This is a genomic window from Streptomyces sp. NPDC021115 (assembly GCF_044333065.1).
GTDB lineage: Bacteria > Actinomycetota > Actinomycetes > Streptomycetales > Streptomycetaceae > Streptomyces.
This window is the reverse complement of sequence record NZ_JBIRQF010000038.1, coordinates 1-44,488: the sequence shown is the minus strand read 5'-3', so window position 1 is coordinate 44,488 and position 44,488 is coordinate 1. Positions and strand designations below refer to the sequence as shown.

General features: G+C 69.2%; 39 protein-coding genes and 6 pseudogenes. 19 read left to right on the top strand and 26 right to left on the bottom strand.

The window, feature by feature from the left end:
• Positions 1-287 precede the first annotated feature (287 nt).
• A complete protein-coding gene (locus ACH4TL_RS45475) occupies positions 288-869 on the top strand; it encodes a GNAT family N-acetyltransferase (protein ID WP_398331630.1) in 582 nt (193 codons plus the stop codon).
• Between the two features lie 72 nt (positions 870-941).
• Here the strand turns inward: ACH4TL_RS45475 and ACH4TL_RS45470 are convergent.
• Positions 942-1,406 (bottom strand): annotated as a pseudogene (locus ACH4TL_RS45470) (ATP-binding protein); the annotation flags it as partial.
• An 80-nt stretch (positions 1,407-1,486) separates the two neighbouring features.
• Positions 1,487-2,368 (bottom strand): NmrA/HSCARG family protein, encoded by an 882-nt coding sequence (locus tag ACH4TL_RS45465; protein WP_398331633.1) that lies wholly within the window; start codon positions 2,366-2,368, stop codon positions 1,487-1,489.
• Positions 2,369-2,692: 324 nt separating this feature from the next.
• Between ACH4TL_RS45465 and ACH4TL_RS45460 the strand changes: the two genes are divergently transcribed.
• On the top strand, positions 2,693-3,139 hold the full coding sequence (locus ACH4TL_RS45460) for a MarR family winged helix-turn-helix transcriptional regulator (protein ID WP_398331636.1): 447 nt from the start codon (positions 2,693-2,695) through the stop codon (positions 3,137-3,139).
• A gap of 151 nt (positions 3,140-3,290) precedes the next feature.
• Here the strand turns inward: ACH4TL_RS45460 and ACH4TL_RS45455 are convergent, their stop codons facing one another.
• Both ACH4TL_RS45455 and ACH4TL_RS45450 read right to left on the bottom strand, forming a co-directional pair.
• On the bottom strand, positions 3,291-4,175 hold the full coding sequence (locus tag ACH4TL_RS45455; protein ID WP_398331639.1) for an NmrA/HSCARG family protein: 885 nt from the start codon (positions 4,173-4,175) through the stop codon (positions 3,291-3,293).
• A gap of 429 nt (positions 4,176-4,604) precedes the next feature.
• A pseudogene (locus ACH4TL_RS45450) lies at positions 4,605-4,757 on the bottom strand (IS630 family transposase); the annotation flags it as partial.
• A gap of 260 nt (positions 4,758-5,017) precedes the next feature.
• Here ACH4TL_RS45450 and ACH4TL_RS45445 point away from each other — a divergent pair.
• From ACH4TL_RS45445 to ACH4TL_RS45430, 4 genes are all read left to right on the top strand, one after another.
• Positions 5,018-5,359 carry a PadR family transcriptional regulator gene (locus ACH4TL_RS45445; RefSeq protein ID WP_046913536.1) on the top strand — a complete coding sequence of 114 codons (342 nt, stop codon included), beginning with the start codon at positions 5,018-5,020 and terminating at the stop codon, positions 5,357-5,359.
• Positions 5,356-6,312, top strand: coding sequence for a hypothetical protein (locus ACH4TL_RS45440; protein WP_208522650.1), 957 nt, complete (start codon positions 5,356-5,358; stop codon positions 6,310-6,312). The genes ACH4TL_RS45445 and ACH4TL_RS45440 overlap by 4 nt, the downstream gene beginning before the upstream one ends.
• 94 nt (positions 6,313-6,406) lie before the next feature.
• Complete coding sequence (locus ACH4TL_RS45435; protein ID WP_398331644.1) at positions 6,407-7,330, top strand: phosphatase PAP2 family protein; 924 nt, start codon at positions 6,407-6,409, stop codon at positions 7,328-7,330.
• Positions 7,331-7,514: 184 nt separating this feature from the next.
• A complete protein-coding gene (locus ACH4TL_RS45430; RefSeq protein ID WP_398331647.1) occupies positions 7,515-8,573 on the top strand; it encodes an IS630 family transposase in 1,059 nt (352 codons plus the stop codon).
• A gap of 278 nt (positions 8,574-8,851) precedes the next feature.
• Here the strand turns inward: ACH4TL_RS45430 and ACH4TL_RS45425 are convergent.
• The 5 genes and pseudogenes from ACH4TL_RS45425 to ACH4TL_RS45405 all read right to left on the bottom strand — a co-directional run.
• A pseudogene (locus ACH4TL_RS45425) lies at positions 8,852-9,106 on the bottom strand (zinc-binding dehydrogenase); the annotation flags it as partial.
• 129 nt (positions 9,107-9,235) lie between these two features.
• Complete coding sequence (locus ACH4TL_RS45420) at positions 9,236-10,450, bottom strand: cytochrome P450 (protein ID WP_398331650.1); 1,215 nt, start codon at positions 10,448-10,450, stop codon at positions 9,236-9,238.
• A 27-nt stretch (positions 10,451-10,477) separates the two neighbouring features.
• A complete protein-coding gene (locus ACH4TL_RS45415) occupies positions 10,478-11,485 on the bottom strand; it encodes a PDR/VanB family oxidoreductase (RefSeq protein ID WP_398331653.1) in 1,008 nt (335 codons plus the stop codon).
• A 131-nt stretch (positions 11,486-11,616) separates the two neighbouring features.
• Complete coding sequence (locus tag ACH4TL_RS45410; protein WP_398331656.1) at positions 11,617-12,393, bottom strand: IclR family transcriptional regulator; 777 nt, start codon at positions 12,391-12,393, stop codon at positions 11,617-11,619.
• A gap of 224 nt (positions 12,394-12,617) precedes the next feature.
• Complete coding sequence (locus ACH4TL_RS45405; protein ID WP_398331659.1) at positions 12,618-13,670, bottom strand: fatty acid desaturase family protein; 1,053 nt, start codon at positions 13,668-13,670, stop codon at positions 12,618-12,620.
• A gap of 299 nt (positions 13,671-13,969) precedes the next feature.
• On the opposite strand from ACH4TL_RS45405, the gene ACH4TL_RS45400 reads away from it, so the two are divergent.
• Positions 13,970-14,116 (top strand): hypothetical protein, encoded by a 147-nt coding sequence (locus tag ACH4TL_RS45400; protein ID WP_398331661.1) that lies wholly within the window; start codon positions 13,970-13,972, stop codon positions 14,114-14,116.
• 131 nt (positions 14,117-14,247) lie between these two features.
• Here the strand turns inward: ACH4TL_RS45400 and ACH4TL_RS45395 are convergent, their stop codons facing one another.
• From ACH4TL_RS45395 to ACH4TL_RS45385, 3 genes are all read right to left on the bottom strand, one after another.
• A complete protein-coding gene (locus tag ACH4TL_RS45395) occupies positions 14,248-14,391 on the bottom strand; it encodes a transposase (RefSeq protein WP_398331664.1) in 144 nt (47 codons plus the stop codon).
• A gap of 433 nt (positions 14,392-14,824) precedes the next feature.
• Positions 14,825-15,748: a family 43 glycosylhydrolase gene (locus ACH4TL_RS45390; protein WP_398425514.1), complete on the bottom strand. Its 924-nt coding sequence runs from the start codon at positions 15,746-15,748 to the stop codon at positions 14,825-14,827.
• Between the two features lie 714 nt (positions 15,749-16,462).
• Entirely contained in the window at positions 16,463-17,947 is a 1,485-nt protein-coding gene (locus tag ACH4TL_RS45385; protein WP_398331669.1) for an alpha/beta hydrolase, read from the bottom strand.
• A 543-nt stretch (positions 17,948-18,490) separates the two neighbouring features.
• On the opposite strand from ACH4TL_RS45385, the gene ACH4TL_RS45380 reads away from it, so the two are divergent.
• A complete protein-coding gene (locus ACH4TL_RS45380) occupies positions 18,491-18,805 on the top strand; it encodes a hypothetical protein (protein ID WP_398331672.1) in 315 nt (104 codons plus the stop codon).
• A gap of 24 nt (positions 18,806-18,829) precedes the next feature.
• Here the strand turns inward: ACH4TL_RS45380 and ACH4TL_RS45375 are convergent, their stop codons facing one another.
• On the bottom strand, positions 18,830-18,973 hold the full coding sequence (locus ACH4TL_RS45375) for a hypothetical protein (protein ID WP_398331675.1): 144 nt from the start codon (positions 18,971-18,973) through the stop codon (positions 18,830-18,832).
• A gap of 316 nt (positions 18,974-19,289) precedes the next feature.
• Positions 19,290-19,862 (bottom strand): LLM class flavin-dependent oxidoreductase, encoded by a 573-nt coding sequence (locus ACH4TL_RS45370; RefSeq protein ID WP_398425517.1) that lies wholly within the window; start codon positions 19,860-19,862, stop codon positions 19,290-19,292.
• Between ACH4TL_RS45370 and ACH4TL_RS45365 the strand changes: the two genes are divergently transcribed.
• The 4 genes from ACH4TL_RS45365 to ACH4TL_RS45350 all read left to right on the top strand — a co-directional run bounded on the left by ACH4TL_RS45365 (position 19,836) and on the right by ACH4TL_RS45350 (position 25,347).
• On the top strand, positions 19,836-20,402 hold the full coding sequence (locus ACH4TL_RS45365) for a TetR/AcrR family transcriptional regulator (protein WP_398331677.1): 567 nt from the start codon (positions 19,836-19,838) through the stop codon (positions 20,400-20,402). The two genes, ACH4TL_RS45370 and ACH4TL_RS45365, sit on opposite strands and share 27 nt — an antisense overlap.
• A 754-nt stretch (positions 20,403-21,156) precedes the next feature.
• Positions 21,157-22,539, top strand: a complete 1,383-nt coding sequence (locus tag ACH4TL_RS45360) for an MFS transporter (protein ID WP_398331680.1) — start codon at positions 21,157-21,159, stop codon at positions 22,537-22,539.
• Between the two features lie 193 nt (positions 22,540-22,732).
• Positions 22,733-24,127 (top strand): MFS transporter, encoded by a 1,395-nt coding sequence (locus ACH4TL_RS45355; RefSeq protein WP_398331683.1) that lies wholly within the window; start codon positions 22,733-22,735, stop codon positions 24,125-24,127.
• Positions 24,124-25,347: an FAD-dependent monooxygenase gene (locus ACH4TL_RS45350; RefSeq protein ID WP_398331686.1), complete on the top strand. Its 1,224-nt coding sequence runs from the start codon at positions 24,124-24,126 to the stop codon at positions 25,345-25,347. Before ACH4TL_RS45355 ends, ACH4TL_RS45350 begins: the two co-directional genes overlap by 4 nt.
• Before the next feature lie 72 nt (positions 25,348-25,419).
• On the opposite strand, the pseudogene ACH4TL_RS45345 reads toward ACH4TL_RS45350, so the two are convergent.
• Both ACH4TL_RS45345 and ACH4TL_RS45340 read right to left on the bottom strand, forming a co-directional pair.
• Positions 25,420-25,851: pseudogene (locus ACH4TL_RS45345) on the bottom strand (RpiB/LacA/LacB family sugar-phosphate isomerase); the annotation flags it as partial.
• Between the two features lie 26 nt (positions 25,852-25,877).
• The gene (locus ACH4TL_RS45340; RefSeq protein ID WP_398331689.1) at positions 25,878-26,258 is read right to left on the bottom strand and encodes a DAK2 domain-containing protein; all 381 of its coding nucleotides are present in this window, start codon (positions 26,256-26,258) and stop codon (positions 25,878-25,880) included.
• Here ACH4TL_RS45340 and ACH4TL_RS45335 point away from each other — a divergent pair.
• The 3 genes and pseudogenes from ACH4TL_RS45335 to ACH4TL_RS45325 form a co-directional block, all read left to right on the top strand.
• Positions 26,178-27,233: pseudogene (locus ACH4TL_RS45335) on the top strand (MFS transporter); the annotation flags it as partial. The gene ACH4TL_RS45340 and the pseudogene ACH4TL_RS45335 sit on opposite strands and share 81 nt — an antisense overlap.
• Positions 27,234-27,306: 73 nt before the next feature.
• Positions 27,307-27,600 (top strand): SDR family oxidoreductase, encoded by a 294-nt coding sequence (locus tag ACH4TL_RS45330; protein ID WP_398331692.1) that lies wholly within the window; start codon positions 27,307-27,309, stop codon positions 27,598-27,600.
• Positions 27,601-27,825: 225 nt separating this feature from the next.
• Positions 27,826-28,659: a hypothetical protein gene (locus ACH4TL_RS45325; protein ID WP_398331695.1), complete on the top strand. Its 834-nt coding sequence runs from the start codon at positions 27,826-27,828 to the stop codon at positions 28,657-28,659.
• Between the two features lie 196 nt (positions 28,660-28,855).
• Here ACH4TL_RS45325 and ACH4TL_RS45320 read toward each other — a convergent pair whose 3' ends face one another.
• The gene (locus ACH4TL_RS45320; protein ID WP_398331698.1) at positions 28,856-30,322 is read right to left on the bottom strand and encodes a hypothetical protein; all 1,467 of its coding nucleotides are present in this window, start codon (positions 30,320-30,322) and stop codon (positions 28,856-28,858) included.
• A gap of 117 nt (positions 30,323-30,439) precedes the next feature.
• On the opposite strand from ACH4TL_RS45320, the gene ACH4TL_RS45315 reads away from it, so the two are divergent.
• The gene (locus ACH4TL_RS45315; protein WP_398331701.1) at positions 30,440-30,658 is read left to right on the top strand and encodes an EF-hand domain-containing protein; all 219 of its coding nucleotides are present in this window, start codon (positions 30,440-30,442) and stop codon (positions 30,656-30,658) included.
• Between the two features lie 195 nt (positions 30,659-30,853).
• On the opposite strand, the gene ACH4TL_RS45310 is transcribed toward ACH4TL_RS45315, so the two are convergent.
• The 3 genes from ACH4TL_RS45310 to ACH4TL_RS45300 form a co-directional block, all read right to left on the bottom strand.
• Complete coding sequence (locus tag ACH4TL_RS45310) at positions 30,854-31,960, bottom strand: hypothetical protein (protein WP_398331704.1); 1,107 nt, start codon at positions 31,958-31,960, stop codon at positions 30,854-30,856.
• A 2-nt stretch (positions 31,961-31,962) separates the two neighbouring features.
• Positions 31,963-33,012, bottom strand: coding sequence for a hypothetical protein (locus ACH4TL_RS45305; RefSeq protein WP_398331708.1), 1,050 nt, complete (start codon positions 33,010-33,012; stop codon positions 31,963-31,965).
• 66 nt (positions 33,013-33,078) lie between these two features.
• Complete coding sequence (locus ACH4TL_RS45300) at positions 33,079-35,988, bottom strand: tetratricopeptide repeat protein (RefSeq protein ID WP_398331711.1); 2,910 nt, start codon at positions 35,986-35,988, stop codon at positions 33,079-33,081.
• A gap of 308 nt (positions 35,989-36,296) precedes the next feature.
• Between ACH4TL_RS45300 and asnB the strand changes: the two genes are divergently transcribed.
• Entirely contained in the window at positions 36,297-38,129 is a 1,833-nt protein-coding gene (gene asnB, locus ACH4TL_RS45295) for an asparagine synthase (glutamine-hydrolyzing) (protein ID WP_398331737.1), read from the top strand.
• Here asnB and ACH4TL_RS45290 read toward each other — a convergent pair.
• From ACH4TL_RS45290 to ACH4TL_RS45275, 4 genes are all read right to left on the bottom strand, one after another.
• Positions 38,116-39,018 (bottom strand): hypothetical protein, encoded by a 903-nt coding sequence (locus tag ACH4TL_RS45290; protein ID WP_398331714.1) that lies wholly within the window; start codon positions 39,016-39,018, stop codon positions 38,116-38,118. The genes asnB and ACH4TL_RS45290 overlap by 14 nt on opposite strands.
• Positions 39,011-40,366, bottom strand: coding sequence for a radical SAM protein (locus ACH4TL_RS45285; protein ID WP_398331717.1), 1,356 nt, complete (start codon positions 40,364-40,366; stop codon positions 39,011-39,013). The genes ACH4TL_RS45290 and ACH4TL_RS45285 overlap by 8 nt, the downstream gene beginning before the upstream one ends.
• Positions 40,367-40,553: 187 nt before the next feature.
• Entirely contained in the window at positions 40,554-40,925 is a 372-nt protein-coding gene (locus ACH4TL_RS45280; protein WP_398331720.1) for a hypothetical protein, read from the bottom strand.
• A gap of 187 nt (positions 40,926-41,112) precedes the next feature.
• A complete protein-coding gene (locus tag ACH4TL_RS45275) occupies positions 41,113-41,949 on the bottom strand; it encodes a hypothetical protein (RefSeq protein WP_398331723.1) in 837 nt (278 codons plus the stop codon).
• A gap of 271 nt (positions 41,950-42,220) precedes the next feature.
• On the opposite strand from ACH4TL_RS45275, the pseudogene ACH4TL_RS45270 reads away from it, so the two are divergent.
• Both ACH4TL_RS45270 and ACH4TL_RS45265 read left to right on the top strand, forming a co-directional pair.
• Positions 42,221-42,348, top strand: a pseudogene (locus tag ACH4TL_RS45270) (LamB/YcsF family protein); the annotation flags it as partial.
• Between the two features lie 255 nt (positions 42,349-42,603).
• The gene (locus tag ACH4TL_RS45265) at positions 42,604-42,813 is read left to right on the top strand and encodes a hypothetical protein (RefSeq protein WP_398331726.1); all 210 of its coding nucleotides are present in this window, start codon (positions 42,604-42,606) and stop codon (positions 42,811-42,813) included.
• A 55-nt stretch (positions 42,814-42,868) separates the two neighbouring features.
• Here ACH4TL_RS45265 and ACH4TL_RS45260 read toward each other — a convergent pair whose 3' ends face one another.
• Together ACH4TL_RS45260 and ACH4TL_RS45255 are read right to left on the bottom strand one after the other, a co-directional pair.
• Entirely contained in the window at positions 42,869-44,194 is a 1,326-nt protein-coding gene (locus ACH4TL_RS45260) for a dicarboxylate/amino acid:cation symporter (RefSeq protein WP_398331729.1), read from the bottom strand.
• Positions 44,195-44,222: 28 nt separating this feature from the next.
• On the bottom strand, positions 44,223-44,488 hold a 266-nt coding region (locus ACH4TL_RS45255; protein ID WP_398331732.1), incomplete at its 5' end, for a malic enzyme-like NAD(P)-binding protein.

The window sequence follows — 44,488 nt, the reverse complement described above, 5'->3', positions numbered from 1 at the left end:
CGCCGCCGTCGGGCAGCAGCCAGCAGCCGCCCTTCACAACGACATAGAAGCCCGCGCCGCCGTACGGGTCAAGGCGCGCACACCAGCTCCCGCCTGCCTGGCTTCGTTCGCGTTCAGTAGCAGCGTTTGTCCACCGGTTTGGGAGGCGACGGAGGGTCGGAGCCTCCGCAGATGTTCACGAGAAATGACGTCGCTCTTGGCCGAGGAGTCTCAACCGTGCCTGGTTGAGTGACGGGCAACCGATAATGCGTTGTCGGTCTCAGCTGGGCTGCGAGAGCATCCGATGCATGGAAGAGCCTGCCGAAAGCCTCATCTCTGACCAAGTTGAGCTGCGCCGGTGGCGCATGAGCGATCTCGACGCCTTGGAACGGGCGATCTACGAGTCCCTGGACCATCTGGTGCCCTGGATGCCGTGGGCTGCCGACTCTGGCAGACAGCAAACCTCTGACTTCCTCGCCCGAAACCAGGAAGAGTGGGAAACCAGACAGGCCTTCGGCTATTCGATCACATCAGATGCTGAGGTGATCGGCAGCTGCGGCCTCATGCGCCGCATCGGAGCTGGCGGCCTCGACATCGGCTACTGGCTCCACCCTCATTGGACCGGACGGGGGCTGGCCACGATGGCGGCAGCGGCTCTTGTCCGCCAGGGCTTCCAGCTCGCGGGCATCGACCGCATCGAGATCCATCACGATGCCGCCAACCCGGCCAGCGGAGCCGTCGCCCGCCGCTTGGGATTCACTGAGGTTGAGCGCATACGAGCAACTGAAGGGCCCGTCGCTCCTGGCGAAGTGGGGATCGATGTCATCTGGCGTATGACGGCAGACCAATGGAAGGCATGGACAGCCGAGCACGCTCAACAAGCGAGTTGAGCAGAGGTAATACTTTCTGGCGGCGGACACCGCCCGTGAGAGCGGGGTCCGCCAAGACGGGACCGTCAGGTGTCAACTGGCATTGGCGTGCTCTTCGGCTCGTGCTCGGGTGCTGGCGAGGCGGTAAGAGTCGGTGCCAGTCTCGATGATGGTGCCGTTGAAGGTGAGACGGTCGACGATGGCCGCGCAGAGGCGAGGGTCGGTGAAGGTCTTGGTCCAGCCGCCGAAAGACTCGTTGGAAGCGATGGCCACGCTGTTCTTCTCCTCCCGCTCGGTCAGCACCTGGAACAGCAGCTCGGCGCCGTGGCGGTCGAGTTCCATGTAGCCGAGTTCGTCGATGCAGAGTAGGTCGACGCGGCCGTAACGAGCGATCGTCTTGTTGAGCTGCTTCTCATCGGCGGCCTCGACCAGCTCGTTGACCAGCTTCGTGGCCAGCGTGTAGCGGACTCGGTAACCCTTCATGGCCGCCTCCGTGCCTAGGGCGATGAGCATGTGGGACTTGCCCGTGCCGGAATCTCCGATCAGGCAGAGCGGCTGGCCTACGTCAACATCAACATCCATCAATGCGTTTCCCTTCTGGACGGTCGACACCTCTGACTCGGCTGCGACAGCGGTTGTCACCGGCCCGGGAGTGTCCAGCCGCTGGAGCGCAGCCACGTGGGCAGGTCCCACGCACCCGGTTCGATCGCCTTCACCGCATCGATGTCGGCCTGGTAGGCGGGCGTCTCCGCGAACCAGCGGAACATGGCCTGGGTATCCGGGTTGTCCTCGAGGACCTTCAGGGGCAGGGCTTCGTATCGTGCCGGGAGCCCGGCGTGTTCGCCGAAGGCGGCGGCGATCTGGCTGCCGGTGCGTTCGTCGCCGGCGATCTCGATGGTGCCGCCGGGCGCCTCCGCGGTGCCCAGCAGGAGAGCGGCGCTCATCCGGCCGATGTCGTGGACGGCGACCATCTGCAGCGGGATGCCGTCGGGCAGCGGTATGCGCAGCACGATCTCGCCCTGCTCAATGCTCGGTGCCAGGAACGAGAAGTTCTCCATGAAGGCGACCGGGCGGACTATCGTCGCCCTCAGGCCGGACCGCTGGAGGTATTCCTCCACACGGCGCTTCGACTCGAAGTGCGGTATGCCCGAGTTGCGTTCCGCGCCGCCGACCGAGCTGAACACGACGTGCGGCACGGCGGCCGTGACCGCCGCGTCGACGAGGGCGGTGCCCAGTTGCGTCTCGCCTTCGATGTCCGCGAGGGTGTGCCCTGCGGGGGTGGTCATGAAGAAGAAGGCGTCCACCCCCTTGAGCGCCGTCGACAGCGACGCGGCGTCGCCGATCTGAATGCGCGCGAGTTCGACTCCGCGGTCGGCGAGCGCCTGCGCCCGGTCGGACTCGGGGTTACGTACGAGGGCGCGCACGTGCGCACCGTGGGTCAGGAGCGCGTCGATGACCGATCCGCCCTGCTGGCCCGTGCCACCGAAGACGGCGATTGTGCCGAATGGCTGTGTGCTCATGATTGCTTCTCTCTCTGGGCCCGCCCTGAAGCCGGTGCAGCAGCGGTCGCTGCCATGCCCGGCGCGAGCGGGTTGTCTGTGTCTCGGTTTCGTAGAAAACGCGTCCGGGCGCTCTGAGGCGATGGCGTGCACTGGGCGAGCCCGCCACGGCACATGCGAGTCTGCTCCGGACTAACCGGTGGCGGAGCGCTGCTGGTGCCGCACCAACAGCACGCAGAGCCGCATCACCATCGGCGGCCCAACAGTTCCTGCCGTGAACTAAAGTAGTTCCTGCCGTGAATTTCCGCAAGGTAAGCTGACGTACAGCGAAGGAAGGGTGCGCCGGTGACAGAGAACGACGACTTCGGAAACAACCTGGTCTGGCTGTCCGTGCTAGTGCAGCGCCGGTACGCACAGATCTGCGCTGACCACGACCTCACCTCGGTCCAGGCGACACTCCTGTGCGTGATCAAGGATCAGCCACAGGGCATGGGTGAACTCGCACAGCTGCTCGGCGTGGCCAAGAACGCGCTCAGCGGTCTCGTTGACCGCATCGAACGACGCGGACTGGTGCAAAGGGAAGCACTCCAGCGCGATCGGCGGGCGGTCACACTCAGCACCACCGCACTCGGCAAGGAGATCGTCGACGCGCTCTACGCCGACGTCGCCCGACGCATGCCCGATATCGCCGGTGCACTGCCCGCCGACGAGCAGCACCAGCTCGCCAACTCCGTCGCCCGCATCACCGCCCATCTGACGGCATCGTCCATGCAGTCGCCGGGATCGATGTGACCGACGTTTTCGACGGCACGTAAACAGGAACTCGTAGTCGCCACTGCCTGCGGGCAATCCCGTTTGGGTCGGGGCTGCCTTGACCGAGCGGAGCAGGGCCCGGAAGTTCACTCAGTGGATGGTGTTGCTGCGATGGGTATCCAGCAGTGCGTCACCGGCCAGGGCTCGGGACCGCCCATCCGCTGGAGCGGATCCACGCAGGCAGGTCCCACACGGTCGGCTCGATCACCTTCACTGCTTCGATGTCGGCCTGGAAGGCCGGCGTCTCTTGCAGCCAGCGGAACATTGCCTGCAGATGAGGGTTGTCGTCAAAGGCATTCAGCTGCAGAGCCTCATAGCGTGCCGGCAGCCCGGCGCGCTCGCCGAACGCGGCGGCGATCTGACTGCCGGTGCGCTGGTCGCCGGCGATTTCGATGGTGCCGCCTGGTGCTTCTGCGGCCCCAAGCAGGAAGGAGGCGCTGATCTGCCCGATGTCGCGGACCGCGATCAGCTGCAGCGGGATGTGATCGGGCAGCGGCATACGCAACACGACCTCGCCGTCCTCCACGCTCGGTCCCAGGAACGGCAGATGGTCCATGTAGACGACCGGTCGGACCAGCGTCGCCCGCAGGCCGGACTTTTCAAGGCGCTCCTCCAGGTAGCGCTTGGACTCGAAGAGCGGCACGCCCGAGTCGCGGTCAGCACCTCCAACCGAGCTGAAAACCACGTTCGGCACGGCCGCCGCGGCCGCCGCATCGATGAGGGCGATGCCCTGGCGCGTCTCGCCGTCAATGTCGTGGGTGTCACCCTCGATGGTGGTCATGAAGAAGAATGCGTCGACCCCTTGCAGCGCGGCCAGCAACGATGCGGCGTCACTGACCTCGACGCGGATGAGCTCGACTCCTCGGCCGGCGAGTGACCGTGCCCGGTCGGAGCCAAGGTCACGGACGAGGCCGCGTACGTGCGCTCCGCGGGACAGGAGTGAGTCGATGACCGCTCCGCCCTGTGCATCCAATGCATCGAAGACGGCGATTGTGCCGGATGACCGTGTGTTCATGATTCCCCTTCTCGTGTGTACGTCGACACCGGTGCGACAGTGATTGGCAGCCAGCGGACCCCATGTCGATGGGCTTCGGAAATGCCGTCCGGGGTGCCGCGGATGAAAGGAGCAGCAGAGGGCGAACTCTGGATGCCCCTGCCGCTAGTTCCTGCCGTGAACTAAAGTAGTTCACGGCAGGAACTTTGACAAGACGAGAGGGGATGGGGAGCACCGGAAGGTGTGCGGACTGCCGCCCCTCCGACGAGTGAATCGGGGAAATGGCCACCCGTTTGGCCGTCAGGTGCCATCACGACGACCGCGGCACCCGGCGTCCGCCGAGCAGGAAGCGGGCCCTGGGAGGGCCACCCTCACGGGGGTGTGGCACGCCTGCGGGCTTCCTGGTGAGCATGGAGACATGCCCAACGAGAACAACCCGAATGAAACCATCCGAAGCAACACATCGCCGGTAAGGCCCTCGTGGCTGATGTCGTCGAACGCCCCCTCGGCTACCAGGAAACCGGCCAGCTTGGCTGGGCTCCAGGTCGAGCACGGCAGGCCGTGCTCGGCTGGCTTGGACTTGGCGATCTTCTTGATCTCCCGGCCGGTCCGGGCGAACAGGGTCTGGTCCGTGGAAGATTCAACGGAGGCGAGACGGGTCCGGCGGACACGGTGGGAAAGACATTCCGCTCGGCCCGGACCAGGTCGCGGTGAGCATCCGCCAACGCCGCGCGGGTGCGTCGAGGAGATCGCCGTCGCGCCCGCCGGCCGGGGGAGGTGACGCTCGCCGCGGGCGTGGAGGTGCTGTCGCTGATCACCCAGGACTGGCAGATATATTTCGTAGCTCGATATATGCTCGATGCATGACCAGACAGAATCCGCCCTTGACGGAACCGCAGTACTTCATCCTTGCTGCACTCATGGATGGTCCGTTGCACGGTTACGGCATCATCAAGGCTGCCGAGCAGGCCACCGACGGGCGGCTCCGGATCGCTGTCGGCACTCTCTACGGCGCGCTGGAGCGGATGGAGCGGGCCGGGCTGGTGGCCGCCGGCCATGAGGAGATCGTGGACGGGCGGGCGCGGCGCTACTACCGGCTCACCGAGGACGGCGCCGAGGCGCTCGGCCGGGAGGCGCTGCGGATGCAGCAGGCGGCGGCCGTCGTCATCGGACACTCGCGGGATGCAGGAGCGGCCCCGGCATGAATCGTCTGCTGCTTGCGGCCTATCCCGAGCCCTACCGTTCCCGGCAGGGAGAGGAGGTGCTGGCCTGCCTGTCCGAGGCGTATCCCGGCCGCTCCTGGCCCCCGCCGCGGGAAGTTGCCGCCCTGGTGCGCGCCGGGGTGCAGGCCCGCGCCCGTGCCGTCGTCGACGACACGGCCCGGCCGTGGTGGCTGGACGGCATCCATCTGGCTGCTCTGGCCCTCGCCGCGCTGGCGCTGGTTCCGTACTTGCAGGATGTGTGGCACTGGGCGCTGCACATCGACCCCGGACAGCACGCCATCGCCTTCCACTTCTCCGGCTGGTACCCGTGGGCCGAAGGGCCCACGCGGATACGGCTGCTGCCCTACGGGCTGCTCCCGCTGGGCTGCCTGATCGCCCTGCTGCGCGGCAGACCGTGGATCGCGCTGCCGGCCGCGGCAGCCATGATCTGGGCCGGCGCCACGTCCCACGGCCGCACCCTCTTCGGCGACGAGGGCAAGGCGGGCCTGGGCTACTACGGTCTTGGCGCCCCGATAACGGCCCGTGACCTGGTGCTGTCGGGGGCACTGTGCGCCGCGTGCGCCGTGCTGGCGCTCTGCCGTCCCAGCCGTCTGCGACGCCGCTCGTACCGCTGGCTGGCCCCCGTCGTGCTCGCCATGTTCGTGGCCGGGGGCCTGCACATCATCTCCGTCAGTCCGGCTTTCCAGCGCGGTTTGTTCGTCCTCGAAGTCGCCGCGCTGATCGCCGCGTGGGTGGCGACGGCCGCCACCGGCGACCACCGGTGGCTGATCCCCGTCGCGGCGTTCGCGATCGTCCGCACGCAGGCGATCGTCGTCCGGCCGGACGCGTTCATGCAGTCCTTTCCGGACCTGGTCGTCCTCATCCTGCTGATCGCACCTCTCCCCGCCGTGGCGATCGCCGCCCAGCGCCGACAGGGGCAGGCACTCGCCGAATAGGAGCGGAGCCCCGGTGGGCCGGCCGAGCCCGGCGGCCCACGTCGTGCCGGAAGACGCGCGTGACCGAACTCCCCCCAACGGAAGAAACAGAGCGATGACTCAGCACGATTCTCAGTCCCTGCCCGCGCACCGTCCGGGGGCCTCAAGGCAGGTCCCCGAGGCCCCCGACAACCCCAGCCCGTCGCGTACGACACGGCCGTGGATGCCGGCTCTGCTGTACACCCTGGGGTTCCTGACGGTCTACCTGCTCGCCATCTGCACCCCGTGGGGGCAACGAGCCGAGAACTCCTGGTTTCATCTCGGTAAACAGGGCGGCGAAGAAGCATGGATCTACCCCCTGTCAGGAGCGGCCTACGGCTCGACGCCCCTGCCGCCGATGGAATTGAGTGCCAAGCCCACGCTGATGGTGGGCCTGGCCGTCATCGTGGTCCTCACCCTGGTGCGGCGGTGCTGGCGGCAGGGGTGCGCGGCGCTCGGGGTCGTCATTCTCACGGCCGGAGGCAACGATGTGCTCAAATCGACCATCCTGCCCCGCCCCGATCTGGTAGGCGCGCCGGAGAATCTCCTTGATCAGGGTTTCCCCAGCGGGCACTCGGCCATCCCCGCCGCGCTGACCCTCGCCGCCGTCCTCGTGGTGTCCCCCCGCATCCGCCCCTACGTCGCCTCGGCCGGTGTGCTGTGGCTCGCCTGCATCGCCGCCGCCAGCGCGACCATGGGCGGCCACCGGCCCAGCGAAGTGCTGGGAGCCACACTGTTGGCCTGTGCCTGTTACGGCCTCGCAACCTGGCTGCTGCCACCAGCCGCCGCGCCAGGCGCCACGCGGAGCCCCCGTGCGCTGCCCGTCATCACCCTGACGCTGGCACTGGCCGTCGCACTCGTTTCCGGCGCACGGAACGACACCCTCACAAGGTCACTGGTCTCCGCGGCGACGGCCTTCATATGCGCGGCCCTGGTCTGGTACGCCGCAGTCGGGTGGCCCGCACACACCGCACGCCGCACACGCCCCGCACTGGACTGACCACCCGGCCGGCTCCGGGCGGGAACCGGCGCATCCTGGCAAAGCGGCGGTCCGACGCCACCGCCCAGTCGTAGAAGCCGTCGACGCCCGAGCGGGGATGCGCTACCGCCCGGCGTGTCCTCCCGTAGTCCGGTCAACAGGCCGGTGTCGCCCGGCGCGGCAACCGGACGGCCAGAATGATCACGTGACTGAACGAGTGCAGGTCCGGGAGATCGACGATTACGAGGGCCGGCGGCTGCTGCGGATTATCCGCAGGGGCACCGGGTCGGTGGTGACCTTCACCAGCGACGTCCGCGATGTGATCCACAACTTCAACACCGACGACTTCGACTCGCTCTACCCGAAATACAAGGGCGGGCGGCCCAGGACGTTCACGCTGCCGGAGCGCCGCGAGATCAAGAAGATCGCGAAGTCCAAGCCGACTGAGCACGACCTGCCCTTTTCCACCTGGAGTCTGTCCAAGCCGGCGGACTTCCTGGTCGCAGAGGGGGTGATCGACGACATCAGCCACGAGGGCCTGCGCATCCTGTTCCGCAAGGAAGGCGTCTCCTTTCAACGCCTGAAGACCTGGAAGACCTCCCGCGACCCGGACTACGCGGCCAAGAAGGTCCGCGTCGAGCACCTCTACGCGATCGCCGACGGGGAGGTCCTGCCTGAGGAAGGCGAGCCCGAAATCATCTTCTGCATGGACGAGTTCGGCCCGCTCAACCTCATGCCCCACCCCGGGAAGCAGTGGGCCGAGCGCGGCGGCAAGCACAAGGGCCCCGACCGTGAGCCGCGCCGCAGGCGGCGGGCGACCTACAACCGCTACGGCGGAGTACGGCACCTGTTCGCCGCCCTGGACCTGGCCAAGGGCAAGCTCTACGGCCACATCAAGCCGGTCAAGCGGCGGGCGCAGTTCCTGGAGTTCTGCCGCTACCTGCGCACCCTCTACCCGGACAAGGTCCGTATCGCGATCGTCTGCGACAACTTCTCCCCGCACCTGACCACGAAGAAGTGCCAGCGGGTCGGCACCTGGGCCGCGGCGAACAACGTCGAGATCACCTACACCCCGAAGAACTCCTCCTGGCTCAACCGCATCGAGGCCCAGTTCACCGCCCTGCGCTACTTCACCCTCGACGGCACCGACCACGCCACCCACAAAGAGCAGGGCAGCATGATCCGCCGCTACATCGTCTGGCGAAACCACCATGCGGAGAACCGGCACCTACGCGCCGTCGTCGACAGGGCGAACGTTGCCTGATGCGGCACTAGCCCGCACGGGCAGTCTTTCGTTGGTCATGCGGCGAGGGCGAGGTGATGCATGCGAGCAACGGCGTGGAGGCCGTTGCAGCGTCGCCGGCAGTCGCGGAGGATCTTGTAGTTCTTCGTGCGGGCGAAGGTGTGCTCGACGCGGGCGCGGACTTTGCGGTGCCTCGCGTTGTCCGCTTCCTCGCCGTAGCCCCGGTCGATCCACTCACGAACGCGTCGAGGTCCAGGCGCCCCTGGAGATACAGGTCGATCAGCAGGGGGAAGTAGCGCGACCACGTCTGCTCCGAACCCACCGGCCAGCTCGCGTACCGCCGTCACGGGGTCCGTGTCCCGAGCGTTGACGGTGTTCGTGGCGCCCAGCGACGCCGCGGTGGCGAGCTTGCGGCCGTCGATGTCCACGGCGATGGTCTTGCCCGCCATCACGCCATAGCCCCGCAGCTTGGCCGGGGACGCGGCCGGGTCGGCCTTGGTGCACTGCCCTGCCGCTACCAGGGGCTTCTCGGCGAAGGCACCGATGCCCAAGGCCGACCCGACAGGCCCGGTACCGGCCGCACAGTGGGGATCGGTACGGCACACCCCGTACGCCTGGATCCGGGTCGGGGATCACGATCGTCTCGTCCTTCGCCCGCGCGACGACGCCTCATCGACGGCGGATCAGGCAGCCGTCCGGACGCGCACGGGCAGGGATGCCCACGAGTGCAGGGTGTTGTTGGGGTGGCGGTGCGGGGTGCCGGTGAGTTCGATCCGCTCGACGCGACGCGCCAGGGCGGTCAGCAGGGCCTCGGCCTCCAGGCGGGCGACGTGCTGGCCGATGCACTGGTGCAGTCCCATGCCGAAGCCGACGTGGCCGGAGGGGTCACGGGTGAGGTCGAAGCGGTCGGGGTCGTGCCAGCGGCATGGGTCGCGGTTGGCCGCGCCGAGGAACATGAGGATCTTCGCGCCCTCGGGGACGAGCGTTCCGGCGATGGTGACGTCGGTGGTCGCGGTGCGGAAGAACGTCTGCACCGGTGACTGCCAGCGCACTGCTTCGTCGAAGGCGGTCCGCGCCAGATCGGTCCGCTCCCGGAGCCGTTGCCATTCGCCGGGGTGGGTGGCGAAGGCGTACAGGCAGGCCGCCAGGCCGTGCACAGTGGTGTCGATGCCGGCGGTGAGCAGGGACCGCACCACCAGCGGTGCCTGTTCGCGGGTGAGATCACCGCGGTCGGCAGCGGCCCAGATCTGTGCGCCGAAGCCGTCCCCGCTCAGTGCCTCCCGGGTGCACTGGGCGTTCACCCATGCCGAAAGCTCGGCCATCCGGTGGGCGTCCGCCGCGACGAGGTCGTTGCGCGGGCCGAACGCGTTGAAGGCCATGTTTCCGTACGGCAGGAGGTTCTCCCGGCCGTCGGGGCCGAGGCCCACCGCGTCGGGGAAGGCCCGCAGGGGGAACGCCTCCGCCAGCGCCACGAAGGCGTCGAACTCCGTGGATTCGCCGAGGACTTGGTCGACGAGTTCCTCGGCCACGGCGGCCCACATCGTGCGCAGACGCCGCAGGGCGGGCGGGGCGAGGATCTCGCTCAGCACCCGGCGGGGGGCGTCGTGGCGGGGCGGGTCCGCCTCCAGCAGCAGGCTCGGCGGGCGCCATGGCTTCTCGTGACGGAAGTTGGCCAGGCCCACGCCGGAGCCCGACTCGAAGTGCTGCCAGTCCACCAGCGCGGCGTGCACCTGCTCGTAGCGGGCCAGCGCGTGGACGTCGTAGCGCGGCAGGTACACGACCGGACCGGCCTCGCGCAGGGCCTGGTGCAGCGGTTCGGGGTCCAGCAGGACCTCGTGGGCGAACGGATCGACGTCATTCACGGGCAGCGGAACGGCACGCTGCAGTGCCTCGGACATCGCGCTCCTTGGGGATGTAGGGAGGTCTCAGAGATCGAGGACGAGACGGTCGCCGCAGGATCGGGATACGCACACGAACATGCAGTCGTTCGCCCCCCGTTGGCGGCCGGTGAGGACGGAGTCCCGGTGGTCGGGCTGCCCTTCCAGCACCGGCGTCAGGCAGGTGCCGCAGGTTCCCTGCTCGCAGGAGGACAGCACGTCCGCCCCGGCACGACGTACCGCCTCCAGCACCGAGACCTCCGGAGTCACGGTGACGGTACGTCCCGAGCGGCGCAGCTCGACCTCGAAGGGCGTCTCCCGCACCGGCGCGGTCTGCGCGGCGGCGGTGAAGCGCTCGACGCGCAGGGCGTACGGCGGCCAGGCGGCGCAGGCCGTTTCGACGGCGGCGAGCAGCGGGGCGGGGCCGCAGCAGTACACCTTGGTGTCCGGTCGCGGGCCGCCCAGCGGGGTCGCGAGGTCCAGCAGTCCGAGCTCGTCCTGCGGGACGATGTGTACTCGCTCGCCGTAGGTCTCCGTCAGCTCCTCGCGAAAGGCCATCGATGCCCGGGTCCGGCCGCCGTACAGCAACTGCCATTCGGCACCGAGCAGTTCGGCCTGGCGCACCATGGGCAGCAGCGGGGTGATGCCGATGCCGCCCGCGATGAAGAGGTACTTCTCCGAGGGCACGAGGGGGAAGTGGTTGCGCGGGCCGCCGACCCCGACGCGGTCCCCCGGCCGCAGCTGGTCGTGTACATACGCGGATCCGCCGCGTCCCGCTGGTTCCCTCAGTACTGCGATCCGGTAGGTGTGCGCGTCCCATCGGTCGCCGCACAGGGAGTACTGCCGGGTCGTCCCTTCCGGCAACACCAGGTCGATGTGGGAACCCGGTGTCCAGTCCGGCAACCGGGCACCGTCCGGGCGCATGAGGGTGAGTGACACGACGCCTTCGGCGACGCGCTCCTTCGCGGAGACCTCCAGAGTTGCCGCGCCCCCGCGCGTCGGCTGTCCCGTGCCGACGCCGGACTCGGTATCCGCAACCACGCTGATTCCGACCACGTCGCCGCCTCCCGTCGTTGGGTTGCAGGCAGGATGCGCGGCCAACACGGACCGTCGCGATGGCGTTCTCAATCAGTGAGAGACGAATTTCCGGTGATCGTCATACGGCCGTCGCACTGCCGCCACGTGAGTCATCCGCCTCGTTGCGGCCGCCCCTGGGCGGCCGGTGCCCCCAGCGCCCGGGAAACGCCACGTGCCGCGGTCCGCACCACCGGCACGACGGACGCGGCCCCTGCCTCGTTCGGGACGATCACCGCCAGCGCGGCCACCACCTCACCGCGCGCGTCACGCACCGGCGCCGCGATGCCCAGGACGTCGGGGTGCACGTACCCGGGGCAGTTCGCGTACCCCTGTCGGCGGACCTCGGCCAGCTCGGCCCGCAGCCGCGCGGCGGTGGCCGGCGTGTTCGGGGTGTAGCGGTACAGGGGTTCGTCGAGCACCCGTCGGGCCAGGTCGGAGGGGCCATGGGCGAGGAGGATCAGGCCGCTGGAGGAGGCGTGCAGCGGGAGGCGGCCCGCGATGCGGGTGTAGTTGACGACCGCCCCCGGGGCCGTCAGCCGCTCCAGGAACAGCACCTCGTCGCCGTCCAGCACGCCGAGCTGCACATGATGCCCGACGACATCGTGGACGCCCTCCATGAACGGCATCGCCGCGTTGCGCAGCGACAGGGTGGGCGAGGCCCGGGTGGCCAGCTCCCACATGCGCATACCGATCCGGACCCGGCGGTCGGCGTCCCGGGTCAGGAACCCGTACGAGACCAGCTCGGCCACCAGCCGCGACGCGGTCGCCACGTGCAGCTCCGTACGGCGGGAGATCTGCGAGACGGTCAGGGCCGACTCCTCCGGCGTGAACGCCTCGAAGATCCGTACGGCCCTCGCCAGAACCGACTCACCGTTCTGTGTCCTCACCTCGCCATCATCGGATTCCTTTCAGCCGCGTCAAGCCCACGGCCGCACGGCCAGCGCGCCGTACGTCGGGTGCTGGGTGACCCCACCGCCGGTCCGGCGTTCCGGCGGGATCAAGAAGGGCTGCGGCGCAAGGTGCTGTGAGAACATCCGGCGCGGCACGACCGGGTTGCGTGAGGAGAACCGGGACACGCGCAGCGGGCTCTGGAGGCCAGCGCTCGGCGCTCTCATTCTGGCCGGGCCGCAGCGCCCACCGTGTGCATGTGCCGGAGACCTTGCCGGTAGGAGTCGAGCAGCCCGGTCTCGGCGTACGGGAGCCCGAGGTTGTGGCAGTGTTCTTGGACCAGAGGCTGTACGAGCCTGAGGTGGGGCCTGGGCATGTTCGGGAAGAGGTGGTGCTCGATCTGGTAGTTCAGCCCGCCGAGGAGCCAGTCCGTGACCGGCCCGCCCCGGACGTTCCGTGAGGTCAGGACCTGGCGGCGCAGATGGCCCCAGCGCTCGCCCGCCGGGTCGGGCATGTCCATGCCCTTGTGGTTGGGCGCGAAGGCCATTCCCAGGTGGAGCCCGAAGAGCGCCTGGTGGAGCAGCGCGAACGCGATGGCCTTGCCCACCGGCAGGCAGGTGAGCAGCAGGGCACCGTAACCGGCCGCGTGCAGCGCCAGCAGCGCGCCCTCGACGGCCCGTTCGCGCACCGGCTGCCGCCGGAGGTCCTGGACACTGCTCACCTTCAGGGCTATGCCTTCGAGCAGCAGCATGGGGAAGAACAGCCGGGCCTGGTGGCGGGTGATCCAGCGGGTGAATCCTCGGCGCTCAGCGGCCTGTTCCGCGGTCCACACGAGTGCGCCGGCGCCGACGTCCGGGTCCTTCTCGATGTGGTTGGGGTTGGCGTGGTGCCGGTTGTGCTTGTCGTTCCACCACGCGTAGCTCATGCCCAGGAGCAGATTGGCGTGGAGGAGGCCGATGGCGCGGTTCGCCCGGCGGCCGACGGCGATCTGGGCGTGCCCGGCGTCGTGGCCGACGTAGGCGGTGCGGGCGGACAGGATGGCGAGCGGCGCGGCGAGCAGCAGCGTCCACCAGGTGTCCCCGGCGAGGACGAACCCTGTCACCACGGCGGCCAGGGCGAGGAGGTTCACGGTGATCATCCGCGTGTACCAGCCCTTGCGGCGTTCCAGTAGCCCCTGCCCTCTGACCTTCCGCAGCAGGGGAGTGAACTCACTCCCCTGCTGCGCGGTGACGCCGACGGGTGCGGTGGGCACGGACGGCGCGGTGGTCTGAGACATGGAGGACTCCGGTCCTGAATCGGAGAGAAACACTCTGACCTGCTTAAACGTACGGACCGGCCATCGTGCGGCGCCATGGCGTCAACACCCCGGCCGCACGGGGGGCCAGCCCCAGGAGCCCGAAGGGGGTCAGCGACACCTCCGCCCCGGCATCCAGGCGACGACCACACCGAAAACCTGGGTCACGCTGCGGAGGAACCGCGCCTGCGGCGCCGCCGCATAAGCACCGCTCCGCGCCGACCGCTGTGCCGGTGGTATGGGGCTGCCGGATGCCGCGTCGTCGCAGGTAGGAGCGGATCATGCCGTTGCTGTATGCCTTGTCGGCGCCGACGCTTTCCGGCAACCTCTTCGGCCCGGCCCGGGCCGAGCCGGGGGACGCGGATCTTGTCCATGACGGGTTCGAACTGGGTGCAGTCCGCCGGTTGCCCGGGCGTGATGACCAGTGAGAGTGGGCGGCAGCTGCCGTCCGCGCTCAGGTGGAGTTTGCTGGTCAGCCCGCCGCAGTAGTGGCCGACCACAGCATGTGTCGTTCATGGACGGTCTGCCACGGGCCGAAGCGTTCGGGCAGCTCGCGCCACTAGCACCCGGGGCTGAGCCGGTGGATGATCCCGTTGATCACCTGGCGGTGGTCTCGCCACCGGCCGCACCGGTTGTTGCCCCTGGGCAGCAGCGGCTCCAGCACCGCCCACTCGTCGTCCGTGAGATCCCCTCTGCTGAGCATGACCAGGCAACGAGCCGTCCCCTCGAAGAGACACGACCTTCAGCGCGCGAAAGCCCCCGGTCAGCAGCCTGGAAATGTGTTGCTCGGACTGGAAAGACGTTGTTACCGTCGCGCCAGCGCGACAGACGCGTGATCACGAGATGGGGAGGTTGATGAATATGGCCGCCGTCGGCCCTCATCAGCATGCCCTCATCCGGATCGCGCGATAGCAGAGCGCGGCCCGGGTCGTTCTCCAACAACCAGGAGAGACACGTGTCTTCCTCTTCTTCACCCGCCCACGCCGATATGATCACCAGGCGCACTGACTCCCTTGGGGCCTGGAGACGATGTCTCCAGGGCCCCGTCGCGGTGGCCGAGCCACCGGGCAACCAACATGATCGGAGAGACAGATCCTAGTTGCCCAAGACCTGAGCGGCGGCCCGCAGCTGCGGATCTAACTGGTGCCCCACACAACGCCGGTGTCGGCGTTGATGGTGACCTTCGGGTGCCAGGCCATCGTCAGCGATGTGTTGGACGGGAACCGCAGCGGCAGCCAGACGTACGTGGAGTCGTTGTGATTGCCACCCCAGTGCTGCGCCCATCGGTCGCCGAGGTAGAGGTACGAGGTCGTGCGGCTGCCCTGTACGGGGAGAATGTGCGTGACCTGCGAGTTGTAGGCAGTGCTGTCCCCGAGGTTCGCCAGGCTGCTCCAGGGGCCTGCCATGCTGGTCGCAGTCGCGTACTTCTGCTGGTTCGGATTCCAGCCGGTGGTACCCGAGGTCACCAGGAAGTAGACCCCGTTGCGCTTGAAGATCGACTGCGCTTCCCGCCTGACGTTGTGCACCGTAGTCACCCGGGCGGCGATACTCAGGTAGTCGGGGGACAGACGGAAGATGGTCAGATCCTTCTGGCCATTGGTCGTCGAGATCAGGTACGCCTGGCCGTCCGTATCACGGAAGACGTTCATGTCGAAGGACCGGTATCCCATGGGCCGGAAGCTGCCCCGGTAGGTGTAGTTGCCGTCCACCGTGGGCGATGTGGCGATCGCGACCTTGTTCTCGGTCATGGGTGATGGGTAGTTCTCCTTGCGGATGAAGAGAACGTACTGCTGCGTGCGGGCGTTGTAGATGATCCTGGGCCGCCAGGCTCCGGCGCTCTGTAGTTCGGGGGCCGAGGTCTGGCTCAGCGCGCTATTGCGGAACTCCCAGGTATGCAGGTCGGTGGAGCGGTAGACCGGGATCGACGCGAAGGGGCCGTTGGGGTAGGCGTTCTCGCCGAACCAGTAATAGTATCTGCCCACTTTAATCATGCTGCCGCCATGCCCATGTACCGCGTCCCCCGCGGTGTTGATGAACTGGGTTCCGTTGGTGAACGTCACCGGGGCAGCTTGGGATTTGTCAGGCACCTGCAGCGGTAAGAGAACGCAAATTGCGACGACTAATCGCAGAACGGTATGCAGTACTTTACGCACAGCGATACATCCTTCTTGCGAATTCCTGCCAGCGAATATGAGGAGAGCCGATCAGGCCGAAGATCTGCCAGCGGCCGCTGTTGCCGTCGCGGCCCTTGTACCCCCCCCCTCGCCCTGGAAGAAGCTCTGCGGGTAGAAGCGGAGGGCGGTATCCCCGAGCGCCCGCTGAAGGACCGTCCGCCCCTACCGGCCAAGGTCGCCACCGCCGACCAGAAAATGCCGAGCCGAGTAAACGATCTGCCGATACGACGACAGAGTCGGCCCGCTTCCGCCCCTTCGGCGACCGGAGTGGACCAGCACCGGAACTGCGTCACTCACCGTAGATGCGACACGGCTTCTGACCGTCGACGCGGCCCGGCACCCGGACCGGCCCCAAGCCGCCCGCTACCCGCGGGCTACGACTCGCCACGCGACTCGGCGGCCTCCAGATCCTTCAGCCGTGCAGCGTGTTCGGCGGCGATACGCACGATTTCCCTGGGCTCAGCGTCCTTAAGCCGCAACTTTGCCGCTGCGTCCTCAGCTCCTCCGAGCGCTGCTGGCCACCGGAGCACCTGGCGAGCAGCAGCGCGCCCGGCCACTCTTGTGGATCGGCCTACCAGGCGGATCCGGTTCGGCAAGCCGTCAGGACGGCACGGCGGGGCAGCTGGTGCCCCGTGGTGGGACTGCCAGGTCGGTGAGGTAGCCGTCCACGGCGTCCTGCATACACGGGCCGCTGGTGACGCTGCCGTGGCCGTGGCCTTCGTAGGTGAGGAGCACTCCGCTGCGGCCGAGCTGCCGGGCCACCGAGACCGCCCACGGGTAGCCGGTGGCGGGGTCGTGCAGCGCGTTGGACACCAGGATCGGCGGGGCACCGTGTGCGTCCAGGCGGTGCTGCGGGTTGGCGGTCGGCGCGCCCAAACACGCCGCTGCCATGTGGACCGGGAGCAGGTAAGGCAGGTCAGGCGCGGTCCTGTTCATCATGGCGACGAGCGAGGCGTACTCCTGGTAGTCACGCACTGGCAGGTGCCAGTCCGAGCAGAAGACCGGGGTGGCCTGAGGCAGCGGCGCTGTCGAGGTGGGCGACGCGGGCAGCGGCTTGCCGGCGTCCATCCCCGCGATCGCCGTGGCCAGGCCCGCGTAGTCGGCCTGGTAGAACTTCCGGAACGCCACCATGTTGACCAGGTCCGAGGACGACAGCGAGGTGCCCGGCTTCGCCGGGTCCTCCAGCTCGCCGCGCCCGGCACGGGCCAACAGGCCCTGCCAGACGGCGCGAATGTCGCGGCCTCGTAGCGCGCAGTCCGCGGCACCGTCGCACCACTTCACGAACTCCTGGAACGAATCCTCTGCCGTGGCCGCCTCGGACTGCAGGAACTCACGGGTGTTCGGGACGCTGTGGTCCATGACGCTCTCCAGCACCATCGCGCGCACGCGGCGCGGATAGACCTCGGCGTACTGCGCGCCGAGCAGCGTGCCGTACGAGCTGCCGTGGAAGGTCAGTTTCCGCTCGCCGAGGGCGGCCCGGAGGGCGTCCAAGTCCCGGACCGTCTGGGCGGTGTCAAGGTGGTCGAACAATGGGCCGGTACGGGCCCTGCAATCGGTACGGAGCCGCCTGTTGTAGGCCAAGGTCGCGTTGAAGTCCGCCTGGTTCTTCATCTCCGGTGACGGCCGCTCGGCAAGCAATTCGGCGGAGCAGGCCACCGGGTTGCTACCGCCCACGCCGCGCGGGTCGAAGCTGACAATGTCGAACTTGCGGCGGACCTCGGGGCTGAATCGGCTGATTCGGCGCACCACCATCTCCACCCCCGAGTCGCCCGGCCCGCCGGGGCCGAACACCATCGAGCCGACGCGCGCGCCGGGGTCGGCGGCCTGTCGGCGGGCCACGGCCAGGTCGAGCCTCGGCCCGTCCGGGTGGGCCCAGTCGACCGGCACCGGAAGATTGGCGCACTCGGCTCCTGGCTCCGCCGAGTCGTAACACGGTGTCCACCGCAGGGTCTCCGTGGGAGACGACGACGCGTGGACCGCGGGAGCGGCGGCGAGGCCGGCGGTGACGGCCAGGACGGCTCCCACGGCCATGGTCGTGCCCCGCGCGGCGATGCGCCGCAGTGCGGATCTGCTCCTTAACGGCATGAATCCTCCTCGTCATGTGAGCGGTTGTGTCAGGCGTGCGGACCCGGCCGGGGCACCGTCGTCACGTTAGGTGCACTGTCGACCGTGTGGTGCCCCTGTCAGGGGCTTTTCCGGGTCGGGTCGGGGACTGCTCAGGGGCAATCGGGGCCCGGAGTAGAAACGGTCAGGGGAACGCATGTTCACCGCGCTGATGACCCAGGCCGACGCCGACGAGAACCTCGACTGGGCCGTCTCCGTGGACTCCACCATCGTGCGAGGGAACAGGTCCGTCAGCGTCTCGGGAGCGGGGATGGCAGCCGCGTCCGCCGCTGCGGCCTGCGTTGCCGCGCGGGCGCGGTGCCGGTCGTCGGTAAGAGCATCGTCGGCCAAGTCGTTCAGTTCCGCGTAGACCTCCTCGATCACGGAGGTCACGTCTTCGGGCACAGCGATGGTGTCGTGTCCCGGGCGGAGCACAGGTCCCGGGTGCGGCGCAGAAAAGCCTCGCCGTAGATGTCACCCCAGGTCCTCGCAAGCAGGACGCCCAGGGGCACCGAGCCCACTGTGGTGCTGGATCGGATCGAGCAGGCCCGCGTGGAGGGGCCGACGCCGCCCAACCGTGTGGTGGCAATGCTCAGGACGCTGCTGACCGGTCCTTCGGGAATGGCGGCTACCGCCGACTTGATGGCGCGAATCTTCGTCGGGGACGTGGAAGGCTATGACGACCTCGTCGTCGAGCTCGGCGAGTTCAGTGCCTCCTGCGTGAGCCTGCTGGATGCCAACGGCATCAGCACCACGGAAGCGATGCTCAAGGGGAGATCCGCAAAATCCTGCCGCTGCCGTGAACCGTGGGGCGCCGCACGGGGCGCCGCTCAGCAGTAGGGTAGGGGGCGGTGATGAACTCGGTCAGACCCGTGCCGCCGGGATCGAGCACCTGGGTGAACAGGCCCCATTCGCACGGGCCGGGGCGTCCATCAGCTCGGCCGGAAACGCGGCGGACTTACGCCGGTTGCGGCAGTGGACGATGATGTGGTTCAGCTCGTTGGCCATGGTTCTCCCTGTGAATGCGAGAGGCCCAGCATCTTGGCCGGGCTTCCTGGTGCGCCCCGGGAAAGGGTTGTTACCCGGCGACCCGTTGCGGGTGCAGGTGGATTGCTGCGGGGCGGGGCCGACGTTCTCGGAGTCACTTCCGATCAGGCCGGACGCCGTGCCGGCGGCGGTTCGGGCAGGCCGCTACTCGTCCTGCCCGGCTGGAGCCGGATCTGGGGCACCTCTTTGCGCAGGTGCGGTGGGTCGGGCGGCGGAGGAACCGCGCCGCGATCACGGCAGTTGGGGCCGGGGACGGCGCAGCCGGTCCGGCCCCGGTTCACAGGCGCTGGGCGATGCTCCACGTCCGTGCGCGGTCTTCCGTATCGAAGAGGTCGGTGTGGGTGAGCATGACCTCGGTGGCCCCGGCGTCGAGATAGCGGCGCAGCCCGGCGGTGACGGTGTCCTCGTCGCCGGCGATCAGCAGGTCCGCCGCGTGCGACAACCCCTCGGTGGCGATGGCCTTCCGGTAGGACGGGATGCTGTCGTAGAAACCGAGAACGGCCGACACCCGGTCGCGGGCCGCTGCGGCATCGTCGGTGACCACCGCGGGCACCCCGGCCACGATCTGCGGGGCCGGCCGCCCGGCCGCGGCGGCGGCCTCGGTGATGGCCGGCACGATCCGTTCGGCGAGAGTGCGCGGCCCGGCGAGGAACGGAATCGTTCCGTCGGCCAACTCGCCCGCAGCCGCGAGGGCGCGCGGCTCCATCGCCGCCACCAGGACCGGGATCGCCGGGGAGGCCCCGGGCACGGCCGTCGGGCCGACCGGGCGGGACGCCAGCGTCTCCCCTTCGGAGTCGGTGTCGTCGCCGCTACTCTGCGTGCCATGGGACGATGGCCGGGCGGCACACAGGAACGGCTCCAGGAAGCCGCGATCGAGTTGTTCACCGAGCGCGGCTACGAACGCACGACGGTCGCCGAGATCGCGACGCGGGCCGGACTGACCGAGCGCACCTTCTACAACCACTTCGCCGACAAACGCGAGGTGCTCTTCCCTGCCCAGGACCGGTTCACCGCCGAGATCCGCGAAGCGGTGACCGCCGCACCCGCGGAGCAGTCCCCCCTCGACGCGGTCCTCGCGGCCTTCACAGCCGGCAGTGACTGGTTCGACCAGCGCCGGGAGGCGGCACGGCGCCGCAGGCACCTCCTCGACGCACATGCCGACCTGCGGGAACGCGAACGGGCGAAAGCGGCAGCCCTCGGTGAGGCGATCGCCGACGCACTGCGCGCGCGGGGCCTCCCCGACCCGGCGGCCACGCTGACCGCCGTCGTCTCCGTCGCCGCGCACCAACTCGCCGTAGCCCAGTGGCTGGCCGACCCGCAGCGCGGCACGCTCGGGCACCACCTGCGCGCGAGCTTCGAGGACCTGCACCACACCGCAGGCACCTGGTAGCACCGGCCGCTCCTGCCCTCACCGGCCCGGACGGCCAGCCGGACGAGGACCGATGACCACCGAGACGCCCCAGTCGGGGTTCTCGTCGGCGTCGGCCTGGGCCATCAGCGCGGTGAACACGCGCTCCATCGACGGCCCACACCCGAAGCCAGTTGCAGACGCCCCTCCAGTCGGTCACCTCGCGGTGGTCACGCCACCGGCCGCCTCGCTTCGGCGTCCGGTCGGGAAGTAACGGCTCGGTCCGCGCCCACTGCGCATCTGCCAACGGCGCACCCGAACCAACGACCGACTGATCCAAACGAAACGGCCCAGGGCCGCCGCGCGGCAGCGGGGTCAACCGGCCTTGTCCGGGGCTTCGGCGCAGACCCGAGGGCTGGCGAGTCGGTAGGCGTCGGTGCCGGTCTCGATGTGGCGTTCGCCCACGAAATGTGCGACTGAGGCGAACACCACGGCCCCATGGCGAACGGGAACGTCTCGGACGAGTGGCCGTTGCACGCCCGGGAGAGCTTATGGAGTGTGAGGGACCGGGTGACGGGCCTTACCCGAGGACATCCGCGAGGCATTGAAAGAACATCAGCCCTGAGTGTGCGGCGGGAGTGGCGTGAGTTTGTTGGGTGTTTGAGGCGGTGCTTGGCGCCTGGATGCCGCCAAGTGAGGTATATGTTCCTTGTTGTGGTGTTTGGGTGTTGGGTTTCGTGGATGGGATGGAGTCGGGGCGGTGGGGTGCTCGGAGTCGGCCGGAAACGGTGAGTCCATGCCCTCTGCTCGGACGGACGCGGCATGCGGGCGACGCCCCTGGGCGCCGTTGTTGGCGGTGTGCACCGGCTACTTCATGGTGATCCTGGATGTGACGGTCATCAACGTCGCCGTACCGGTCATCGGCCGGGAGCTGCCGGCCTCCCTCACCGGCATCCAGTGGATCACCGACGGCTACACCCTGGTCTTCGCCGGGCTCCTGCTCACCGGAGGCGCGCTGGGCGACCGGTTGGGCAACCGCCGCGTCTTCTGTGCAGGGGTGGCGGTGTTCACCCTGTCCTCGGCCGCGTGCGCGCTCGCCCCCAGTGCCCCTGTCCTGGTCGCGGCACGGCTGGTGGAAGGGCTGGGCGCGGCGCTGATCGTGCCCGGCTCTCTGGCTCTGCTCCAGCAGGCCTACCCGGCTCCGGCCGCCCGTTCACGGGCCTTCGGGCTGTGGGGGTCGATGGCGGGCACCGCGGCGTGTGCCGGGCCGTTGCTGGGCGGGTTGCTGGTGACCACGGCCGGGTGGCGCTGGGTGTTCCTCATCAACCTCCCCGCCGGGGCTGCCTGCCTGGTGCTGACACTGCGCCACGTAGCACGCTCGCCGCGGCACACCGACCGGGCGCTGGACTGGCCCGCGCAAGCCGCGGTCGCGGCCGCGGTGGCACTGCTGACCGCCGCGCTCAACGAAGCCGGGCGGCGCGGCTGGACCGATCCGGCTGTCCTGGCCGGAGTGGGGCTGGCCGTTGTTGCCGCCGCCGGATTCGCCGTGCGGGAGCGGGCGGCCCGCTCCCCCGCCCTTCCCCTGAGCCTGCTGGGCTCGCGTGCGATGAGCGGCGGAGCCGTCATCGGTCTGCTGTTCAACTTCGGCTTCTACGGCATGATCTTCACCGCCAGCCTGCAGTTCCAGCACCAGCGCGGCTACAGCGCCCTGTACACCGGACTCGCCCTGTTCCCCGCGGTGGCCATGACCATGTTCGCCTCCGCCTTGTCCGCACGGCTCACCCGTCGTACCGGCGACCGCCCGCTGGTGATCTGCGGCATGCTCCTGGCCGCCGGTGGACTGGCCGGTTGGGCCGCCGCCGGGACCGACCCGGCCTACCCGCTGCTGATCGCCCCCATGATGGCTACAGGGTTCGGTACTTCCTTCGCCCTCACCGGCACTACGACCACCGTCATGAACGCCGCACCAACGGCGTACTCGGGGGCCGCTTCCGCCTTGTTCAACACCACCCGCCAGATCGGCAGCGCCACCGGTATCGCACTCGGCGGCAGCCTCCTGGCGACAGCCACCACCTACAGCGCCGGACTCCGCGTCAACATGGTCATCGGCACCCTCGCCTACCTCACCGCGGCCACCCTTGCCTGGCTGTGCCTACCGGGCAAACCCTCGAACGCCTGACATCGCTCCGGGTTTTGTAGCCCTGATCCACCCCCGGTATGACACGAACAGTGGCTCCCGGGGGTGATGTGGGGTGAACGCCGCGATTCCTAACATGCCGGCGTTCACGCACGAGGGGGGCAACACGTGATCAAGCACAAGCGCGCGCATTGCCGAACCCTCAGCTCACCCAGTAACGAAGTAGAGGACGTTCATGACCACGATCCTGGCTCCCCCGGTCCGCATCGGGAAGGCCGCTGTCGCCGCTCTCGGCGTGCTGGCCGCCGCCACCGGGGCCCTGGAGTCGGTGGTGACACCAACGCTCCCGCTGTTGCAACGCGAATTATCCATGAGCCCTGCTCAAGGGGCGCTGCTCAGCATCACGATGCTCATCACCGGTGCTCTCGTCACGCCCATCGCGGGCAACCTCGGTGACCGCTACGGCGGGAAGTGGGTGATGCTCCGGCTGATGGCGGTGGTCTCGGCCGGTGGGCTGGTGTCCTCGCTGGCACCGAACCTGCCCGTACTGCTGCTCGGTCAGGTGCTGGAGGGCGCGATGGTGGGCGCGATGCCACTCTCGTTCATCCTGGTACGCAAGCACCTTCCCTCCGGGGAGTCCCAGGTGGCCATCGGGGTGGTCAGCGGGTTGTTCGTGGGCGGCGGCATGCTGGGGACGCTGATGGCCGGGCCCATCGCGGAGGGGCTGTCCCGGCACTGGATGTTCGCGATACCGACGATCGCGATCGTGGTGGCGACCCTGTTCGTCCACCGGCTGATGCCGGACGACGCGCCGGCCCGGTCGGACGCCAGGATCGACTGGCCCGGTCTGGTTCTCCTGAGCGGCATTCTGCTGACGCTCATGCTAGGGCTCTCTATGGCGCCCGAGTTCGGCAGCCAGCCGCTCTTGCTCGGCGCCCTCGTCGTACTCCTGGCGCTCCTGGTGACCGGGTGGATATTCGTTGAGCGCCGGTCGCCCTCGCCGATGGTCGATCTGAACCTGGTGGCGAAGCCCGCGGTATGGAGCTCCTATGCGATCACCTTCGCCGTGTGCGTAGGTACCGCGGTGTCGATGTATCTCGTTCCGCAGCTGTTCGCGGTGTCCGCCGACGGGTACGGCTTCGGGGCCAGCTCCACCGACATCGGGCGGTACCTGTTGCCCGGCGCCGTCGCGGGGGCGATCAGCGGGCCGCTCGGCGGGGTCGCGGCCCGGCGTTTCGGGTCGACCGCCGTGGTCACCGCCGGAATCGGCGTCATGACGGCCACGTTGATCGGCATGGCGCTCGCGCACACCGCGGTCTGGCACCTCATCGTCGGCAAGGCGCTGATCGCCCTGGCCAGTGGGGTCTGCATCACGGCGATGGTCGTCAAGACGGCCACCTCTGTCGATCACGGCAACACCGGCACCGCCACCAGCCTGGTCCTGGTGACGCGCGTGATCGGCTTCGCCGCAGGCGCACAGGTCAGCGGTGCCTTCCTCACCGCCGGGACCCGTCCCGGGATGGACGGCCCGGCCGAATCGGCCTTCGTCACCGGATTCGTCATCGCCGGCGCCGTCACGGCGCTGTCCCTGCTGGTCGTCCGTACCATGAACAAAGGAGTCAAGGCATGACCCTCACCGATCCTTCGACGGATGTCCGTGCCACGCCCAAGCGCAGGGTTCTGATATCGGGGGCCAGCATCGCCGGTCCCGCCCTCGCGTTCTGGCTGAACCGCTACGGATACGCGGTCACGGTGGCGGAGAAGGCGGGGGCGGTGCGTAGCGGTGGCTACCCGATCGACGTGCGCGGCACCGCACTGGAAGTCGTCCGCAGGATGGGGATCCTGCCACAACTGCGGGACGCACACATCGACTTGCGCCGGATCACCTTCCTCGACGAGGACGGCGGCACGGTGACGTCCGTCAGCCCGCACAACCTCGCCGGCAGTGTCGCGGGACAGGACCTGGAGGTGCGGCGCGGGGATCTGACCGGCGCTCTCTACTCGGCGGTCCGCGATGACGTGGAGTTCTTGTTCAACGACTCCATCGACACCCTCGACCAGTCCGGCCACGGGGTCGACGTCACCTTCCGCGGGGGCAGCAGGCGTACGTTCGACATGGTGTTCGGCGCGGACGGGATGCACTCACGCACCCGCGAGTTCCTCTTCGGCCCCGAAGAGCAGTTCCACCGGTACCTCGGGTACTGCTTCGCCGTGTTCACCATGCCCAACACCTTCGGCCTCTCCCACGAGGTCACGATGTGGAACACCCCGGGCAGAGCCGCGGCTCTCTACGCCACAGGGGACAACGACGACCTGCACGCCTTCCTGAACTTCGCCCAGCCGCAACCACCTTCCGGGGCGTTCGGTGACTCTCGAGCTCAACGGGATCTGGTCGCCGGGACCTTCGCGGACGCGGGATGGGAAGTGCCGGGCATGATCACCGCCATGCGCGACGCGGATGACCTGTTCACCGACACGGTCAGCCAGATCCGCATGCCTGCCTGGTCCAGCGGCAGGGTCGCGCTGGTGGGCGACGCCGCTTACGCGCCCTCGTTCCTCACCGGACAGGGCTCCAGCCTCGCGCTCGTCGGTGCGTACATGCTCGCCCGTTCCCTGGCCGACCGGGACCCCGCCGCGGGTTTCGCCGCCTACGAACACCACATCCGGGAGTTCGTGACCATGAACCAGGGCAAGATCGGCAAGGGGGACGCCACGCTCTTCCCCACCACCGCCCCGGCCCTGGAGCAGCGCAACAACATGCTGCGCAACCTGAGCACCATGCCTCCGGCGAAGGGACGGCCGGCCCACTCCGCCCTGACCCTGCCGCCCGAGCCCACGCCCCTGGCGTAACGCCGGGGCACGCGCACCAACGGCTCGGCAGCTGCCGGATCCGCCGACGGCATAACGGCCCTCGAGGTCGGAGATCTTGGCGACCTTGCGGGCGGAGTTGCCGCCCGGGAACTCCGATTCGAGCCACGTGCGCAGGATGTTCAGCGCCAGCTCGGGGCCGATGACACGGGCGCCCATGGTGATGACCTGGGCATCGTTGCTCTTGCGGGCTCGCTCGGCGGAGTACGTGTCATGGCAGCAGGCGGCGCGTACGCCCGGCACCTTGTTGGCGGTGATGGCCATGCCTATCCCGGTGCCGCACAGCAGCACGGCGCGGTCGGCCTCGCCGCGTTGCACGGCGAGCGCGACGGGCCCGGCGATGTCCGGGTAGTCCACGGTGTCGTCGCCGTGCACGCCGAAGTCGGCGAGTTCGACCTTGACCGGGGCTTCGGGCCCGGTCAGCCAGGCGCGTACGGTGTCGGCGAGCCCGATGGCCGCCTCGTCGCATCCGAGCGCGATGCGCATCGGACGGCCGGGGTGCGGGGTGGAACTCATGAGCGGTCCTCTCGGATGGTGCGCACGGCGTCGGCAGCGGTGCGCAGGATGAGGGCGACGGAGGTGGCTCCGGCGTCGGGGTGGCCCAGTGTGCGATCGCCGAGCCGGGCGGCCCGTCCCATGCGGGCGACCATCCCGGCGGTGGCCGCGACCCCTTGTTCGGCGCCCTCGGCGGCGGCCTGCAACACCTCGGTGACACCGGCGGCGGCTCCGAGAGCCGCCGCCCGCGCGGCTTGGGCCGCCGGGACGAGCGCGTCGACCATGGTCTTGTCGCCCGGCTTCGCGCCGCCCCGGGCCTGTCCGCGACGCTGCTGTCGTTCGCCACGCTGGGGATCGGCTTCGCCGCCCGTCCGCTGGGCGGCATCGTCGCCGGTCACCTCGGGGACCGTATCGGCCGCAAGCCCGTCCTGGTCGGTTCACTGCTCCTCATGGGCATCGCCACCGTTCTGATCGGATGCCTTCCCACCTACCAGGCGGTCGGGATCTGGGCACCGATCCTGCTGGTGGTCGTCCGCGTGATCCAGGGGCTCGCCTTCGGCGCCGAATGGGGCGGAGCGATCCTGATGATGTTCGAGCATGCGCCCTGGCGACGACGCGGCCTGTACACGGGCGTCACACAGGCCGGATTCCCTGTCGGACTGCTGCTCGCGAATCTCGCGTTCCTCTTCAGCGATCACGCTCTGAGCGACGCCTGGGCCTGGCGGGTGCCGTTCCTGCTCAGCGCCGTCCTGATCGTCGTGGGCATCCTCATCCGGCTCAAGATCGACGAGTCTCCCGAATTCCAGGCGCTCCAGCGGTCCGGCGACGTCGCCAAGAACCCGCTGCTGGAGGTCCTCCGCGAGGACTGGCGCAATGTGCTGCGGGCCTTCTGCCTCCGGTGCGCGGAGACCGCGGGCTACGCCGTCTCCGTCGCCTTCGTCCTGTCCTACCTGGACGACGGCGACGCACCCGACGTGTCGGGAACCGTCAGCCTCACCGCCCTGGTGGCCGCCGCGGCCGTCGGGATCGCGGCCACCGTGCTGTGGGGCCGCCTGTCCGACCGGGTGGGGCATCGCCCGGTGTACCTGCTGGGCTGCACGGTGACGCTGCTGTGGGGCGTCCCGATGTTCCTGCTCGTCAACACCGGGACCGCTGCCATGGTCATGGCCGCCTTCGTCATCAGCTACGCCGTCTGCCAGAACGCCCTGGCCGGTGTCCAAGGGGCGTGGTTCTCCGAACTGTTCGCCACCAAGACGCGCACGGCCGGAACATCCATGGCCTACCAGCTCTCCGCGGTCGTCTCCGGCTTCACCCCCATGATCGCTACGGCGCTCTACTCCGCCACCGGATGGGCCGGTCCCGCCGCCCTGTTCAGCGCCTACGGGCTGTTGGGCCTGATCGCGAGCCCGACGACCCGCGAGACGCGGAGGCGGCGTCTTCGGCGGCGTGGCCTACTCGGCGGCCAAGGCCGCGCTCCTGGGCTTCTCCCGTTCCCTGGCCCGCGAGCTCGGACCGTCCGGCATCACCGTCAACTCCGTCGCACCCGGCCTGATCGACACCGAGATCACCCAGGGAAAGCTCGACAGCGCGCGCAAGGCGGCCATGGTCGCCGACATTCCGGCGCGCCGCATCGGCGGGGTCGACGACGTCGCCGATGTCATCGCCTTCCTCGCCAGGCCCGAGTCCGGCTATCTCACTGGTGCGACGTATGACGTCAACGGTGGGTCGCACATCCACTGAGGGACGGGGGCGGGGCGCGCGGATGTCCACCGTCGGAGTCCGCCGCGCCGCCGCGCTCTACAGCCGTACGCCCACGAGGAGATCCGAGCCGAGGAGGGAGCGCAGCAGCGGACGGTGGCCGTGCTGCGCCTCATCCAGTAGCGCACGCTCGGATATGCACATCGGTACGGGCGTCGGGCAGCCTCGGTCGGAGGGAAGGCTCGACCGAGGCGGTACCGTGCCGCCATGTGCATCTCGACAGGTGAGGCCGCGTTCTCCGGCACCATCGTTTATTGCGGGCGGCAGCACCACCCCGTGCACGGCCTCATCCACATCTTGGGCTACCAGAACACCGCCGTGAACCTGGCGGACGGCCCGAACGCCATGCTGCTGCACCTGCCCACGCGGCAGCTCTCCCCCAGGCACTTTCTCTCCGCCGGACGCACCGGCGGCATCCTGCACCGCATGGTCGCCGCCGTCGAGCCCGCCACCGAGTCGGACGACGGCATCGCGTGGATGAGCGCGGAACCGCAGCCCGTCCAAGTCTTCGACCACGACGTCTACACGGTGCTCCTGGCCGCCGACCCCACCATGATCCCCACGGCTCTGCACCAGGTGCCACCCCATCGGCGCCCCCGCTTTGATCCGCACCTACTGCTCTTCTACGCCGACCACTTCCCCGACCACACCATCGCCGTGTGCTGCTTCGACAACGCCGACGCGCAACAGGCCAAGCCTCTTCTGATGTGGTATCCGCCGCTCGACCCCGACCAGCTGACCGTACCGGCGCTGGACAGCCACACCGGAGCAGCGCCGGATCTCGACGCCGCCGTGCCCGTGGACCACTGGGTCCTGCTCTCCACCGACCAGGCCCCCTCCGGCTGGGGCGACCCCGTCGACTACCCGAAGAACATGCGTCACAGCCTGCGCGCCTTCCTCCCCAGCACCGTCCTGGGCCGGTATTACGGCGAAGGGCTAACCCTGCCCAACGCAGACTTCACCATCAGCCACCGCGACCTGCTCGACGGCAACCTCGACCGCATCACCCGCCTCCAACCGACCGCCCGTAGAACTCCGTAAGGCGCCCGAGACGCTCAGCCACGTTGGCACACTCGCTGGGCCCTCCCCCTGTGTGCGACTGGTCGCTACCGCCCACGCACGCTCCACGAGGTACGTGAACGGATGGCCTACGCTCGAACCACCGGGGAGCCGTTCCGTCAGACGCTGATCCGACGTGAACTCCCCTGACCTGGAGTACCCCGGACACGGCCACTCCTCAGGCATGGGGTGTGCGAAGCCCGGCCACGGCCCATTTGGCTCGCGTGGACAGTTCGGCGAGTGCCTTCGCCGATTGCTTGCCGATGGTGTCCAGCAGGCGCCTGCCGTGGGCCATCGTCGCTCGCGCGAGTTCCGCATCGCCTGCCTCGACCGCGGCGAGCGTCAGCTCCAGGTGCTGCTCGGTGATCATTCGCCCGAGCCCCCGGCGGTGCCACTGCCGCACCGTTGAGTCCGGGGTCGTGCCATCGGCGCCGACCGCCGCCCGTGCCCGCTCCAGCGCCCGCCCCGCTGCCGCGAGGTCACCCTTGCAGCGCTCCAGGCGGGCCAGGACGTACGCCTCCGAGGCCTGGTCCCACGCCGTGTCTTGGAGGGAGAGGAGGAAGAACTGGGCACGGGCCGCCTGCGGGTAGTCGCCTATGCGTTCCAGGGCGCGGCTCAGGTCCCGCAGCCGGGCCGCGTCCGGGCCGGTGTCGTCCAGCATGCGGATGAGCGCGACCCGGGCGTTCTCGACGCGGCCCTGTCGGTGGGCCAGCTGGATCCAGGTGAACTCGCTCTCCGCGACCATATCCCGCCCGTACCGCTTCGCTTGCTGGGTGCGTGACCACTCCACCGCCCCGGCGCTGTCGGTGATCTGGCCGCGCGTGGCCGACCGCAGCAGCGCGATGTCCCTGTCCTGGCCGTGCGACGCCACCAGCGTCGCGGCCAGCCACCGCTCCTCGAACCGTCCGGTGGGTGCGGCGTTCTCGTGCTCCAGCAGGAAACGGAGGAGCGGCAGGTCAGCGTCACGGCGGTCGAACTGCGCCGCACGCAGCACCCCCGCCCGCAGCACCGCGTCCCCCGCTGCTTCCTCCCGCGCGCCGCGGTCGCCGGAGCGCATCCGCTCCAGCGCCTCCCGCCCCGGGCCGAGGACGATGTCGGGCAGGGGCTGCCGGAATGGTTCTTCGAGCTGGTAGGCCAAGAGATCCTGCGAGTTGAGGAGCACGTGGTCCGGCTCGGTGCGCCGGGTGGCCGACTCGGAGAGGGCCAAGAGTTCGACCAGCGGCCGGTCCGGTAGACCCAGACCGTGGATCAACGCGGCTCGCTGCGCGTGCACGTCGGGGGCGAATTCCTCCCGTGCCTGGTCGTCCGCCGCATGTATGGCGGCGCGCAGGGCCTCCTCGTCCATCTCGGTGGTCATGGTCTCGCACCACCGGGGCAGCCGGACGAGGATCTGGAGCGCCTCGGTGACACTGTCGGCCACCAGCGAGGCGTACCCGTCGTCGGACGCGTGGAGCACGGCTGTTCCTCCGGACAGGAAGTACGTGCCGCCTGTGTCGTCGCCGGCGATCGGCTCCAGAGACGCACCGGATGCCAGGTGCACCCGCTCGCAGTGGCGCACCCGGCTCACGTCGAAGTTGAACGGAAACGCGGCAAGTTCAGCTAGGTCAGGGCGGGTACGCAGGAGTTCCAGTACGCGATCGGTCATATGGCCGAACCTTAACGAGGCGGTTGGCGGCCAGAGCCCACCGGTACCCCGGCCAGACGGTTTCGTGGGCACGGATAGCCTGGGCCCGTCAGCGAAGATCGAAGAAAGGTGGAGCACATGGCAGACATCGTGGAGACGGCGGCGCGGAAGGTCTTCGAGCGTTACGACCTCGACGGGGACGGCCTGGTCACCGCGGACGAATACCGGCAGGTCGTGGCGGAGTTGGAGGGCTCGCAGATCACCCAGCCGCAGGCCCAGGAGCTGATCGACTCGCTCGACACCAACGGCGATCGCCAGATGTCCTTCGAGGAGTTCTGGGCAGCCATGAATGGCTGACACAGCCGGGTCCGGCACGTGCACCCTGACGGCAATCGACACCGCCGTCAGGGCCCCACACGATGAGCACACCCACCGGTACGGCTGATCAGTCGAACTTCACGTACCGGGTGACGTTGCCGGACATGTTCAGGCTCAGCGATCCCACGTGGCCGGGCGCGGCCGCGGTTGCTGGTGCGCACGTGCGGCGGCATCTCAGCCGAATCGCAGGATGCGCGGGGCGAAGGTGGCCTCGGGGCCGTCGGCGCGGCCGACCGACCACACCGTCGCCGCGCCCGGCACCGGTGCCAGCCGCAGCACCTGGGACTCGCCCTCCCCGGCCACCGCCGGTTCGCCGTACTCGGTGAACGACTGTCCGTTCCAGCTGAGGAAGTCCGGCCCGGGGACGAGCGGCGGAGAGCCCGGCGGGCCCCACTTCTGCGACCGGGCCACCGAGACCCAGGCCAGCGCGCCGGACGTGGTCGGCGTCAGTGAGGTGATCGAGCCGAAGTCGGTGGGCACGGTCACCCGGCTCCATGCCTGCCCGTCGAAGCGGGCCAGCAGGGGCGGAATCGGCTTGCCCGGCGGGCCGCCGATGAACCCGGCCGTGCCACCCGCCCACACCTCCGTCGGCGAGACCGCCAGCACACTGCCCACGGCTGACCGCGGGGCCCCGTCCACGAGCGTCTGCTGCCACGCCTGCCCGTTCCAGTGCGACACGGCCGCGCCCGAATCGGTGGCGCCCGCGGCCCAGACGTCGTCAGTCGCCAGGATGTGCAGGCCGTACACGGACCCCGGCGGCACCGGTACGTCCCGCCAGCCGCTTCCGTCCCAGCGCAGCAATGCCTGCGCGCCGTCCCGCGAACCGATCAGCCAGGTCTCACCACCGCCGGCGACAACTCTGGTCAGCGCGACACCGCTCGGCGGTGGGCTCTCGGACCAGGCGATGCCGTCGAAGCGGAGCAGGTGGGTGCGGCCCGCCGCGTCGCGGCCGACCGCCCAGACCGTGGTCGGTGAGGTCGCGGCGATGGACAGCAGCTCTCCCTGCCAGCCGATCCCGGGCAGACTCTGGCGCTGCCACGCGGTTCCGTCCCAGCGCAGCACCAGCGGGTAGCCCGGCGCCTCGCGTCCGACGGCGTCGGTGCCCACCGCCCATGCCCGGTCCGGCCCGAACGCCACGGCCTCGTTCAGCCCGGCCTGTGGGCGTACCTGTGCCGGGACCGGGACGTGTTGCCAGGACGGGGTTTCCGCCGTGGCCGAGCTCATGAGGGTCATGAGGGTCATGGCGACCGCGAGGGCCGCGATGAGCAGTCGGCGTGCCATGGTCAGCCTCCCAGGCGCTCGCTCATCAGGTTCGGTTTCGAGCCGTAGATCTCGACGGTTCCGAAGGACAGCAGGGCGGGCCCGGCCTTCGCCAGTGCGCGCGGTTTGACGTCGATCGCGTCTGCGCGCTGCGGGCCGTAGGAGAAGGTAGTGCGGGAGCCGTCCAGCCGCGCGTACTCCGACTGGAACGCGCGATCGCTGCGTACTGGCAGCCACAGCGCGCCGTCCGGGCCGCGTGCCATGGCCTCGGTGTAGGTGTCGCCCAGCGGTGGGTAGGTGGTGCGCCAGGCGTGCCCGCCCAAGGTCATCAGGTAGGTGCGGGCCACGCCGTCGGTGTACTGGCTGCCGCCGATCGTGACCCGGTTGGATGGTTCGAGCAGGATCGTGTGCACGTTGCTGTTCGGCGGCAGCGGCACCTTCGCGTCCTGCCACCGTGTTCCGTTCCAGCGCAGGATGGTGGTCCCGGTGCTGGTGTCGGCCCAGGCCCAGGCGTCGGTGGCCGTACGCGCGGTGATTCCCATCAGGAACAGCACACCGTCCGGGGCGGACTGGGTGGTCCAGTCGGAACCGTCGTAGTGCAGCACCTTCAGCCCGGTGTCGTCCTCACCGACCACCCACGCGGCACCCGGTACCGCGGTGAAGTCCTGGTAGGTCCACAGGGTCTGCGGCAGCGGGAGGGCACTCCATCCTGCCGCGGACCGGCGCAGGATCTCCCCCGCTCCCGCGCGGTTGTGGAAGATCCACACCTCGTCGGCGACGTACTGCACCTTGCCGAGCCAGCCCGGCTCATCGGCGCCGGGGAAGGTGATGTTCCGGCTCCACGTCGTGCCGTCCCACCGGTACAGCATCGGCCGCAGTCCATCGGCGGCTTGCTCGTATCCGGTCACCCACGCCTCGCGCGGCCCGCGGGCGGCGAGATCGGACACGGTCACCGGCGGGGCCGCTGCCGGTACCGGCAGGGCCGACCAGCTCGGTGTCACGGCCGCGGCCGGTGACACGACCGCGGCACATGCCATGGCGAGGCAGATGATGAGCACACGGAGACCGTTCACGAGACCTCCCGAGAACGCGAAGACCGCTCAGCTTATTGGCGTTCACCTATCCGTGAACAGACGACCTCAGGTCAGTCTGTCCGGGCGGTCAGGCGTCACCCGTCGCAGGCCCTCGGCCTCGATAGCGGCGACGAGCTTTTTCGCCGCCGCCAGCTTCGGCCCATTGTCCGCGGGATCCGTGGCGTTGAGCGCGGTGAAGATGTCCACGGCTTCCCGTGCCCGCGTGAGCGCCTGGTCCCGTCGGCCGGACTGCCGCAGGTAGGGGATCGTCGGAAACATCAGCCAGTCGCCCAGCCCTCCGCGAAACCTCCCGGGGTTCTCGGTGGCGAGTTGGCGCAGCAGGTCGGTGGCGTCGACGGCACGCTGTGCGCCGTGGGCGTGGTCGGGCTTGCCCCAGAGAGCCTGGGCCAGATTGACCAGCGTCCAAGCCTTTCGGTACAGGAGATCGTCGGATCCGGGTTGTTCACCGATCAGCTTGTCGTAGAGGGTCAGCGCCTCCTGCATGCGCGCGATGGCGTCGTCGTGGCGGCCGCTGCCCATCAGATACGTGCCCGCCGGGAACACCAGCCACTGCGCGAGTCCGGCACGGTAGGTGGGTTTCCTGGTGGCGAGTTGGCGCAGCAGGTCGGTGGCCTCGATGGCGCGCTGTGCGCCGTGGGCGTGGTCGGGCTTGCCCCAGAGAGCCTGGGCCAGATTGACCAGCGTCCAAGCCTTTCGGTACAGGAGATCGTCGGATCCGGGTTGTTCACCGATCAGCTTGTCGTACAGGGCGAGCGCTTCCAGCATGCGCGTGACGGCGTCGTCATAGTGGCCAGTGCCCATCAGATACGTGCCCACCGGGAACACCAGCCACTGCGCGAGCGTCGCGCGGTAGGCGGGGTCCAGGGCCACGGCCTCGCGGGCGACCGCGAGCGCGTCGGCTGCCCGGGCGTTGGCCTCGTCGCGGGCCGGGCCCGGCAGGTTCCACAGGGTCTGGGCCCTCGTCATCAGGGCTCGCGCGTCCGCGATCCGGGCCGGGGCGGTCGGTGTGGCCGTGTCGTAGAAACACGTCAGGAGCCTCGCCACCTCGCCGATCTCGCTGCCGTAGTCGACGCGGTAGAGGGCTACGCTCCCCGCCGCCATCGGCACCGCGGCGACCTCGGAATACGACCACCAGGTCTGTCCGAGCCACTGCGGCGCCGACCACTGGGTCTGCTGGGGGTCCCGGTGGATGGTCTGGACGCGGCTGTCCCGGCCCTGCCAGAACCAGTTGGCCCGCCGGTCCCCGGTCACCGCCGGGACGATCGTGTAGGGCACGCCCCATTTGGTGAGGTGCCGTGGGGTGATCTCGGCAGGGGCGCTCCAGCCGCCGTCATAGTGGATGTTCCACATGGCCCCGAACTTGCCCTGCCAGACCACATCGGCCTTCCCGTCGCCCGTGCCCATGGCGTAGATGGACGCTGCGAAATCGTCCCCGGGGAATTCGGCGATCTGCACGGGCGCGCTCCACGCGGGGGACGCCGCGTGGGAGTCATAGGTGACGCTGTGCAGCGTGCGGTAGTTCATGGTCCACACCACCAGCACCACCCCGGGCGAGGGATAGGTCACCGTGAGGTCCGAGCCCAGCGACACGGCGCCTGCCGGGGTCGCCGCCTGCGGTGGCCCCCACGCTCCGCTGGCGTCCTGGAACGTGGCCATCAGTGTGCCGGTCCCGTTGTCGAGCCACAGCACGACGACCGAGCCCGGTGCCGCGGCGGCGGCCCCGGTGAACCCGATGTCGGTGGCGTCGCCGCTCACCCTGACCGGGGCGTCCAGCCATCCGGTCGGCCGGGCGGGGTCGGTGTGCGTGGCGTAGATGCCGCCGTCCTTGCTCTGGAACACGACCGTGACCAGGCCCGGCCCTGACGACAGGGCGCACGGTGCGGGTTCCTTCCGCATCGTCTTCTCCGCGCTGATGGCCACCGACGGTTTCCATGCCGGTGCGGTGGCGGTGGAGTCGTAGGAGGTGGTGCGCAGTTGGGCCTTGTCCGGGTCCCGCCATACCAGCACGGTGTGGCCCGGCCGGTCCGACGCCGCGGCCAGGGACACGATGGCGTCCGGCACCTCCACCGGGGCCCAGGGGGACCATCCGGGTGTGTGCGGGTCCTTGGCCCAGTAGGCCACGGTGTCGCGGAGGCCGATGAGCTTGGCCAGGCCCGTCCTGACCCGCATCTCGGCGCGCAGCTCGTCGGCGTAGTAGGACCGGGCGTCGTCGTATTCGGCCTGGCCGCCGGGCCGCCACCCGAGTTGGGTGTGCCCTGTGTCGTAGCCGCTGATGTGGTCCACGCACTGGTAGCCCAGGATGTAGCTGCCGAGGCCGTCCGGGCCGCCGCCGGTATGGGGTTCGATGGCTTGGTCGGCGTGTTGGAACACCCAGTCCAGCCGCGCCGCGTGGCGGTTCAGCTCCTCGCGGGCCAGCCGGTCCTCGCGGTACTGCGGGTTGAGCCCGGCGATCACGCCGAAGCGGACGGTCAGCACATAGACATAGGCGATGTACGCCAGCCGGTGGTCGAAGACGCTCTCCGGCGAGTTGGGATCCGGGCGGTAGAAGTAGGAGTCGCCCTCCAGCAGCGTGTTCGCCGCCAGCCGTGAGTTGTTGTCCGCGTTGGACCGCATGAGCGGGTCCTTGCGCCCGTCGGCGACCCAGCTGTTGAGCTCGTCCATGGCGGTGCGGGCCCGCCCGCGCAGGCCGTCCAGGTCGCGCCGCAGATTGAGGACGTACGCCTGCTGTTCGACTCTGACCGCCTGCTTCACGGCCTCCAGCACCTCGTCGAACCGCCCCTGGAGGGCGACGAAATCCTGGTGCAGTGCCTCCAGTCCGGCCAGGATCTCCTCTTCGGGGGTGGGAGTGTGGCTGCCGAGGCTGACGAAGGCGACGATGCCCTGGTATGCCTCGTACGCCTTCTTGCCCGCTTCGTAGATCGCCAGTGCCGTGAGGACGGGCGTGGGCGTGGCCATATGCGGTGTTCCCCCCTCGGCCTGTGCCCCCCGTGGGCAGGCCTGACGCAAGTGAACCACCGGGCAAGCGCACATATGCTGGAAAAATACTTGAGCGCCTCCTATATGCGCCGTGAGCCCCCTATAGGGCACCGTTCCAGGCGCTGGATTTCGGACACCGTTCGAGGCGAAACGTTCTCTTAACAGGAATTTACTGGTGAGAAACGACACCCGTCGACGTCGGCGGCGGAAGGTAGCGATCCGCCTCCGGAGAGGTAGATGGTTAACCCAGGCAACCGTTCGGCTCCCGATCGAAAGGGTTGATCACTGTGTGTGGCATCACCGGCTGGGTCTCCTACCGCCGCGACCTGAGCTCTCACCGGCAGCTCCTCGACACCATGACGGAGACGATGGCCTGCCGCGGCCCGGACGCGGCGGGCACCTGGGTGACCGGCAGGGCGGCGCTCGGCCATCGCAGGCTGGCCGTCATCGACCTGCCCGGCGGGGCCCAGCCCATGACCGTCGAGACGGCCGAGGGCACCGTCGCCATGGTGTATTCCGGTGAGGCGTACAACTTCACCGAGCTGCGCGACGAACTGCGCCGCAGGGGGCACGGCTTCACCACCGACTCCGACACCGAGGTCGTCCTGCGCGGCTATCTGGAGTGGGGTGAATCCCTCACCGAGAAGCTCAACGGCATGTACGCCTTCGCCATCTGGGACTCCCGCGCCGAGAAGCTGGTCATGGTCCGGGACCGGATGGGCATCAAGCCGTTCTACTACTTCGAGACCGACGACGGTGTGCTCTTCGGCTCCGAGCCCAAGGCCATCCTCGCCAACCCGCTCGCCGCCCCCGTGGTCGGCATCGACGGGCTGCGGGAGATCTTCTCGTTCGCCAAGACGCCGGGCGAGGCCATATGGAAGGGCATGAGGGAACTGCGCCCCGGCCATCTGGCCGTCGTCGACAGCAACGGGCTGCGCGAGCGGGCGTACTGGCGTCTGGAGGTCTCCGAGCACACCGATGACCAGCAGACGACCGTCGCCCATGTGCGGGAGCTGCTGGAGGACATCATCGACCGCCAGCTCGTCGCCGACGTGCCGCGCTGCACCCTGCTCTCCGGCGGGCTCGACTCCTCCGCGATGACCTCGCTGGCCGCCCGCCGCCTCGCCGAGGACGGCGAGACCGTCCGCAGCTTCGCGGTCGACTTCCCCGACCAGGCGGAGAACTTCCGCGCGATCGATGTCGCGCCCAGCGTCGACACGCCGTATGTGCACGCGGTGGCCGACTATGTGAAGTGCGACCACCAGGACATCGTGCTCAACGGCTCCGCCCTGTCCGACCCGGCCGTCAGGCAGGCCGCCATCGTCGCCCGGGACCTGCCCATAGGGCTCGGCGACCGGGACAACTCGCTCTACCTGCTGTTCAAGGCGGTCCGCGAGCAGTCGACGGTGGCGTTGTCCGGCGAGTCGGCCGACGAGGTCTTCGGCGGCTATCCGTGGTTCCACGACGAGCGGCGCGAGGCCGACACCTTCCCGTGGCTCGCCGGAGGGCAGATGCTCGGCGACACCAAGACCCTGCTGCCCGACGACCTCGCCGCCCGGCTCGACCTGGACACCTACCTTCGCGACCGCTACGTCACCGCGCTGAAGGAAGTCCCCCTCAAGGACGGCGAGTCCGGCCTGGAGAAGCGCATGCGGCAGGTCTGCTATCTGCACCTCACCCGCATGGTCAACACGCTGCTGGACCGCAAGGACCGGATGAGCATGGCGGTCGGCCTGGAGGTCCGGGTGCCGTTCTGCGACCACCGGCTCGTGAGTTACGTCTTCAACACCCCGTGGTCGCTCAAGACCTTCGACGGACGGGAGAAGAGCATCCTGCGCGAGGCCACCCGCGATGTGCTGCCCGAGTCGGTCGCGAACCGCAAGAAGAGCGGCTACCCCGGCAGTTTCGACCCCGCCTACCTGGCCGCCATCAAGCGGCAGGCGAGCGACCTCATCACCTCCGGACACCCGGTCCTCGACCTGTGCCGCCTCGAGACGCTGAACCAGGCCATCGCCGCACCGGGCGATGCCATCACCACGCAGCAGCGCGCCGCCATCGAACGCGCCCTGGACCTGGCCACCTGGCTGGACCAGCGCAAGCCGACCATCACGCTGGACTGAAGCCCTCACCCGGGTGCCAGGCGGGGGCGCGTTCGCGGTGGAGTGCGTGGCCGGTGGTCAGGGCCTGGGCCGCGTGGTCGGCCGTCGTGCCGGTCAGGCCCGTGCCCAGCCACAGTGCGCGCAGGGTGAGGACCTGGGCGGCCATCATCGCGACGACCGGGTCGCCTGAGGTGAGGTAGGGGGCGCAGCCCGGATCGTCCAGGTCGTCCCGTACCAGTCGGCGCCCGGCGCGTATCTGCTCCGTCAGCTCTTCGATGCGGGTGTTCAGCGGAGCGGGCGCGCCGTTCGCCGCCCATCGCAGGTAGGGCAGTTCGCGGGGGCCCATCGCCACGATCACGGTCTCCGCCATCCGCCGGACAGCGGGATCGGGGTGGAGGAGCCGGTGTGCCTGGCAGACCGGGATGCAGGTGCAGACCTGGTTGCAGGTGCAGATCGTGCCGCCGCCACCGCCGTAGGTGGGGCCGGGCGCCTCGTAGGTGGGCGGTTCGTAGGTCGGTGGTTCGTAGGTCGTCGGGGGCTCGTAGGTGGGGGTCGGGGGTTCGTACGTCGAGGTCGGGAAGTCGGGGGTGGATGTCGACGGGCTGGGGGTCGGTGACGGCTGGGAGGTGGTGGGGGTCGGTGAGGAGGGGGACTCCGAGCTTCCGTCGTCGCATCCGGCGAGCAGCAGGGCTGCCGCGACCGATGACGCGATGCCCGCGCCGAGGAGGCCGCGCCGCCCCGATGCCGCCGACCACGGCGGGCCGGTGACGGGGAGGACCTCGGCCGGGCCCGTGGTGTCCGCGCCGTCGATGCGCTGGATCTCGTAGCGCGGGGCGCCCGGTGGCTGTTCGGGCTGGTCGTCCTTCCCCGGGCGCCTCGGGCTCGGCCAGGGCAGCATGACGTCATTCATGTGTGCCTCCGTGGACGCCGCAGGGCTCTCCGGTGCGGTCGTCGCGCCACATGAGGCCGCCCGATGCGGCGATCCGGGTCAGGAGCTGGTCCTTCACCAGTTCGCGGGTGATGTGGCAGCGCTGGGAGCCGGTGAATTCGCCTCGGCCGTTGGTCGCGAGCGACTTGTGGTAGCAGTCGCCCGCGCAGTTCCACTTGGCGAAACATCCGTCGCAGAACGACCGGTGTTCCACGCCCAGGTCGCGCAGCCGGCCGAGCCGGTCCATGTCGAAGGTGTAGCCGTCCGGGCCGGGTGAGCCGTAGAAGAACACATCGGCGAACTCGTTGTCCTCGGAGAACGCCTCGAAGCAGGCCGATACGTTCCCCGCGGGGCTCAGGCAGAAGTTGTCCTGGGTGATGCCGCAGAAGTGGTTGGTCAGGGTGCCGACCCGGGCCGCGCTGTAGACCAGCTCATGCCCGAAGCGGGCGGCCCTGCCCTGCGCTTCCCGGTAGGCGGCGATGAACTCCTCGGTCTCCGCGTCGGGCTCTCCCGCGTGCCGTCCCAGCTGGTAGGCGGGTTCCACTTGCACGCGTTTCGGTGTGAAGTTCGACAGCACGAACTCGATCGAGTCGGGCAGCAGCGGGATCTGCTCCGCGGTGACGGTCAGCCGCACCGCGTAGGGGTAGTCCGCGTCGGTGAAGCGCCGCATGGTGCGCATGACCCGGGCGCTCGACCCCGTGCCCCGTACGGTGGGCCGGTGCTTGTCGTGTGCCTCGGGCAGGCCGTCGAAGGACAGGCTCATGCCGCCGTTGAGGTGGGCGATCATCCAGTCGATCTGACGGTCGGTGAACACGCCGTTGCCCGCCGACGCCGCGATGACGGGGAGGTCACCGGCCCGCTCACGGGCGTACGCCAGGGATTCGGTCATCAGGCCCCAGTGGACGCTCGGCTCGCCGCCTCCGTGGTAGTGCACACCGGCGAACGGCGCGCCTTCGCGGCGGGCGTTGTCGATGACGAAGTCGATGCCGCGCGTGGCGACGTCCATCGTCATATAGGTGGCCGGAGTGTCGCCCGCCGAGGCGTAGCAGTAGGTGCAGCGCAGGTTGCACGCCGTCGTCAGGAAGAGCGTGACCTCGTTCGGCGCGGGGGCACCTCGGCGGCGGGTGACCGGCGAGGCGGGTTCGCTCAGGAGCCCGGTCTCGCGGGCGAGCGCCATGACGTTCTGGTCGCCGCCCTCACCGGCCAGGACACCGGAGAGGCCCGCCACCAGTCCGCTCGTGGCGGCGAAGGCCACGCCGTGCAGTGGCGCGTACACCAGATGGGCCCCGTCTTCCAACGGGATCGCAAAGACATCCCTCGTACCGTTCAACGATCGCTCCCAGCAGCTCGCCTAGACTCACGGCGGCGGCACGGGCAGCGGTGGGTTGCGCATGACGCACCCGTCACCCCCGTGGCAGCCCCGACGTCCGACATCCTGCGCCGAACGTCCGGGACCCGTCCCGGGGAAGGTGAGGGAAGTTAACTCGTTCGAGTGAACCGCTCGCGGTAGTGCCCGCTTATGCGGCGAGCCTCTGGGCCATCGCGACGACGGGCGCGGGTGCCGTGGGGATGCGTACCGGCGCGACCGGGGACGGGGCAGGCCACACGCGGTAGGTGGTCTTGGCCGGGTCCACCAGGGGGTCGCCGAGTGTGGTGCGGCCCTCGGAGTACAGCCGGTCGCATTCGGGGGTGGGCAGGGCGATGTAGCAGCCACCCCGGCTGGAGGCGGAGTCGTACGGCTGCCAGTAGCCGTACCGGCGCCGTCCGCTGGCGTGCACGGTGAGGAACACCGGGGTGCGGGAGTCGTACACGACGCGCAGGACGCCACTGGCGGCGGTGGTGGAGGGGGCCTCGGAACGGGAGCGGGAGGAGTGGAGGACGGGGGACATCGCGTTGCCTTTCCGAGGGCCGGGGCTCATGATCAATTACCCAATTAAAGCAGCGTTTTGATCTCTGGTACACAACTTTCGCCTGGGCAACGGGGTTTGGGGTCGCTGCCGCGCCCGGCCTTCGTACGGCGAGGCCCCGCACCGGCGCCGTACGGCACGGGGTGCGGGGCCTCGCCGTACGGAGGTGTCAGCCGTCGGTGGACCGGACGGTGCCCATGATCTCCTTGAGCTCCGCGGCCGTCAGCGCGTTCGGGACCCCTTGGTCCGCGTAGATCACCCAGCCGTGCATGGTGCCGTCGGGGAGCTTCTGCGCGATGCTGTGCACGATCGCCTTCGGCGGGACGCAGGAGCTGGGGCGGTTGGTGACGGTGACCTCGGCGGTCGCGGTGTAGCCGTCGATGCCGCCCTGCTTCAGCGGCTTGGGCTGGCTGACCTTGATCTTGGGCTTGTGGTCCTCACCGCCGTACGCGGCGAAGCCCCAGTTGCCCGCCCAGTTGCGGGCGTTCTCCTGGAGGGAGCCGTCCTTGCCGCCGCCCGTGGTGCCGACGGTGGCGAGCTGTCCCTTGCCCGCCTCGCCGACGGCCTTCGGGTTGGGGCTCGACGAGCAGCCGCCCTCACGGTAGTTGGCGGCCGAGGTCATGACGACGATCGGCTGTCCTGCCTTGTCCGTGTAGGACAGGGCCGTGCCTTCGTCGAGGGCCTTCCACTTCTTGGCCTTGCCGGGCACGTCGTAGCGGAAGTGGTGCTTCTGCGAGGTCTGCGTCTGCCATCCCGGGACCGACGGCTGGTCGCCCGCGGGGCTCGACGGGGCGGAGGACTGGTCCGATCCCTTCGAGGGCGCCTTCGATCCCGCCGCGCCGGTGTCCTTGTCCGTGCCCTGCTTGGTGTCTTCGTTGCACCCGGTCAACGCGACGACCATGCCTATGCCGACGGCCGCGATCAGGGTCTTCTTCGTCCGGCGGGACGGTATCCGGGTGGACTCGGGCTGCTGAGCGATGCGCTCAAGGATCTTTGGCTGAAACATGATCGGCACTGTAGGCGACCCGCGCGGCCGCAAACCCCCAGGTGGCCGCCCCACCACGAGACCTATACGTACTCGTGACACACCGCATCAGGCTGATACACGCGGTCTCCTCGATGTCGCCGGCCGGGGCGCCCGTATCCATCGGGAACCGCACTACAGACATGGGGCTTCCTGATGTGTCCTTCTTCCCGGGCCGCGCCGGATCTAGTGTCCGATCCGGACACGGTCCATCACCGGACCGTCCGGCCTCCGGCAGAAGGGGAGCCTCACTGTGCCTGTCGTCGATCTGGTCGCCGACCTCGGAGAGAGTTCGGGGCCTACACCATGGGCAACGACGCCGAGCTGCTGAAGCTGCTCACCTCGGCGAATGTCGCGTGCGGATTCCACGCGGGGGATCCGACCGCCCGTCAGCGGATGTGGTGGCCGCACTCGGCCAGTTCTCCGCCGCCACCATCCACGAGGCGCAGGGCCGCAAGGGCGCGCTGGCGCACCGGCTGAAGCCGGTGGACCCCGCCATGTCGTTCTGCGGCCCTCGGTGAGGGCGATCACCGCGTTCTCCCGGATGGTCGCGAAGCTCTTGGTCAGCTCCTCGGGCGGGTTCTCCACCCGGTTCCGCTGCGCTACGAGCTCGCGCTGATCGCTCCGTGGGAGGTCATGGAGCCGGCCAACCAGGTCTTCTGGAAGGGCCGCGACCTCCGTGACCTGGTGGCGACCGGCGCCACCACGGACGATCCTGCCTTCGGGACACATGTTCGCGACTACCTCGCCGCGGCCGAGGCCGCGCAGACGGCCATGCGCCGGGATCTCGGTACGGCCCCCTGGCCGCAGCACGGCGAGGAGGCCACCGCGCCGCACACCGGCTGACGTCCTGGGCGGGACAAGATCCCGCCCAGGACGTCAGCCGGTGTGACGAGGTGCGCTACGACGAGACCGCTTCGGCGGCCTCCTCCGTGTCCTTCCGGGTGGCGTCCCGCTTGGCCTCCGAGCGGTCCACGACGGCGGCGGCCAGCGCGTTCCCGACGACGTTCACCGCGGTGCGCGCCATGTCGACGATGAAGTCGACGCCGACCAGGAGCGCGACCCCCTCGGCCGGGATGCCCACCGTCTTGGCCGCGGCGAGGAGCACCACGATGGAGGCCGAGGTGACGCCCGCCATGCCCTTGGACAGCACCACCAGGACACCGACCATGAGCAGCAGGGACGTGATCGAGGTGTCCGTGCCGTAGGCATGGGCGAGGTACACCAGGGCGGTGGCCTGGTAGAGCACGGAACCGTCGGAGTTGAAGGAGTAGCCGAGGGGGACGACGAAGGACGACGTCGAGCGGCTGATGCCGAAGGCTTCGAGCTTGCCCATCAGCGGTGCCAGGACCGCTTCGGAGCTGCGGGTGAGGAAGGCGAGCCCGACGAGCCCGCCGATTTGCTTCAGCAGTTCCACGTACCGGATGCGGTAGATCAGCGCGATGATCGGGAAGATCACGCCGAGGACGATGGCCAGGCCCGCGTAGACGACGGCGATGAAGCCGAGCAGGCTCTTGAGGTTGCCGAAGCCGTAGTGCGCCACGTCGTAGCTGATGAAGCCGAGGACGCCCAGCGGGGCTAGGCGGATGACATAGCCGACGACCTTGAACATGGCCGAGGAGACGGACTCCAGGACCGATGAGAGGGGCGCGGACTTCTCGCCGATGGCGGCCATCCCGACGCCGAGGAAGAGCGCGAAGACGATCGCGGCGAGCAGGTTGCCCTCGGTGAAGGCGGCGAAGACGTTCTTCGGGATCGAGTGCAGGATCAGCTCGTGGAAGTTCACGCCCTGATCGAGGTTTTCCACACTCTTCTTGTCGCCACCGGCGACCGGGGCGCCCTTGCCGATGCCGGTGAATTTGGCCAGCGCCACCGAGATCACAAGGATCACCGTGGTGACGACCTCGAAGTAGAGGACCGCCTTTCCGGCGACCCGGCCCACCTTCTTCACCGACTCCATGCGGGCGATACCCAGCACGATGAGTGGGAAGACCAGGGGCAGCACGACCATCTGCACCAGGTTCAGGAAGACGTCGCCGAGGAGCTTCAGCTGCTCGCCGACGGACGGCGCGAGCGTGCCGATCAGCGCGCCGAGGCCGACGGCGAGCGCCGACTGTACGCCGATTGGCAGCCGCCACCAGCGCTTTGTGCGCGTTGACGGGGACGTACCGCCGGGGTCGGTCTCGGGGCGGTCGGTGGTGGGCGCCGTGGTGTGTCCTGTTTGCATGCGGGGAGCTCCCATGGGTTGTGCTGGTTCAGCCGAGGTCCGCCGCCTGGGCGGCGTCGCGGACGGCTCCGGCGACCGCTCCAGCGACCGTGTCGTTGAAGACGCTCGGAATGATGTAGTTCGGGTTCAGCTCGGCCTCGGTGACGACGTCAGCCAGCGCGCTCGCGGCGGCGAGCATCATGTCGGTGCCGACGGCCTTGGACTGGGCGTCCAGGAGGCCACGGAAGACACCCGGGAAGACCAGTACGTTGTTGATCTGGTTCGGGAAGTCCGACCGGCCGGTGGCCACCACCG

What these genes read in the sequence shown, in the direction of transcription:
- ACH4TL_RS45260 (WP_398331729.1), bottom strand. Translation starts at nt 44,194, where the DNA reads ATGCAAACAGGACACACCACGGCGCCCACCACCGACCGCCCCGAGACC.
- ACH4TL_RS45300 (WP_398331711.1), bottom strand. Translation starts at nt 35,988, where the DNA reads ATGGCCACGCCCACGCCCGTCCTCACGGCACTGGCGATCTACGAAGCG.
- ACH4TL_RS45350 (WP_398331686.1), top strand. Translation starts at nt 24,124, where the DNA reads ATGACCCTCACCGATCCTTCGACGGATGTCCGTGCCACGCCCAAGCGC.
- ACH4TL_RS45385 (WP_398331669.1), bottom strand. Translation starts at nt 17,947, where the DNA reads ATGCCGTTAAGGAGCAGATCCGCACTGCGGCGCATCGCCGCGCGGGGC.
- ACH4TL_RS45265 (WP_398331726.1), top strand. Translation starts at nt 42,604, where the DNA reads ATGGAGCCGGCCAACCAGGTCTTCTGGAAGGGCCGCGACCTCCGTGAC.
- ACH4TL_RS45320 (WP_398331698.1), bottom strand. Translation starts at nt 30,322, where the DNA reads ATGACCGATCGCGTACTGGAACTCCTGCGTACCCGCCCTGACCTAGCT.
- ACH4TL_RS45395 (WP_398331664.1), bottom strand. Translation starts at nt 14,391, where the DNA reads ATGCTCAGCAGAGGGGATCTCACGGACGACGAGTGGGCGGTGCTGGAG.
- ACH4TL_RS45275 (WP_398331723.1), bottom strand. Translation starts at nt 41,949, where the DNA reads ATGTTTCAGCCAAAGATCCTTGAGCGCATCGCTCAGCAGCCCGAGTCC.
- ACH4TL_RS45355 (WP_398331683.1), top strand. Translation starts at nt 22,733, where the DNA reads ATGACCACGATCCTGGCTCCCCCGGTCCGCATCGGGAAGGCCGCTGTC.
- ACH4TL_RS45290 (WP_398331714.1), bottom strand. Translation starts at nt 39,018, where the DNA reads ATGAATGACGTCATGCTGCCCTGGCCGAGCCCGAGGCGCCCGGGGAAG.
- ACH4TL_RS45315 (WP_398331701.1), top strand. Translation starts at nt 30,440, where the DNA reads ATGGCAGACATCGTGGAGACGGCGGCGCGGAAGGTCTTCGAGCGTTAC.
- ACH4TL_RS45375 (WP_398331675.1), bottom strand. Translation starts at nt 18,973, where the DNA reads ATGGCCAACGAGCTGAACCACATCATCGTCCACTGCCGCAACCGGCGT.
- ACH4TL_RS45360 (WP_398331680.1), top strand. Translation starts at nt 21,157, where the DNA reads ATGCCCTCTGCTCGGACGGACGCGGCATGCGGGCGACGCCCCTGGGCG.
- ACH4TL_RS45325 (WP_398331695.1), top strand. Translation starts at nt 27,826, where the DNA reads ATGTGCATCTCGACAGGTGAGGCCGCGTTCTCCGGCACCATCGTTTAT.
- ACH4TL_RS45400 (WP_398331661.1), top strand. Translation starts at nt 13,970, where the DNA reads ATGCCGTTGCTGTATGCCTTGTCGGCGCCGACGCTTTCCGGCAACCTC.
- ACH4TL_RS45445 (WP_046913536.1), top strand. Translation starts at nt 5,018, where the DNA reads ATGACCAGACAGAATCCGCCCTTGACGGAACCGCAGTACTTCATCCTT.
- ACH4TL_RS45475 (WP_398331630.1), top strand. Translation starts at nt 288, where the DNA reads ATGGAAGAGCCTGCCGAAAGCCTCATCTCTGACCAAGTTGAGCTGCGC.
- ACH4TL_RS45365 (WP_398331677.1), top strand. Translation starts at nt 19,836, where the DNA reads ATGGGACGATGGCCGGGCGGCACACAGGAACGGCTCCAGGAAGCCGCG.
- ACH4TL_RS45405 (WP_398331659.1), bottom strand. Translation starts at nt 13,670, where the DNA reads ATGTCTCAGACCACCGCGCCGTCCGTGCCCACCGCACCCGTCGGCGTC.
- ACH4TL_RS45280 (WP_398331720.1), bottom strand. Translation starts at nt 40,925, where the DNA reads ATGTCCCCCGTCCTCCACTCCTCCCGCTCCCGTTCCGAGGCCCCCTCC.
- ACH4TL_RS45435 (WP_398331644.1), top strand. Translation starts at nt 6,407, where the DNA reads ATGACTCAGCACGATTCTCAGTCCCTGCCCGCGCACCGTCCGGGGGCC.
- ACH4TL_RS45455 (WP_398331639.1), bottom strand. Translation starts at nt 4,175, where the DNA reads ATGAACACACGGTCATCCGGCACAATCGCCGTCTTCGATGCATTGGAT.
- ACH4TL_RS45465 (WP_398331633.1), bottom strand. Translation starts at nt 2,368, where the DNA reads ATGAGCACACAGCCATTCGGCACAATCGCCGTCTTCGGTGGCACGGGC.
- ACH4TL_RS45440 (WP_208522650.1), top strand. Translation starts at nt 5,356, where the DNA reads ATGAATCGTCTGCTGCTTGCGGCCTATCCCGAGCCCTACCGTTCCCGG.
- ACH4TL_RS45310 (WP_398331704.1), bottom strand. Translation starts at nt 31,960, where the DNA reads ATGGCACGCCGACTGCTCATCGCGGCCCTCGCGGTCGCCATGACCCTC.
- ACH4TL_RS45420 (WP_398331650.1), bottom strand. Translation starts at nt 10,450, where the DNA reads ATGTCCGAGGCACTGCAGCGTGCCGTTCCGCTGCCCGTGAATGACGTC.